The sequence below is a fragment of the Nitratireductor sp. OM-1 genome (genome assembly GCF_003296175.1).
Lineage (GTDB): Bacteria > Pseudomonadota > Alphaproteobacteria > Rhizobiales > Rhizobiaceae > Nitratireductor > Nitratireductor aquimarinus.
Window position 1 is genome coordinate 857,666 of record NZ_CP029208.1, and the last position, 56,282, is coordinate 913,947.

Annotated in this window: 52 protein-coding genes (2 of these 52 running past the window's edge); 18 read left to right on the top strand and 34 right to left on the bottom strand. The window is 63.7% G+C overall.

Features of this window, described 5'->3' with window-relative positions; all coding sequences use genetic code 11:
- The 4 genes from atpA to DEJ54_RS04010 form a co-directional block, all read right to left on the bottom strand.
- Nucleotides 1-439, bottom strand: the 5' portion of a protein-coding gene (atpA, locus tag DEJ54_RS03995; protein WP_113153432.1) for a F0F1 ATP synthase subunit alpha. 1,091 nt of this gene lie to the left of the window's left edge; only the first 439 of its 1,530 coding nucleotides appear in the window; it begins with the start codon at nt 437-439; its stop codon lies beyond the left edge, outside the window.
- Entirely contained in the window at nt 439-999 is a 561-nt protein-coding gene (locus DEJ54_RS04000) for a F0F1 ATP synthase subunit delta (protein WP_113153433.1), read from the bottom strand. Before DEJ54_RS04000 ends, atpA begins: the two co-directional genes overlap by 1 nt.
- Before the next feature lie 226 nt (nt 1,000-1,225).
- Nucleotides 1,226-1,621: a DUF4345 domain-containing protein gene (locus DEJ54_RS04005; RefSeq protein WP_113156064.1), complete on the bottom strand. Its 396-nt coding sequence runs from the start codon at nt 1,619-1,621 to the stop codon at nt 1,226-1,228.
- Between the two features lie 102 nt (nt 1,622-1,723).
- Entirely contained in the window at nt 1,724-3,910 is a 2,187-nt protein-coding gene (locus tag DEJ54_RS04010; protein WP_113153434.1) for a primosomal protein N', read from the bottom strand.
- Nucleotides 3,911-4,017: 107 nt separating this feature from the next.
- On the opposite strand from DEJ54_RS04010, the gene fsa reads away from it, so the two are divergent.
- Nucleotides 4,018-4,671, top strand: a complete 654-nt coding sequence (fsa, locus tag DEJ54_RS04020; RefSeq protein ID WP_113153435.1) for a fructose-6-phosphate aldolase — start codon at nt 4,018-4,020, stop codon at nt 4,669-4,671.
- Between the two features lie 787 nt (nt 4,672-5,458).
- Here fsa and DEJ54_RS04035 read toward each other — a convergent pair.
- From DEJ54_RS04035 to leuS, 3 genes are all read right to left on the bottom strand, one after another.
- On the bottom strand, nt 5,459-6,370 hold the full coding sequence (locus DEJ54_RS04035; RefSeq protein WP_113153436.1) for a 1-acyl-sn-glycerol-3-phosphate acyltransferase: 912 nt from the start codon (nt 6,368-6,370) through the stop codon (nt 5,459-5,461).
- Nucleotides 6,371-6,584: 214 nt separating this feature from the next.
- Nucleotides 6,585-7,130, bottom strand: coding sequence for an LPS assembly lipoprotein LptE (lptE, locus tag DEJ54_RS04040; protein ID WP_245447694.1), 546 nt, complete (start codon nt 7,128-7,130; stop codon nt 6,585-6,587).
- Nucleotides 7,131-7,176: 46 nt separating this feature from the next.
- Nucleotides 7,177-9,819, bottom strand: a complete 2,643-nt coding sequence (gene leuS / locus DEJ54_RS04045) for a leucine--tRNA ligase (RefSeq protein WP_113153438.1) — start codon at nt 9,817-9,819, stop codon at nt 7,177-7,179.
- A gap of 110 nt (nt 9,820-9,929) precedes the next feature.
- Here leuS and DEJ54_RS04050 point away from each other — a divergent pair, with 110 nt between their 5' ends.
- Nucleotides 9,930-10,592, top strand: a complete 663-nt coding sequence (locus tag DEJ54_RS04050) for a YggS family pyridoxal phosphate-dependent enzyme (protein ID WP_113153439.1) — start codon at nt 9,930-9,932, stop codon at nt 10,590-10,592.
- A gap of 49 nt (nt 10,593-10,641) precedes the next feature.
- On the opposite strand, the gene DEJ54_RS04055 is transcribed toward DEJ54_RS04050, so the two are convergent.
- Nucleotides 10,642-11,025, bottom strand: a complete 384-nt coding sequence (locus DEJ54_RS04055; RefSeq protein ID WP_113153440.1) for a hypothetical protein — start codon at nt 11,023-11,025, stop codon at nt 10,642-10,644.
- Between the two features lie 176 nt (nt 11,026-11,201).
- Nucleotides 11,202-11,474, bottom strand: coding sequence for an usg protein (locus DEJ54_RS04060; RefSeq protein ID WP_113153441.1), 273 nt, complete (start codon nt 11,472-11,474; stop codon nt 11,202-11,204).
- Nucleotides 11,475-11,770: 296 nt separating this feature from the next.
- Here DEJ54_RS04060 and acs point away from each other — a divergent pair, with 296 nt between their 5' ends.
- On the top strand, nt 11,771-13,726 hold the full coding sequence (gene acs / locus DEJ54_RS04065) for an acetate--CoA ligase (protein ID WP_113153442.1): 1,956 nt from the start codon (nt 11,771-11,773) through the stop codon (nt 13,724-13,726).
- Between the two features lie 603 nt (nt 13,727-14,329).
- On the opposite strand, the gene DEJ54_RS04070 is transcribed toward acs, so the two are convergent.
- Entirely contained in the window at nt 14,330-14,785 is a 456-nt protein-coding gene (locus tag DEJ54_RS04070) for a thermonuclease family protein (RefSeq protein ID WP_113153443.1), read from the bottom strand.
- Between the two features lie 40 nt (nt 14,786-14,825).
- Nucleotides 14,826-15,032, bottom strand: coding sequence for a DUF1674 domain-containing protein (locus DEJ54_RS04075; protein WP_113153444.1), 207 nt, complete (start codon nt 15,030-15,032; stop codon nt 14,826-14,828).
- Nucleotides 15,033-15,151: 119 nt separating this feature from the next.
- Between DEJ54_RS04075 and htpX the strand changes: the two genes are divergently transcribed.
- The 3 genes from htpX (at nt 15,152) to DEJ54_RS04090 (ending at nt 19,419) form a co-directional block, all read left to right on the top strand.
- Nucleotides 15,152-16,201 (top strand): zinc metalloprotease HtpX, encoded by a 1,050-nt coding sequence (gene htpX / locus DEJ54_RS04080; RefSeq protein WP_113153445.1) that lies wholly within the window; start codon nt 15,152-15,154, stop codon nt 16,199-16,201.
- Complete coding sequence (locus tag DEJ54_RS04085) at nt 16,192-17,592, top strand: RsmB/NOP family class I SAM-dependent RNA methyltransferase (protein ID WP_113153446.1); 1,401 nt, start codon at nt 16,192-16,194, stop codon at nt 17,590-17,592. The genes htpX and DEJ54_RS04085 overlap by 10 nt, the downstream gene beginning before the upstream one ends.
- Before the next feature lie 105 nt (nt 17,593-17,697).
- Complete coding sequence (locus DEJ54_RS04090) at nt 17,698-19,419, top strand: heparinase II/III family protein (protein ID WP_113153447.1); 1,722 nt, start codon at nt 17,698-17,700, stop codon at nt 19,417-19,419.
- Nucleotides 19,420-19,482: 63 nt separating this feature from the next.
- Here the strand turns inward: DEJ54_RS04090 and DEJ54_RS04095 are convergent, their stop codons facing one another.
- Nucleotides 19,483-20,502: an alpha/beta fold hydrolase gene (locus DEJ54_RS04095; RefSeq protein ID WP_113156065.1), complete on the bottom strand. Its 1,020-nt coding sequence runs from the start codon at nt 20,500-20,502 to the stop codon at nt 19,483-19,485.
- A 381-nt stretch (nt 20,503-20,883) separates the two neighbouring features.
- On the opposite strand from DEJ54_RS04095, the gene DEJ54_RS04100 reads away from it, so the two are divergent.
- Nucleotides 20,884-21,897: an AraC family transcriptional regulator gene (locus DEJ54_RS04100; protein ID WP_245447696.1), complete on the top strand. Its 1,014-nt coding sequence runs from the start codon at nt 20,884-20,886 to the stop codon at nt 21,895-21,897.
- Here DEJ54_RS04100 and DEJ54_RS04105 read toward each other — a convergent pair.
- The 4 genes from DEJ54_RS04105 to DEJ54_RS04120 all read right to left on the bottom strand — a co-directional run bounded on the left by DEJ54_RS04105 (nt 21,888) and on the right by DEJ54_RS04120 (nt 24,287).
- Nucleotides 21,888-22,511, bottom strand: coding sequence for a LysE family translocator (locus DEJ54_RS04105; RefSeq protein WP_113153448.1), 624 nt, complete (start codon nt 22,509-22,511; stop codon nt 21,888-21,890). The genes DEJ54_RS04100 and DEJ54_RS04105 overlap by 10 nt on opposite strands.
- A 1-nt stretch (nt 22,512) precedes the next feature.
- Entirely contained in the window at nt 22,513-22,965 is a 453-nt protein-coding gene (locus DEJ54_RS04110; protein ID WP_113153449.1) for an Lrp/AsnC family transcriptional regulator, read from the bottom strand.
- Between the two features lie 218 nt (nt 22,966-23,183).
- Nucleotides 23,184-23,819: a type B chloramphenicol O-acetyltransferase gene (gene catB, locus DEJ54_RS04115; RefSeq protein WP_113153450.1), complete on the bottom strand. Its 636-nt coding sequence runs from the start codon at nt 23,817-23,819 to the stop codon at nt 23,184-23,186.
- Between the two features lie 42 nt (nt 23,820-23,861).
- Nucleotides 23,862-24,287: a GNAT family N-acetyltransferase gene (locus DEJ54_RS04120; protein ID WP_113156067.1), complete on the bottom strand. Its 426-nt coding sequence runs from the start codon at nt 24,285-24,287 to the stop codon at nt 23,862-23,864.
- A gap of 141 nt (nt 24,288-24,428) precedes the next feature.
- On the opposite strand from DEJ54_RS04120, the gene purH reads away from it, so the two are divergent.
- Complete coding sequence (gene purH, locus DEJ54_RS04125; protein WP_113153451.1) at nt 24,429-26,045, top strand: bifunctional phosphoribosylaminoimidazolecarboxamide formyltransferase/IMP cyclohydrolase; 1,617 nt, start codon at nt 24,429-24,431, stop codon at nt 26,043-26,045.
- A gap of 115 nt (nt 26,046-26,160) precedes the next feature.
- On the opposite strand, the gene DEJ54_RS04130 is transcribed toward purH, so the two are convergent.
- Nucleotides 26,161-27,561, bottom strand: a complete 1,401-nt coding sequence (locus tag DEJ54_RS04130; protein ID WP_113153452.1) for an MFS transporter — start codon at nt 27,559-27,561, stop codon at nt 26,161-26,163.
- Between the two features lie 28 nt (nt 27,562-27,589).
- Complete coding sequence (locus tag DEJ54_RS04135) at nt 27,590-32,389, bottom strand: NAD-glutamate dehydrogenase (RefSeq protein WP_113153453.1); 4,800 nt, start codon at nt 32,387-32,389, stop codon at nt 27,590-27,592.
- 125 nt (nt 32,390-32,514) lie between these two features.
- On the opposite strand from DEJ54_RS04135, the gene DEJ54_RS04140 reads away from it, so the two are divergent.
- The gene (locus tag DEJ54_RS04140) at nt 32,515-33,096 is read left to right on the top strand and encodes a peroxidase-related enzyme (protein ID WP_113153454.1); all 582 of its coding nucleotides are present in this window, start codon (nt 32,515-32,517) and stop codon (nt 33,094-33,096) included.
- Between the two features lie 19 nt (nt 33,097-33,115).
- On the opposite strand, the gene DEJ54_RS04145 is transcribed toward DEJ54_RS04140, so the two are convergent.
- Entirely contained in the window at nt 33,116-33,664 is a 549-nt protein-coding gene (locus DEJ54_RS04145) for a L,D-transpeptidase (protein WP_113153455.1), read from the bottom strand.
- A gap of 154 nt (nt 33,665-33,818) precedes the next feature.
- On the opposite strand from DEJ54_RS04145, the gene DEJ54_RS04150 reads away from it, so the two are divergent.
- Nucleotides 33,819-34,502, top strand: coding sequence for a response regulator transcription factor (locus DEJ54_RS04150; protein WP_113153456.1), 684 nt, complete (start codon nt 33,819-33,821; stop codon nt 34,500-34,502).
- A gap of 53 nt (nt 34,503-34,555) precedes the next feature.
- Nucleotides 34,556-35,011 carry a Crp/Fnr family transcriptional regulator gene (locus DEJ54_RS04155; protein ID WP_113153457.1) on the top strand — a complete coding sequence of 152 codons (456 nt, stop codon included), beginning with the start codon at nt 34,556-34,558 and terminating at the stop codon, nt 35,009-35,011.
- Nucleotides 35,012-35,106: 95 nt separating this feature from the next.
- Here DEJ54_RS04155 and DEJ54_RS04160 read toward each other — a convergent pair whose 3' ends face one another.
- The 6 genes from DEJ54_RS04160 to tesB all read right to left on the bottom strand — a co-directional run bounded on the left by DEJ54_RS04160 (nt 35,107) and on the right by tesB (nt 42,578).
- The gene (locus DEJ54_RS04160; RefSeq protein ID WP_113156068.1) at nt 35,107-35,916 is read right to left on the bottom strand and encodes an exodeoxyribonuclease III; all 810 of its coding nucleotides are present in this window, start codon (nt 35,914-35,916) and stop codon (nt 35,107-35,109) included.
- 143 nt (nt 35,917-36,059) lie between these two features.
- Nucleotides 36,060-36,695, bottom strand: a complete 636-nt coding sequence (locus DEJ54_RS04165; RefSeq protein WP_113153458.1) for an outer-membrane lipoprotein carrier protein LolA — start codon at nt 36,693-36,695, stop codon at nt 36,060-36,062.
- 108 nt (nt 36,696-36,803) lie between these two features.
- Nucleotides 36,804-39,404: a DNA translocase FtsK gene (locus DEJ54_RS04170; protein WP_113153459.1), complete on the bottom strand. Its 2,601-nt coding sequence runs from the start codon at nt 39,402-39,404 to the stop codon at nt 36,804-36,806.
- Between the two features lie 377 nt (nt 39,405-39,781).
- Complete coding sequence (gene amt, locus DEJ54_RS04175; protein ID WP_113156069.1) at nt 39,782-41,128, bottom strand: ammonium transporter; 1,347 nt, start codon at nt 41,126-41,128, stop codon at nt 39,782-39,784.
- 25 nt (nt 41,129-41,153) lie between these two features.
- Nucleotides 41,154-41,492 carry a P-II family nitrogen regulator gene (locus DEJ54_RS04180; RefSeq protein WP_113153460.1) on the bottom strand — a complete coding sequence of 113 codons (339 nt, stop codon included), beginning with the start codon at nt 41,490-41,492 and terminating at the stop codon, nt 41,154-41,156.
- Nucleotides 41,493-41,711: 219 nt separating this feature from the next.
- A complete protein-coding gene (gene tesB, locus DEJ54_RS04185) occupies nt 41,712-42,578 on the bottom strand; it encodes an acyl-CoA thioesterase II (RefSeq protein WP_113153461.1) in 867 nt (288 codons plus the stop codon).
- A 131-nt stretch (nt 42,579-42,709) separates the two neighbouring features.
- Here tesB and DEJ54_RS04190 point away from each other — a divergent pair, with 131 nt between their 5' ends.
- From DEJ54_RS04190 to DEJ54_RS04200, 3 genes are all read left to right on the top strand, one after another.
- Nucleotides 42,710-43,954 carry a ubiquinone biosynthesis hydroxylase gene (locus DEJ54_RS04190; RefSeq protein WP_113153462.1) on the top strand — a complete coding sequence of 415 codons (1,245 nt, stop codon included), beginning with the start codon at nt 42,710-42,712 and terminating at the stop codon, nt 43,952-43,954.
- A 56-nt stretch (nt 43,955-44,010) separates the two neighbouring features.
- Nucleotides 44,011-44,448 (top strand): OsmC family protein, encoded by a 438-nt coding sequence (locus DEJ54_RS04195; protein WP_113153463.1) that lies wholly within the window; start codon nt 44,011-44,013, stop codon nt 44,446-44,448.
- A gap of 128 nt (nt 44,449-44,576) precedes the next feature.
- Nucleotides 44,577-45,707 (top strand): Glu/Leu/Phe/Val dehydrogenase, encoded by a 1,131-nt coding sequence (locus tag DEJ54_RS04200; RefSeq protein ID WP_113153464.1) that lies wholly within the window; start codon nt 44,577-44,579, stop codon nt 45,705-45,707.
- 61 nt (nt 45,708-45,768) lie between these two features.
- Here DEJ54_RS04200 and msrA read toward each other — a convergent pair whose 3' ends face one another.
- The gene (msrA, locus tag DEJ54_RS04205) at nt 45,769-46,410 is read right to left on the bottom strand and encodes a peptide-methionine (S)-S-oxide reductase MsrA (RefSeq protein WP_113153465.1); all 642 of its coding nucleotides are present in this window, start codon (nt 46,408-46,410) and stop codon (nt 45,769-45,771) included.
- A 184-nt stretch (nt 46,411-46,594) separates the two neighbouring features.
- On the opposite strand from msrA, the gene DEJ54_RS04210 reads away from it, so the two are divergent.
- Nucleotides 46,595-47,908, top strand: coding sequence for an MFS transporter (locus tag DEJ54_RS04210; RefSeq protein WP_113153466.1), 1,314 nt, complete (start codon nt 46,595-46,597; stop codon nt 47,906-47,908).
- Nucleotides 47,909-48,116: 208 nt separating this feature from the next.
- Here the strand turns inward: DEJ54_RS04210 and DEJ54_RS04215 are convergent, their stop codons facing one another.
- The 6 genes from DEJ54_RS04215 to DEJ54_RS04240 form a co-directional block, all read right to left on the bottom strand.
- Complete coding sequence (locus tag DEJ54_RS04215; protein WP_113153467.1) at nt 48,117-48,899, bottom strand: succinate dehydrogenase iron-sulfur subunit; 783 nt, start codon at nt 48,897-48,899, stop codon at nt 48,117-48,119.
- Nucleotides 48,900-48,911: 12 nt separating this feature from the next.
- Nucleotides 48,912-50,759, bottom strand: a complete 1,848-nt coding sequence (sdhA, locus tag DEJ54_RS04220; protein ID WP_113153468.1) for a succinate dehydrogenase flavoprotein subunit — start codon at nt 50,757-50,759, stop codon at nt 48,912-48,914.
- An 8-nt stretch (nt 50,760-50,767) separates the two neighbouring features.
- Nucleotides 50,768-51,151 carry a succinate dehydrogenase, hydrophobic membrane anchor protein gene (sdhD, locus tag DEJ54_RS04225; RefSeq protein WP_113153469.1) on the bottom strand — a complete coding sequence of 128 codons (384 nt, stop codon included), beginning with the start codon at nt 51,149-51,151 and terminating at the stop codon, nt 50,768-50,770.
- Between the two features lie 2 nt (nt 51,152-51,153).
- Nucleotides 51,154-51,561 carry a succinate dehydrogenase, cytochrome b556 subunit gene (gene sdhC / locus DEJ54_RS04230; RefSeq protein WP_113153470.1) on the bottom strand — a complete coding sequence of 136 codons (408 nt, stop codon included), beginning with the start codon at nt 51,559-51,561 and terminating at the stop codon, nt 51,154-51,156.
- 225 nt (nt 51,562-51,786) lie between these two features.
- Entirely contained in the window at nt 51,787-52,149 is a 363-nt protein-coding gene (locus DEJ54_RS04235) for a hypothetical protein (protein WP_113153471.1), read from the bottom strand.
- Nucleotides 52,150-52,156: 7 nt separating this feature from the next.
- Complete coding sequence (locus DEJ54_RS04240) at nt 52,157-52,648, bottom strand: GNAT family N-acetyltransferase (RefSeq protein WP_113153472.1); 492 nt, start codon at nt 52,646-52,648, stop codon at nt 52,157-52,159.
- A 134-nt stretch (nt 52,649-52,782) separates the two neighbouring features.
- Here DEJ54_RS04240 and DEJ54_RS04245 point away from each other — a divergent pair, with 134 nt between their 5' ends.
- From DEJ54_RS04245 to DEJ54_RS04255, 3 genes are read left to right on the top strand one after another with little or no spacing between them, the layout of a single operon-like run.
- On the top strand, nt 52,783-53,148 hold the full coding sequence (locus DEJ54_RS04245; protein ID WP_113153473.1) for a hypothetical protein: 366 nt from the start codon (nt 52,783-52,785) through the stop codon (nt 53,146-53,148).
- A gap of 37 nt (nt 53,149-53,185) precedes the next feature.
- A complete protein-coding gene (locus DEJ54_RS04250; RefSeq protein WP_113153474.1) occupies nt 53,186-54,511 on the top strand; it encodes a hypothetical protein in 1,326 nt (441 codons plus the stop codon).
- Between the two features lie 47 nt (nt 54,512-54,558).
- Entirely contained in the window at nt 54,559-55,338 is a 780-nt protein-coding gene (locus DEJ54_RS04255; protein WP_204360883.1) for a hypothetical protein, read from the top strand.
- Nucleotides 55,339-55,581: 243 nt separating this feature from the next.
- On the opposite strand, the gene DEJ54_RS04260 is transcribed toward DEJ54_RS04255, so the two are convergent.
- Nucleotides 55,582-55,800, bottom strand: a complete 219-nt coding sequence (locus tag DEJ54_RS04260) for a helix-turn-helix transcriptional regulator (RefSeq protein ID WP_113156070.1) — start codon at nt 55,798-55,800, stop codon at nt 55,582-55,584.
- A gap of 5 nt (nt 55,801-55,805) precedes the next feature.
- On the bottom strand, nt 55,806-56,282 hold the 3' portion of the coding sequence (locus DEJ54_RS04265; RefSeq protein ID WP_113153476.1) for a DUF2975 domain-containing protein. 69 nt of this gene lie beyond the right edge of the window; only the last 477 of its 546 coding nucleotides appear in the window; its start codon lies off the right edge, out of view; its stop codon occupies nt 55,806-55,808.

A 56,282-nucleotide genomic window follows, 5' to 3' on the forward strand; every position in this document is an offset into this window, starting at 1 on the left:
ACATCGGCTCGTGAACCGATTTGCGGGGAATGATGCCCGGCGCCTTCACGTCAACGCGGGCGCGCGCCTTTGTCTTGATCGGGCCCTTGCCGTCGATCGGGTTGCCAAGCGCGTCAACAACGCGGCCGAGCAGCTCCGGACCGACCGGAACGTCCACGATGGCGCCCGTGCGCTTCACCGTGTCGCCTTCTTTAATGTCACGGTCGCTACCGAAGATAACGACGCCGACATTGTCGACTTCCAGGTTGAGCGCCATGCCGCGGATGCCGCCTGGGAACTCCACCATCTCACCGGCCTGGACATTGTCCAGACCATAGACGCGGGCAATGCCGTCGCCCACGGAGAGCACCTGGCCAACTTCTGAAACTTCGGCTTCCTTGCCGAAGTTCTTTATCTGATCCTTCAGAATTGCGGAAATTTCCGCCGCACGGATGTCCATCAGCCGACCTCTTTCAGTGCAAGCTTGAGCGAATTAAGTTTGGTTTTGAGCGATGTGTCGATCTGGCGCGAGCCCATCTTGACCACCAGCCCGCCGAGAATGGAGGGATCAACGGAAACGTTGATCGAAACGTCCTTGCCAGCCACTGCCTTGAGGGCGGCCTTCAGTTCCTTCTCCTGCGTCGCGTTGAGCGCGTGCGCCGCAACCACGTCCGCCGTCGTCTCACCGCGATCTTCTGCGGCGATATGGCGGAATGCGCGGATCATCTGCGGAACGGCGAACAAACGCCGGTTCTGCGCAACGACACGCAGGAAATTGCCGACCAGGCCCGAAATCCCGGCCTTGTCGAGAACGGCGCTGATCGCCTTCAGCTGGTCGTCAGCCGAGAACACGGGGCTCTCGACGAGACGCTGCAGGTCGTCGCTGCCTTCAAGAAGTTTCTCGAAGCGGTCGAGGTCAGCCTCGACTGTGGAAATCGCCTTGGCTTCCTTCGCCAGTTCAAAAAGCGAACCAGCGTAGCGCCCTGCCATTCCGGAAATCATGGAGCCAGATTGTGCCACGGGATGGTCTTCTCTCACGCCTAGAAGGCCACAAGATTTTATGCTGGAGCTACCTGCTCGGGCTAAATCTCTGACCTGATTGAATTTTTCCCCTCGCAAAAAGACATAGGACATGCCTTCCTGCTGAAAGCCGATTGCCGTCTAGCACAGGCTTCCGAGAGTCGCAACACGCATAGACCCCGCCATAACGGTTGCTTTGTCGCAGTTTCGACGCATTTTTATTCCGTCAGGCCACGAATCCCATGACAAATGCCAGCGGAAGCACCGCCAGAACGAGCGACAGAACAAGAAACACCCAGCTGTAGAGAGCCTTCGCTCCATCCGACAACATCGAGATCACGCAGCCGAAGACCGACACGGTCCAGGCCGCGCCAAGCGCCAGATAAATGAAGGGCTGCGCCAGCATCATCGCCGCCAGTCCGAAGCCGATATAGAAACCGCCAATGATGGCGCGCGGCACCACAAGCATCTCGGTGCGCTCGGCCGCCGGCTGCAGCCTGAAAAGTTTCAGCGCCAGCCGCGGCATGAACATCACGAACAGGCCGATGAGAATCGTCACCGCCGCTGCGGACCATGCCAGCCATTCGCCCTGGGTTACCGGCCAGGGAAAGGACAACGCCATCAGAACCTCCTTGGTTGTATTGCAGGCAAACATGCCCGCGTCGCGCTTTCGGCCCTCTTAAACCGTATTGCGGTCACAGCGGCATAGCAGCGATGCCACACTTCACAGGAAACTCTGCGGATCGATGTCCACCTGCACGCGCACGGAGCCGCGCGGCTTCGGGCCGGCCTTCAAAAGGTCGCGCAGAAAACCCTGAATGTCCGAGCGGCGCGCGCCGTGCACAAGAAGCCGGAACCGATGCCGCCCCGCCACCACGGCAAGCGGCGCTTCGGCCGGTCCCAGCACATCGATCTCCGGGGCCTGTGGCGCTGCGCGGCGCAGGCCCCGCGCGTGGCCTTCGGCCTCCATGCGCGTGGCCGCGCTCACGATAATGGCGGCCAGACGCCCGAAAGGCGGCAGGCCCGCACGCTCGCGCTCGGCGGTCTCGCGGTCGTAAAACGCCTCCGCATCCCCCGTCACGATGGCCCGCATCACCGGGTGTTCCGGCTGATAGGTCTGGAGAAGCCCAAGGCTCTTTCGCCCCGTGCGCCCGGCGCGGCCGGTCACCTGCGCCAGAAGCTGGAAAGTGCGCTCGGCGGCGCGCGGGTCGCCATTGGCAAGCCCCAGATCCGCGTCCACAACGCCCACCAGCGTCATGCCGGGGAAGTTGTGCCCCTTGGCCACGAGCTGCGTGCCGATGATGATGTCCGCCTCGCCCTTCTCGATGGCCTCCAGCTCCAGCCGCAGCCGCTTCACGCCGCCCATCATGTCTGACGACAGCATGATGGTGCGCGCGTCCGGGAAAAGCCGGTCAACCTCTTCGGTGATGCGCTCCACGCCCGGCCCGCAGGCAACCAGATGATCGAGCGTTCCGCATTCCGGACAGGCTTCCGGGCGCGGTTCGTTATAGCCGCAGTGATGGCAAACGAGTTGCCCGCGAAAACGGTGCTCCACCAGCCAGCTCGAACAGTCGGGACACTGGAAGCGATGCCCGCACACCCGGCAAAGCGTCAGCGGCGCATAACCGCGCCGGTTCAAAAACAGCAGGGACTGCTCGCCGCGCGCCAGCGTCTTCTTCATCTCCTCGATGAGAACCGGCGAAAGAAAGCCGCCACGCTCGGGCGCGGCCTTGCGCATGTCCACCGTGGCGAGGTCCGGCAGGGCCGCATCTGCAAAGCGCGACGACAGAACGATGCGCTCATAACGCCCCTGATTGGCGTTGACCCGGCTTTCCAGCGATGGCGTTGCCGAGGCCAGCACCACGGGAAACCCGCCGATATGGCCGCGCACCACGCCCATGTCGCGCGCATTGTAGAAGACCCGGTCTTCCTGCTTGTAGGCCGGGTCGTGCTCTTCATCGATCACGATCAGGCCGAGCTCGCGAAACGGCAGGAAAAGCGCCGAACGCGCCCCCGCCACCACCCGCAGCTGCCCTTCGGCCACCTGCCGCCAGACACGCTCGCGTTTCTTTGGCGCAAGATCAGAGTGCCATTCGGCGGGCTTTGCGCCGAATCGGTTGTGGAAGCGTTCCAGAAAGGCCTGCGTCAGAGCGATCTCGGGAATGAGGATCAGCACCTGCTTGCCGCGCTCCAGCGCCGCCGCCACCGCCTCGAAATAGACTTCCGTCTTGCCCGAGCCCGTCACACCGTCGATCAGCGTCACGCTAAAAGCGTCGGTCCCGGCCTTTTCCCGCAGGCGCGCGGCGGCTTCCGCCTGGCCATCGGTCAGGGTCGCGCGCCCGAAGGTCGGGTCGGGTGCGGCCACCAGCGGGCGCGGCGGGATCGAAACCGTCTCGAACACGCCCTGCGAACGCAAGCCTTCGATCACGCTGGCAGAAACACCTGCCGCATGGGCAAGCCCGGCCCGCGTCCAGGCCTGGCCGTCGCCGGCCATTTCCATCACCCGTTCGCGCGCCGCCGTCAGCCGGTCAGGCCCCGTCCCGTCGACAAGCCGCAGCCCCTCGGTCGGCGGCTCGGGGTCAAACGCCGCCGGCGCGCGCAACAGCATGCGCGCCACCATGCCGGGCGGCGAAAGCGTGTAGCTTGCCACCCAGTCGACGAAACGGCGCATTTCTTCGGAGATCGGCGGGCAGTCGAAAACCGCGCTGATGGCCCTCAGCTTTTTGGCGGCCACCGCCTCGCCCGGCCCATCCCACACGATGCCGGCCACCTCGCGCGGCCCCAGCGGCACGCGCACGATGGAGCCCGGCTCCACGCGCATGTCTTCCGGCACCGCATAGGAGTAAGGCCGCTCGGCGGGCATCGGCACCATGACCGGCACGACGGTGCTCATTGGCGAATCTTTTGTCATCGGGCGTGACCTTGCCCTGTTCTTGCATTAGAGCAAAGACCGAACATGTGGAGGATGTCGTCGCATCCTCTCAATCCCGGCCTTCCGACTGCCTTAAGGAGTTTGCCATGAAGTTCTTCGTCGACACCGCCGACGTAAACGAAATCCGTGAGTTGAGCGAAACGGGTCTGCTCGACGGCGTCACCACCAACCCGTCGCTGATCATGAAGTCGGGCCGCGACATCATGGAAGTGACCAAGGAAATCTGCGACATCGTCGATGGCCCGGTTTCCGCCGAAGTCACCGCGACGGACTTCGAAGGCATGATGAAAGAGGCCGAAATCCTCTCCAAAATCGCAGACAATATCTGCATCAAGGTGCCGCTCACCATGGACGGCCTCAAGGCCTGTAAGGCGATCACCTCTTCGGGCCGCCTCGTCAATGTCACGCTCTGCTTCTCGGCAAACCAGGCGCTGCTCGCCGCCAAGGCCGGCGCAACCTTCATCTCGCCCTTCATCGGTCGTCTCGACGACATGGGCATCGATGGCATGGACCTGATCGCCGAGATCCGCACGATCTACGACAATTACGGCTTCAACACCGAGATCCTCGCTGCATCGATCCGCACCGTAAACCACGTGAAGCAGGCCGCCCTGATCGGCTCCGACGTGGCAACCGTGCCGCCGTCCGTTCTCAAGGCGCTGGTCAAGCACCCGCTCACCGACAAGGGCCTCGAAGCCTTCCTCGCCGACTGGGCGAAGACCGGCCAGAAGATCGGCTGAGGCTTCTCACGCTCGAAACATCGGTGCAGGAAAATCACCGGCATCGAAGCCCCTTCTCCCCGCAAGCGGGGAGAAGGTGAGGATGAGGGGCGAGCGCCAGCGCCAGCAGCAGGCGCGCCCTTCCTCTCCGAAAACTGATTTCTACCATCGCACGCCCCTCATCCCCCTGCCGGGACCTTCTCCCCGTTCACGGGGAGAAGGGGGCTGTCACGATGTTCAGCACGCCCCTCGGCATGCGTCTCGCCAACCGTGGCCGCTAACCTTCAAAGGTCGCGTGCGGGTCTTCGCGAAGCCGGTGCACGGTGTGCTCCTGAAGGCGCACGACCATATCCGCCGGCTCCCCCTCACCCAGCGCATCCGGCCCTTCTTGTTCAGAAGCTCATGGAACAGCGTCATGTCGCGCAGTTCGGTGGAATAGCGCGGCAGTAGATGGAACCTAAAGTCCCCCCCGGTGCAAGTCTTGCACCGACACAGGCGCCCCCTTCTCCCCGCCCGCGGGGAGAAGGTGAGGATGAGGGGCCGGTGCCAGCGCCAGCAGCAGGCGCGCCCTTCCTCTCCGAAAACTGTTTTCTGGAGCATTTTGCAGTCAGGTGATCTCACCTGACGTCCGCACAAATGCGGAAAAACCGATAAATTGAGCGGAGCGACGTTTCCGTGAAACGGTGAACCGCTCTAACGTCGCACGCCCCTCATCCCCCTGCCGGGACCTTCACCCCGTTCACGGGGAAAAGGGGCTGTCACAATGTTCAGCACGCCCGTCGGCATGCGTGGCGCCAACCGTCGGCCACTAACCTTCAAAGGTCGCGTGCGGATCTTCGCGCAGCCGGTGCACCGTGTGCTCCTGAAGGCGCGCGGCCATATCCGCCGGCTCCCCCTCACCCAGCGCATCCGGCATGATCGGCTTGCCGATCACCATGTTGATCGCCCGGCCCTTCTTGTTCAGAAGCTCATGGAACAGCGTCATGTCGCGCAGTTCGGTGGAATAGCGCGACAGGAGATAGAACAGGCCCGAATTGCGCGCCGTCATGTTCATCGGCACGACGGGCACCTGATAGCGGCGCGCCAGCGCAACGACTGAAGGCTGCCACGGGCGCTCGGTGAGCTTGTCCCTGTTCCAGTAGGCAATGCGCCCGGACGGGAACAGAACGATGGCCTTGCCGCCGGTGAAGGCCTTGGCCGTCATCTCCAGCGTGTCACGGCTCTTGGCGTGGGATTTTTCGCCCGCGCGCCATTCCACCGGAATGATGAGATCGCGGAACCGCGTGTTGACCCGCAGCGCATCCCGGTTGGCGAAGATTGCGAGATCCGGCCGCACGCCCTTCATCAGATCATAGACGGCGATGCCGTCGGCAATGCCGGTCGGGTGATTCGGCGCGAGAATGAAACCGCCCTTTGCGGGGATGTTCTCCATCCCGCTCGCCGAAATCTCCAGCGACAGGAGCCTGCTGATGTAATCGAAGGATTCCCAGCCGGAGAGTTCCGCCACTTCGTCAGCCATCACCACCGCCTGGCGGTAGTGCAGGAAGCGATAGAGGAATGGCTGCGCCAGCGGCCACAGCATGTTCTGCGAAAGATGGGTGGTGCGCTCGGCGATCAGCTGATCGACCACATGCGGGTCATCGGGCGCGTGAACATCACGGCCCAGAACGCGGTTCCCCAGAACCGCGGCCACAGACGTCAGCGTCGTGTGCAGAGCCATGGACGAAGCGCTCCCTGAAGCATCTCGGTTCCTGTCATGACCGTCATCCCGCTCCTTCGTCTTACCCGAAGAGGATCTCTTACGGAAACTGGGCAACATTCAGAGATCACGCCTCGCAGGCTGTTTCACCGAATACTGTGACGACGCAATGACACGAACGCAAGAATGGGCTCCGTGGTTGCAACGATACCGCGAACATGCCGCCGGGTCGCGTTTACGATCCGGCCCCGGCGCGCGCCAGGTCCTGCCCGAGCGCCAGACGCAGCTGCTCGGCCAGCTCGCGGGCCGCACGGTCCTCGGCATTGCGCGCAGCGCGCAGCGCCGCAAACTCCTGACGCGGCACGTCATAGGCGGAAGAAATCTCACGCTTTCCGGTCGCGACAACCTTTCCGGTCTCGCCATCGGTCAGCTTGTAGACGGCGGTCATGGTGAGAAGGCTGGCGGTGGGCTCGTTGTCGGTGCGCACCTGAACGCGGGCCGCTGCAGAGCTCGAACGCGTGATCTTGAGATCAAGCGCGTAGCGCGCACTGGTTGGCTGCCCGGCTCCGCCGTTAAGCAGGAAAATCAGGTGGTTGCGGACCTGCTGCCCGTAGCGCGTGTCCACCGGCGCGATGGCGATGGACGACATCGCAGGCGATGAGGCAACGCCGCTCGACGTTACGTCCGGCGTCGCCATAAGGGGGCGCACCGTGCAGCCAGACGCCACGGCTAAAGACAAAGCCAGGCCGGCCAGAAGCGAAACACGAAACGTCGGGTTCAAGGTTTCCCCCTGTTTTCCAAACAGCATAAATCCGGGCCCCGCAGCATCAGGCAACGATGTTGACGATGCGCTGCGGAACGACAATCACCTTGCGCGGCTGCGAACCGTTCAGCACCTTCTGGACGAAATCGAGTTTGAGCACCGCATCTTCGACCGCAGATTGATCTGCGTCGCGCGCAATTGTCAAATCGCCGCGCTTCTTGCCGTTGATCTGCACGGGCAGAACGATTTCATTGTCCACGACCAGCGCCGGATCGAATTCCGGCCAGGCGCTCGCGGCAACCATGCCTTCCCCGCCAATCTGCGCCCAGCACTCTTCGGCCAGGTGCGGCATGAAGGGGGCAACCAGATGGATCAGGATGTCGACAGCCTCGCGCGCTGCGGCCTTCGCGGCCTCGTCGGCGCCGGCGTCAAGTGCGGAAAGCGGCTCCTGCAGATCGTTGACGAGCTGGTGAACGCGGGCGATGGCGCGGTTGAAGGCCAGCTTCTCGATGTCCTCGCCCACGGCCTTGAGCGCCTTGTGCGCCGCCTTGGAAGCAGCAAGAACCGGTCCGTCGGTTGCCGCCTTCGGCGTCACGCCGCGCACATGTTCCGCCGTTTCGCAGACCAGACGCCAGACGCGCTGCACGAAGCGGTGTGCGCCCGTCGCGCCGTCGTCGGTCCATTCCACGTCGCGCTCGGGCGGCGAATCCGACAGCATGAACCAGCGCGCCGTGTCCGCGCCGAAGGACTCGATGATGTCCTCGGGGCTCACCGTGTTCTTCTTGGACTTCGACATCTTTTCCAGCGCGCCGATCGTCGCCGGCTCGCCGGTCGAGATCTCGACAGCCGAACGCGCATCGCCCGAACCGGAGAATTCGATCTCGTTGGGAGCCAGCCAGCGGCCATCGGCGGCGCGGTAGGTCTCGTGCACCACCATGCCCTGCGTGAACAGGCCCTTGAAGGGCTCCGCCAGGCTCAGATGACCGGTGTCGCGCATGGCGCGGGTGAAGAAGCGCGAATAGAGCAGATGCAGGATCGCGTGCTCGATGCCGCCGATATACTGATCGACCGGCAGCCATTCATTGGCCGCTTCCGGGTTGGTCGGGTCATTCTCCCACGGCGCGGTGAAGCGCGCGAAGTACCAGGACGAATCGACGAACGTGTCCATCGTGTCCGTCTCGCGCCGCGCGTCCGAGCCGCATTTCGGGCATTTGACATGCTTCCAGGTCGGGTGACGGTCAAGCGGGTTGCCGGGACGGTCGAACTCGATGTCGTCGGGCAGCTTGACCGGCATGTCGGCCTTCGGCACCGGCACCACACCGCAATCGTCGCAGTGGATCATCGGGATCGGGCAGCCCCAGTAGCGCTGACGCGAAACGCCCCAGTCGCGCAGGCGGAAGTTCACCTTGCGCTCGCCCACCGGGCGGCCATTGATCGTCTCGGAGGAGAGGCGGTTGGCCACTTCCTCGAACGCCGCCTTCGGCTTCATGCCGTCGAGGAAGCGCGAATTGATCATCACGCCGTCGTCAGTGAAGGCTTCCTCGGTGATCTGGAAGGTCGCGGCGTCCGCGCCCTCCGGCATCACCACCGGCGTCACCGGCAGGCCGTATTTGTTGGCGAAGTCCAGGTCGCGCTGGTCGCCCGACGGACAGCCGAAGATCGCGCCCGTGCCGTAGTCCATCAGCACGAAATTGGCGACATAGACCGGCAGTGTCCATTCCGGATCGAAGGGATGACGCACGCGCACGCCCGTGTCGAAGCCCTTCTTCTCGGCCGTTTCCAGCGCCGCTGCCGAAGTGCCCATGCGGCGGCACTCTTCGCAGAATGCGGCGAGCTCGGCATTGTCGGCGGAAAGCGTCTTGGCAAGCGGATGGTCGGCGGCAATCGCCATGAAGGAAGCGCCAAACAGCGTGTCGGGCCGGGTCGTGTAGACCTCCAGCTCGTTCGTGCCCTCGTTCGTGCCCTCGTTCGTGCCCCCGGGCGCGCTCTCTTCCGTCAGCGCCCAGCGGACCAGCATGCCCTCGGAACGGCCAATCCAGTTGCGCTGCATCAGGCGCACCTTCTCCGGCCACTGGTCCAGATCGTCGATGGCGTCGACCAGATCCTGCGCGTAATCGGTGATCTTGAAGAACCACTGCGCCAGCTCGCGCTGCTCGACTTCCGCGCCCGAACGCCAGCCGCGACCGTCGATCACCTGCTCATTGGCGAGTACGGTCTGATCCACCGGGTCCCAGTTGACCTTGGAGGTCTTGCGCGTCACCAGCCCCTTCTCGAAGAAATCGACGAACAGCATCTGCTGGCGGTGGTAGTAGTCCACGTCGCAGGTGGCGAACTCACGGCTCCAGTCCAGCGACAGGCCGAAGGTCTTGAGCTGATCGCGCATCACCGCGATGTTCTGATAGGTCCACTCCTTGGGGTGCACCTTGTTCTGCATCGCGGCGTTTTCCGCCGGCATGCCGAAGGCGTCCCAGCCCATCGGGTGCAGAACGTTGTAGCCCTTGGCGCGCTTGTAGCGCGCAACCACGTCGCCCATCGTGTAGTTGCGGGTATGACCGATGTGAATGCGGCCCGAGGGATAGGGAAACATCTCGAGCACGTAGTATTTCGGACGCCCGTCATCATTGCTGGCCTCGAACAGCTTGGCCTCGTCCCAGGCCTTCTGCCAGCGGGGTTCTGCTACGCGGGGGTTATAACGTTCGGTTGCCATGGCCGGATTTTCACAAGATAAGAGCGGAAATTATGTTGGCGGACCTTCACCATGGTTTCGGCGAACCGTCAACTCCAAGAGGCCTTTTTGAAAGAGGGATCAGCGACAGGATGAGCCACGCCGTCGAAAATCTGCAGGACGTCAAAGCGAATATCGCCGCCGCCGAAAAGGCCGCAGACCGCGCTCCGGGCGCGGTCACGCTGGTCGCCGTTTCCAAGACTTTCGAGGCCGATCAGGTGCGTCCGGTCATCGAAGCCGGCCAGCGTGTTTTCGGCGAAAACCGTGTTCAGGAAGCCCAGGGCAAATGGCCCGCACTGAAGGAAGCCTTCCCCGATATCGAGCTTCGCCTGATCGGCCCGCTCCAGTCCAACAAGGCTGCCGACGCCGTCGCCCTGTTCGACGTGATCGAGAGCGTCGATCGCGAAAAGATCGCCCGCGCGCTTGCCGCCGAGATCAAGAAGCAGGGCAAAGCCCCGCGTCTTTATGTCCAGGTCAATACGGGGCTTGAAGAACAGAAGGCCGGCATCGATCCGCGCCAGACCGTCACCTTCGTCAAACATTGCCGCGAGGAATACGGTCTCGCCATCGAAGGGCTCATGTGCATTCCGCCCTTTGACGAACACCCCGGCCCGCATTTCGCGCTGCTCAGGAAGCTCGCGGCCGAAGCCGGCGTCGAAAAATGCTCCATGGGCATGTCCGGCGATTACGAGAAGGCCGTCGCCTTCGGCGCGACCAGCGTGCGCGTCGGATCGGCGATCTTCGGCGCACGCTAAAGCAATTCCAGGAAAAGTGGGAACGCTCTAGACCTGCGCCTTCCGCCCATCACCCGCCGGAGGTCGCACGGCCCGTCGAGCGGGCCACGATTATCAGGAACAGAAGCGCGGAAAGCAGAACGAGGGTCGCGCCCGCCTTGGCGAGGCCCTCGCCGGCATTCATGATCGCCATCGCAATGCCCGGCACCATGATGATCACGCCCACTTCAGCGAGGATCACCTGCACCCCGGCCAGCCGGCTTTCGGCCGCCGTCGGCACGAGCGTGTAGAACGTTCCGTAAAGAGCGATGCTCGCCCAGCCCACCAGGTTGAGGTGCCCATGGGCCGGCGACAGGGTGTGATCCCCGGACGCCGCCATATAGATGCCGAAACTCATTCCGAGCACAGCGTAAAGAGCCGCCGTCACCCAGCAGATTCTTGCAAGTGTTTTCATGTCTTTGCCCAATCTGCGCCCAATCTGCGCAGGCCGCGAACTGTTCGCGCCCTGCGCGTTTCCCCCCGCGTTGTTTTTGCGGTTCACAAATTTACGCCCCACGGGAGGTGGGTGAAAAGATCATCAAAAAGGCGTAGTTCCTACGGGCCGGGCACTTCAGCCATGGGCCTTGCGCCTCAGTGCAGAACCAGCTCTCCCGCCAGGCTGCGCCATTCGCTCGGCGAAATCAGCTTCCTGTGCGTGTAGGTCACCGAGTGAAGCGGCCCGTCGAGGGTCTCGTTCCAGAAGTCGATGAACCGGTAGAGCGCGGGAAAGTCCGGCGCGGTGTCGTAGTGTTGCCAGATGAAACTCTGCAAGATCGTCGGGTGGTCCGGCAGGTGGTAGAGAAACTCCGCCGTCGTCAGCCCATAGCCCCGGAGCATCAGCTCCATTTCGCCCGTTTGCTGCATGTGCTGCCTTTCCGAATCAGGTTCCGGATCAAAAAAGTGTCGGGCTAAAACCGGCGACCGTCCAGTTGAAAGCGCTCACGCAGACGTAAATTTATCGTGTTATTACATATTGTTAGCAGCCTTTCGGAATCGGTGCTAACGGTCTGGACCATGCGTTCTTTCGCCGCCGCACCCGTGCCGCCAAATGTCTAATGTTGTAGCAACAGGCAGAATGGTAATAATGCGCGCGAGCCAGGAGCCTCCGCGTCGCATGACGCGATTCCAGTCCCAGCAAGTGCCTACCCGGAGGAGGAAAAATGTCCGAAGTGCATGTTCACCGCGTCCAGCCAGCGTGGAAGGAAAACGCGCTCATCGACAATGAGACGTATCTCGAATGGTATGAGAACAGCATCAAGGACCCGGAGAAGTTCTGGGAAAAGCACGGCAAGCGCATCGACTGGTTCACGCCTTACACCAAGGTGAAGAACACCTCCTTCGAGGGCGACGTGTCGATCAAATGGTTCGAGGACGGCGTCACCAACGTCTCCTACAACTGCATCGACCGCCATCTGGAGAAGCGCGGCGACCAGACCGCCATCATCTGGGAAGGCGACAATCCCTACGACGACAGGAAGATCACCTATCGCGAACTGCACGACAGGGTCTGCCGGCTCGCCAATGTGATGAAGTCGAACGGCGTCAAGAAGGGTGACCGCGTCACCATCTACATGCCGATGATCCCGGAAGCGGCCTATGCGATGCTCGCCTGCACGCGCATCGGCGCGGTCCATTCGGTGGTGTTCGGCGGCTTCTCGCCCGATTCGCTCGCCGGCCGCATCGAGGACTGCAAGTCCGATTTCGTCATCACTGCCGATGAGGGCCTGCGCGGCGGTCGCAAGGTTCCGCTCAAGGAAAACACCGACAAGGCCATCGCGCTCGCTGAAGCAGCCGGAGCGAAGGTGCGTCACGTGCTGGTCGTGCAGCGCACCGCCGGCAAGATCAACTGGTTCGAGGGCCGCGACCTCTGGTACCACGAGGAAACCGCGAAGGCGGAGCCCGTGTGCGAACCGGAGAAGATGAACGCCGAAGATCCGCTGTTCATCCTCTACACGTCCGGCTCCACCGGCAAGCCGAAGGGCGTTCTGCACACCACGGGCGGCTATCTCGTCTACGCCTCGATGACGCATGAATATGTGTTCGACTATCACGAGGGCGACGTCTACTGGTGCACGGCCGATGTGGGCTGGGTCACGGGCCACAGCTACATCGTCTACGGTCCGCTGGCCAACGGCGCCGTCACGCTGATGTTCGAGGGCGTACCGAACTATCCGGACGCGTCCCGCTTCTGGCAGGTGGTCGACAAGCACAACGTCAACATCTTCTACACCGCCCCCACCGCCATCCGCGCGCTGATGGGCGCCGGCGACGACTTTGTCACCCGCACCTCGCGCAGCTCCCTGCGCATTCTCGGTTCGGTCGGCGAGCCGATCAATCCGGAAGCATGGGAGTGGTATTACAACGTGGTCGGCGAGAAGAAGTCGCCCATCGTCGACACCTGGTGGCAGACGGAGACCGGCGGCATTCTCATCACGCCGCTGCCCGGCGCAACGGATCTCAAGCCCGGCTCGGCCACCCGCCCCTTCTTCGGCGTGCAGCCGCAGCTCGTCGATGGCGAGGGCAAGGTGCTCGAAGGCGCGACCAGCGGCAATCTGTGCATCACGGATTCCTGGCCCGGCCAGATGCGCTCGGTCTATGGCGATCACGAGCGCTTCATCCAGACCTACTTCTCCACCTACAAGGGCAAGTATTTCACGGGTGACGGCTGCCGCCGCGACGAGGACGGCTTTTACTGGATCACCGGCCGCGTCGATGACGTGATCAACGTGTCCGGCCACCGCATGGGCACGGCCGAGGTCGAATCCGCGCTGGTCAGCCATGACAAGGTGTCGGAAGCCGCCGTCGTCGGTTACCCGCACGATGTGAAGGGTCAGGGCATCTACTGCTACATCACGCTGATGGCCGGCGAAGAGGGTTCCGAGGAGCTCAAGAAAGAGCTGGTTGCGCATGTACGCAGCGAGATCGGCCCGATCGCCTCGCCGGACAAGATCCAGTTCTCGCCGGGCCTGCCGAAGACCCGCTCGGGCAAGATCATGCGCCGCATCCTGCGCAAGATCGCCGAGGACGATTACGGCGCGCTGGGCGACACCTCGACGCTCGCCGATCCGGCCGTGGTCGACGATCTGATCGACAACCGTCAGAACAAGAAGGGCTGACGCCCTGCCCGGAGCCGGAAGCGGCTCCCGGGCGCATACAAACGGACTTTGGGCAGAACGCCGCGCATTCACCCGAATGCGCGGCGTTTTCTTTGCCCCTTGCACGAGACGGCATCCATCTCCACATTGTGTTTATCGTCAACGAACCGAAAGGGGGTGATCCAATGTCGAGTGATTTCCGTTCAAACGTGGTCTCGATGGATTGCCTTCACGGGGAGCAGACTTCCCGCTGAAGCGCATGAAACGCGGACAGCCTGCTCCGGCAGCCTGACCATGACCGCGTGCGAATTCGAAAACACGGGGCCGTTCCTTCGGGAACGGCCTTTTGTTTTTTGGGATGGGTTCTGTATCTGAAAGGAAGGCGTTCGCCCCTCATCCCCCTGCCGGGACCTTCTCCCCGCCGGAGGGGAGAAGGACGCCATTGCCGGGCGTCGAACCCAAACCGGTCTTCAGTTACTTCAGGGTTGCATCACGTCCTTTGTATCTCCGCATGAACGCACGGTGATCCAATAGGAAGGCGCAGGCTTCAAGGCCCCCTTCTCCCCGTGCACGGGGAGAAGGTGAGGATGAGGGGCGAGCGCCGACGCTTCAAAACCCGCCCCATCAGCAGACAAACGAAACCCGCCGGCCACCGCCATAGGCAGCCACCAGCTGCGCATCGAGCAGCCGCGCGGCCACATCGCCACCCGGCTCCGTCGCAACATCGGCCAGAACCCGCCCGTAATATTTGCCGCCGCTGATGGCGCTGATCCACACCGTTCCGCCATCCAGAAGCGCTTCAAGCGCAGCCTTCGCCTGGCGGGCCGCCGCCTTCTCGGCGGTGCATCGGCTGCGAAGCTCCGGCGCATCGACGCCGCGAATGCGCACACTCACCGTGATGCGCTGCCCCGGCCATATATGCGCCTCGGCAATGAAAGTATCGCCGTCAACAACGCGCAGAACGCTGGCCCGCACAGGGCCCGGTATCGCATCTCTGCGCCCGGCAAGCGCAGCCGTCTGCCCGCTCCAGAAGAGCGCGAGCAAGACAAAGACCATGCATTTCAGGCGAGACCGGATCATGGAAGGAATATATTCCTTCATTGAGATCCGGGCAACCCTGTCAGAAATCGGTGGCGATGCCCTTCACTTCCCAGTCGCCGTAGCGCGCCGGGTCATGGCCGCCGCGCCCGCCCAGCTCCTTCGGAGCCTTTGCCGCAGCAGCCTCGATGTCCTTCCGGCGCGCCTCGGCTTCCGCCAGCGCACGCTCGGCTGCCGGCGAGAGAACCTTTGCCGACGCATCTTCTTTTCGGTCCGTTTCGTCTTTCACCGCAACTTCCTCTCGAAAACCGGATTATTGAATACACGAAGCGCGTTCCCCATCATATAAGCGATTGGTCGCGCGGTCGAAAATGCCCGGCGCGGCCTGTTTCTGGAGCTTGGACAACAATGAACACGATACGCACCGCGATGCTCTTGGCCTTCATGACGGCCCTTTTCATGGGCGTGGGCTATCTGATCGGGGGCAGTGGCGGCATGATGATCGCCTTCCTGTTTGCCGCCGGCATGAATCTGTTCAGCTACTGGAACTCCGACAAGATGGTGCTCAAAATGCACCACGCCGTCGAAGTGGACGAGCGCAACGCCCCGGAATATTACGCCATCGTGCGCGATCTGGCGGCCCGCGCCGGCCTTCCCATGCCGCGCGTCTACCTGATCAAGAACGACCAGCCCAACGCGTTTGCCACCGGCCGCAACCCGCAGAATGCCGCCGTCGCAGCCACCACTGGCCTGCTCGACCGGCTGAGCTATGAAGAGGTCGCCGGCGTGATGGCGCACGAGCTCGCCCATGTGCAGAACCGCGACACGCTGACCATGACGATCACCGCGACGCTGGCCGGCGCGATCTCCATGCTCGGCAATTTCGCCTTCTTCTTCGGCGGCAACCGCGACAACAACAATCCGCTCGGCTTCATTGGCGTGCTCGTTGCTATGATCGTCGCTCCGCTCGCCGCCATGATGGTGCAGATGGCCATCAGCCGCACCCGCGAATATTCGGCCGACCGGCGCGGCGCGGAGATCTGCGGCAATCCGCTGTGGCTCGCCTCCGCGCTCGACAAGATCGCCCGGCGCGCCAAACAGGTGGTCAATCAGGACGCGGAGCGCAATCCCGCCACCGCGCACATGTTCATCATCAACCCGCTGTCGGGCGAGCGCATGGACAATCTGTTCTCCACCCACCCCGACACGGACAACCGCATCGCGGCCCTCTACGCCATGGCGGAGGAACCCCGTGGCGGCGGGCGGCAGGCCCGGCCTTCCGCCCCACAGCGCGATCCCGCCCCCGAAGAGGATGCTAACCACGGCCCGTGGGGGGCAAGACCGGGGGCGAGACCGGACGCACGGCCAGACGAACCGCCTCAGCGACCAAAGCCCGCCCCAAAGCCCCAGCAGAAATGGGGCCGTGACGCCGATGGATCGAAAGGCCCCTGGTCGTGAGCCGCCCGAACGCACGCCGCACGGCCGGGAAGAAGCCCGCCGGTCAGAACCGCCCAGTAAACCAAGAGCCTGATAAGCCCGGCCTTGAAACGCGCCGCGTGGCGACAAAGCTGCTCGCCGCCGTCGTGGATGCCCATGCCTCGCTCGACGGTCTTACCGACCCGGCCCATGGCCAGCCCAATTTCCGCGCGCTCGATGCGCGCGACCGGTCGCTGGTGCGCGCCATCCTGATGAGCGCCCTGCGCCATCGCAGCACCATCGAGGCCCTGCTCGCGCGCCGTCTGGAGCGCCCCCTGCCGGCCAATGCCCGCGCGCTCTCTCACGCGCTGCATGTGGCGGCAGCACAGATCCTGTTTCTCGACGTGCCCGACAGCGCCGCCGTCGACCTCGCCGTCACCCAGGCGAAGAGCGACCCGCGCCTTGCCCGCTTTGCCGGTCTCGTCAATGGCGTGCTGCGTAATCTGATCCGCGTGAAGGCGCGCGCACTGCCCGCCGCCCTCGACCAGACGCGCGAAGCGCCGGACTGGTTTGCCGGGCGGCTGGAAGCGGCCTATGGCGCGGAGACCACCGCCGCCATTCTCGCCATGCATCGCGTCGAGCCGCCGGTGGACTTCACCGTCAAGGAAGACCCGCAGCGCTGGGCCGAGGCGCTGGGCGGCATCGTTCTGCCCACGGGCACGGTGCGGATCGCCCGGCTCGAGGCCGGCGTCGACACGCTTCCGGGCTTCGAGGAAGGCGCGTGGTGGGTGCAGGACACGGCTGCCAGCCTGCCCGCAAAGCTGCTCGGCGACATCGCCGGCGCGCGCGTGGCGGATCTCTGCGCCGCCCCCGGCGGCAAGACCGCGCAGCTCATCCATGCCGGCGCAAATGTCACCGCCGTCGACCTGTCGAAGAGCCGCCTGAAGCGGCTTGCCGAGAACCTGACGCGGCTTCGCCTCGACGCTGAGATCGTCGAGGCCGACATCCGCAAGTTCCAGCCGGACACGCCCTTCGACGCCATCCTCATCGACGCCCCCTGCTCGTCCACCGGCACGGTGCGCCGCCACCCGGATGTGCCGTGGACCAAGTCGCCTGAAGACATCGAGAAGCTCGCCGCCCTGCAGCGCGCCCTGCTCGACCATGCCGTCACGCTGGTGAAACCCGGCGGGCGGATCGTGTTTTCCAACTGCTCGCTCGACCGGGCCGAAGGCGAGGACATGCTTGAAGCCTTCCTGGCCGAAACGCCGGACGTGGCGCTCGATCCCATCCAGCCTGACGAAGTGCCCGGCATCGCCGCCTTCGTCACGCCCGAAGGCTTCCTGCGCACCACGCCCGCCGACACGCTCGGCGAGGATCCGCTGGCGCGGGGGCTCGACGGCTTCTTCGCTGCGCGCCTTATCCGCCAGCGCTGAGCCGGTCCTGCCATCTGTGCGTCCTGATATATTTCAACTTCGCACAAATCTTTGAATCATTTAGACTCTCGCCTGATTTGGGGTCACAGAAAGAAAACTCGGACGTTGGATCAAGCACGAGGACATTCCCCCCACGAGCTGTGGGGCCTTGTTGCGCGGCAGGCGTGGGCGCGCCTGCGCCGCCGCTTGCGTGCGGGCCCAACCTATCGCTGGCGCTATTCCGGCCGCACGCCCGAGCGGGTGCTGATCGCCCCGCCTGATCTGCGCATCGCAGACCCGCAGGTGGCGCGCGACATCTATCACGGCCAGTTCCTGCTCGCCGGCCAGCTGGTCGAAACACGCGGCCAGTCGCCGTTCCGCGTTCCCGTCACCGACCGCCCCTGGCAGGAGGCCCTGCACAGCTTCCGCTGGCTGCGCCACATGCGCGCCGCCCAGAGCGACCTCGCCTCCGCCAATGCCCGCGCGCTGGTTGAAGAATGGATGACGCTCTACGGCAAACGCATCTCCGGCACACCATGGGAGCCCGGCACCACGGCCAAGCGTCTCATCGCCTGGCTGCAGCATTCCTCGGTGGTGTTGCAGGGGGCGGAACTGCCCTTCTATCGCCAGTTCCTGAAAATGCTCGCCGTGCAGATGCGCTATCTGCGCACCAACACCCGCGAGATGCCCGATGGCGAAGACCGGCTGCGCGCCCGCATCGCGCTCGCCTTCTGCGCACTTTCGCTGCCGGCCCCCGCCGCCGCGGTCAAGACAGCCAGCCGCAATCTCGCCCAGGAGCTCGAACGCCAGATCCTCGCCGATGGTGGCCATGTATCGCGCAATCCGCGCGCCATCATGGAGCTTTTGACCGACCTGTTGCCGCTCCGCCAAACCTACACCAATCAGGCCGAGCAGCCGCCGCAGGCGCTCATCGACGCCGTGGAGCGCATGCTGCCGGCGCTGCGCTTCTTTCGCCACCGTGACGGCTCGCTCGCCCGCTTCAACGGCATGGGCATCACCCAGCACGACAGCGTCGCCGCCATCCTGCGCTATGACGACACCGGCGGCGCGCCGCTCCTGCATGCACCCCATTCGGGCTATGAGCGGCTGGCGCTCGGCGCCACCACGGTCATCGCCGACACGGCCGCTCCGCCACCGGCAGACCTCTCCCATTTCGCCCATGCGGGCTGCCTCTCCTTCGAGATGTCGTCGGGCCGGCACCAGTTCGTGGTCAACAGCGGCATCGACAATTACGGCGATGACAGCTACCGCCCGCTTGCCCGCACCACGGCGGCCCATTCTACCGTCACGCTCAACGACACATCGCAGGCCCGCTTCAGCCTCTCCTCGCGCTGGAGCGAGCTGATCGGCACGCCGCTCATCGGCGGCCCGCGCAAGGTCGAATGCCAGCGTGACGACGCCAATGGCGTCCACCGCTTCACCGCCAGCCACAATGGCTATGTCTCGCGCTTCGGCCTCCTGCACGAGCGCGCCCTCTCCCTTTCCGAAGACGGCGCATTTCTCGAAGGCGTCGACCGCATCATGCGCCCGGATGGCTCGCCGTCCACGGCTGTCGGAAACGATGCCGTGGCCGTGCGCTTCCACATCCACCCCGACATCGACATCTACCGCGATCCCGAAGGCCGCCACATCCTTGCCGGCGAGGCGACCGACACCTGGCTCTTCACGGTCGAGAGCATCGTTCCCGTGGTCGAGGAATCGATCTTCTTCGCCGGCCTTGGCGGCCCCCGCAAGAGCCGCCAGATCGTGCTCTACACCACGGCTTCAGAGACCCCGGAAATCCGCTGGCAACTGCGCAAGACACACGCCATCAACGGCAACAGCTAGAGCATCGGACCGAAAAGTGAGATCCGGTTTTCGGGTTCATCCGATGCTCCATCAAAAGCCGGATCAAAGCCCGGCAAACGCCGCGATTTCCTCGACAATCGCCTCGTGAACCGCCGCCCGGTCCGCGCCTTCCGGGTCGTCACACACCGGATCGTCCTTTTCCTCAGCCAGCATTGCCGCCCCTTCCGGCTTGCACTCCGCAAGGAAGGTGAAGTGATGCGCCGGGGCAATCGTCTTCAACACGGCAGAGGGCAGCTTTCCGGTAAGACCGCTCCCGTCCGGCCCCACATCCGCCGCCTTGAACAGATGGGTCTGACCGAGATTGATGAGGAGCACCGGCATGTCGGTCCCCGCGATGCTTTCAGGCGTCGCCGCATAGGTCATGCCCGGATCGATGGCGATGGCCCGTCCGATGCGCTCATCGCGCGATGCCGCGCCAAAGCCATCCGGCAATGCATTCAGATCGACACCGCCCTTGGCGAAGAACACACAGTCCTGACCACCATCACCAATCCAGGCGCAATAGTCGGCAAACGCATCAGGATCGAAACGCAGCCCGGCAAGGTTCAGCGCCGTCGCCCCGCCCAGCGAAAAACCCAGCGATGCGATGCGGGACCGGTCCACGTGATCAGCAAAAGCCGGCTCATCAAACAGCGCATCCAGCGCGGCGCTCAGATCGGCCGCCCGCTCATCGAGCCGCACTGAGCGGCGCGGCGAGGAATCACCCGACGTGCTGCCCGGGTGGTTCACCGCGAGCACCATCGCGCCGCGCAGGGCGAGCGCTGAGGAAAGCCACGAGATGGCGTCCATATTGCCGCCCGAGCCATGCGATAGCACGAACAGCGGAAACCGCCCTTCCGCCACCCCCGCGCCCACATAGGCGGACGTGCCCTGAAACACGGCATTGTCGCCCACCAGCCCGCGATAGGTCGGCGTGCCCGCCGGATACCACACCGAAGCTGCCAGAACCGACGGGCGGTGATCCGCCTTCACGGTCAGTCGATCATAGCCGGCAAACGGCTGGGCCAAGGCCGCGCCCGTCAGACCCATGCCAATGAGAAAAGCAGAAAGCAGTTTTTTCATATCCGTCATCCTTTCATCTGGATGACGCCAATCTGCCCGGGCCACCGGCAATCCGCGTCCTTGAACCGGTTTCAGGTCGCGCCAAACCGAATTTCGCACCATGGGTTCTGGATGCCGTGCGTGGTTCGACAGGCTCACCATGAGGGATGGCATTGGTTGTGCCCCCCTCAACGGAAGCTCTTTGCAAAGCACCACTTCCCTCATGGTGAGCCTGTCGAACCACGCACAACGTCAATGCAGTGGAAACTGCCGCGTGACGTTTCACCCTACTGAACAAGCACCGGAGTATCGGAAACCCGGAGACCACTTTTTCATCCGGTGCTTCAGCGGATATTGCCACCGGCCGGTGGCGATGCCACAACCCAAGCCCTTGCAGGAAACATGCAGACACCGCCCATGCTGGTTCTTCCCATTCCGATGATCATCGCGCTCGTGCTCGGTGCGCTCCTCATCCGGATCGCCATTTCCGGCGAGCGCCCGCCATTCCTGATGGCGCTTCTGGCGGCCTGCGCACTGCAGAGCCTCATCGTTTCGCTGCGCCAGCATTACGGCATAGACGCACTCCTGCCCCTTCAGCCCGTCACCGCCACCTTCGTGCCGCCGCTCACATGGCTGGCATTCCAGACGGCCTCGTTCCGGCCATTCTCGCTTCCGCGCGATCTCGTGCATCTGGCGGCGCCGGCTTTTGCAGCCTTCTGCGTCATCTTTGCGCCCGGCACGCTGGACGTTGTGGTGCCGGGCGTCTTCGTTCTCTACGGGGTCGCCATTCTGGTGAAGCTGCGCCGCAGTGGCGACGACCTGCCTCTGGCGCGGCTTGAGGCCGGTCGCCTGCCGGCCCGGCTCTGGGGCGGCATCGGCCTCGCTCTCATCCTGTCCGCGCTCAGCGACGCGCTCATTGCGCTCGCCGTCATGACCGGCCAGAGCTGGCTGCCGCCGCTCATCATCAGCGTCTTCTCGTCAGCCGCCCTGCTCGCCATCGGCCTGTTGAGCGTGTCGCCCAGCGCCACCGGCGAGCCAGAGCCGGAAACCATGGCCGAGCCCCCGCATCCAAGCGAAGAAGACGCCCATCTCATCCAGCGGCTCGACGCGCTGCTTCAGTCCGAAACGCTCTATCTCGATCCCGCACTCACACTTGCCCGGCTCGCCCGGCGGCTTCACGTGCCGGTCAAGCAGCTCTCTTCGGCCATCAATCTGGTGAGTGGAGAAAACGTCTCGCGCTACATCAACGCGCACCGCATTCATCATGCCTGCCGCGCGCTGGAGGATGGCGCGAATGTCACCGACGCCATGCTCTCAAGCGGCTTCAACACCAAGTCCAATTTCAATCGTGAATTCCGGCGCATCACCGGCACGACGCCAAGCGAATGGAAGCCCGGCCCCACCGATCAGAGATAGGCGAGCGCCACCGACCCGATTGCGAAAGCGGCGAACGCCAGAAGGATCACGCCGGAGATGCGCGACACCCAGCGCGACAGGCTGTCCGGCAGCCGCGTGCGCGCCAGCGCCACCCCGCCGCTCAGAATGAACCACCAGAGCAGCGAGCCGAGGAACACGCCCACAACCACCACCAGCGCATCGGCGGGATGCGGAGAATCCGCCAGCCCGAGCCCGGCAAACATCGCCGCAAAGGCCAGAATGGTCATCGGATTGGTGATCGTCAGGAAAAAGGTCGCGGCAGCCGTTCCGGCGAGATCGCTCGCCCGCGCCTCCGCTGCGGCCCGAACGGGCGCAGGCGACAGGCTCTTCCAGCCGAGCCAGGCGAGAAACGCCCCGCCGACAAGCTTGAGCGGCACATCCACGACCGCCAGCGCGGCCGCGAAGGCCGCAAACCCGATGGCCGCCAGCGCGGCATAGACGGCATCGGCCAGCGCCGTGCCCAGCCCGCCGGCAACACCGGCCCACAGGCCATGCTCCAGCGTCCTGTTCACGCACAGGGCGCCAATCGGTCCAAGGGGCGCTGCCACGGCCAGCCCGAGCAGCAGGCTTTTGCCGAACAGCAGCGTATCCATGTCAGGGCTTCTCGACCGGTGCGAAGGAGCCGGGCTCCACGGTCGACAATGCGACGACAGACTCGCTGCGCGCCAGAAAGCCGTGCTTCTTCATGTCGTCCAGCACGCTCTCCACATCGGCCAGCTCCGGCACCCGCGCCTTGATGAGATAGGACCACGGCCCCGTCACATGGTGGCATTCCTCCACCGCCTTGTGCGCGGAGGCAAAGATCCGGAAGGCCTCTTCATTGACGTTCTGAACCAGCGACACCCAGATGAAGACCAGAACCGGGCAGCCAAGCGCGTCAGGATCGGCGTCCACCGTGAAACGCCGGATCACGCCGCTCGCCGTCAGCCGGCGGATGCGCTCATTGACCGCCGATGCGGAAAGCCCGACCACGCCGCCAATGTCGGCAAGCGAGCGCCGGGCGTCTTCGGCGAGAAGAGTCACGATTTTACGGTCGATCTGATCCATGTCAGGCCCTGATCCTGAGAAACAAACTCAATACCGTATATTTTATCGCAAAATGAATTGCAATATGCAAAATATACAGTTTTTATAATTTTTGCCGCATAATTTGCGGCTCCGCGTCGCTTCTCACGTTCAGGCCGTCAGGCTTGCCTTTGGCAAAACGGCAGCGCGTTCCTTTTTGCCACAGCCGAAGGCGCGGGTCGAGCGGCCCACAGAGCCGGTCATGCGCCGCCATTCTCCCGCCAGTGCCGATGGGGCCCCGCCACGTCGCCTGAGCACAGATATTCCATGGCATCCCTGATCGCCTCGAGCGGCCAGTCCCACCAGCGCATCTCCAGAAGCATGGCGATCTGTTCATCGCTGAAACGCCGGCGGATCGGTCGCGCCGGGTTGCCCCCCACAATGGTGTAGGGCGGCACATCCTTTGTAACGACCGCCCGCGAGCCGATCATCGCGCCATCGCCGATGCGCACGCCGGGCATGATGATGGCTTCCGCACCGATCCACACATCGTTTCCAACCACCGTGTCGCCAGCCGGCACGTAACCGTCCCGCGCTTCCGCAAAGGCGGGCTCCTCCGACATGTAGAAGAAGGGAAACGTCGTAACCCAGTCGTTCCGGTGCCCCTGATTGCCCGCCATCATGAAAGCCGCTCCCGTTCCGATGGAACAGAAACTGCCGATCACCAGCCGGTCCACATCGTCCCGGTCGCGCAGCAGATAGCGGGCGCAATCGTCGAATGAATGACCGTGGTAATAACCCGAATAATAGCTGTACCGGCCCACGGAGATGTTCGGGTTCGTCACCTGTTCAGCGAGCGGCACACCCTTGAACGGGCTTTCGAAATAATTGTTCATGTCTGCTTGCTCCAAAGGATCAACGTTTCTGCGGTCAGCGGCCTACCGCTCCCGACCGTGCCAGAACGCATCGCTGATCCGGTTCATGCCGATGCGTTCATAGAAGCCCACCGCATCCGGCACGGAAGCCAGGATCAGGCTCACCTCCGGGCCGAGTTCGCGGCGGGTCGCATCGATCAGCCCCTGGCCGATGCCAAGCCCCTGCGCCTTCGAAGAAACCGCGAGGTCGGAAAGATAGGCGCACCACGAAAAGTCCGTCACCGAGCGGGCCACGCCCACCAGCGGCTTTCCCTCCACATTGCGCCGCGCCGTCATCACCAGACCAGCGCCCGCGATCATGCGCTGAAGCCGCGCCTCGTCATCCACCGGGCGGATCGCATCCAGACCGGACTCGCGCAGCACCTGGGCAAACTCGGACACCGGTAAATCCGGCTCGCAGGCGTAAAGAACAGCGGGTTTCTCCATCATGACGCGCAGCAATGCCGTTTTGCCCCGACAATGCAACCCGTTTCAGTGGCAAAAGCGCCCCGCAACCCGCGCCACGCTTGATTTGCATGCCGCCTGCCGGTACGTCCCCAGCATCCTTTCCCAAAGCCGGAGCCGCCTCGCATGTCCGTTGCAGCAAAGAACATTCCCGCACCCGATCTCGTTCCCGTCCGCCGTGCGCTCCTGTCGGTCTCCGACAAGAGCGGCATCGTCGATTTCGCCCGCGCGCTCTCGGGCCGCAATGTCGAGATCGTCTCCACCGGCGGCACGTCCAAAACACTCGCCGGCGAAGGCATCGCCGTGCGCGACGTTTCGGAGCTGACCGGCTTTCCCGAGATCATGGACGGGCGCGTGAAGACGCTGCATCCGGGCGTTCATGGCGGCCTGCTCGGCATTCGCGACGATGCGGACCATGCGAGCGCAATGAAAGAACACGACATCGCGCCCATCGACCTTCTGGTCATCAATCTCTACCCGTTCGAAGAGGTGCGTTTCGGCGGTGGCGATTATGCAACCACGGTCGAGAACATCGACATCGGCGGCCCGGCCATGCTGCGCGCGGCAGCCAAGAACCACGCCTATGTGGCCGTGGTCACGGAGCCGGCAGACTATGCCCGCATCCTCGAGGCCCTTGCCGAAAACGATGGCGCACTGCCCTATCGCCTGCGTCAGGAACTGGCCGCCAAGGCCTTCGCCCGCACCGCAGCCTATGATGCGGCCATCTCCGGCTGGTTCGCTGAAACGCTCGCGGTCGACGCACCGGATTTCCGCGCCGTCGGCGGCAGGCTCAAGGAAGTGATGCGCTACGGCGAGAATCCGCACCAGAAGGCAGGCTTCTACGTCACCGGCGAAAGCCGCCCCGGCGTCGCCACCGCGACCCAGCTTCAGGGCAAGCAGCTTTCCTACAACAACATCAACGACACGGACGCCGCTTTCGAACTCGTCTCCGAGTTCTCACCGGAGCGCTCCGCCGCCGTCGCCATCATCAAGCACGCCAATCCGTGTGGCGTGGCCGAGGGCGCGACGCTGCGCGAAGCCTATGAGAAGGCGCTCGCCTGCGACCCCGTCTCCGCATTCGGCGGCATCGTGGCGCTCAACCGCCCGCTCGACGCGGAAGCGGCCACCGAGATCGTCAAGATCTTCACCGAGGTCATCATCGCGCCCGACGCGACCGAAGAGGCGCGCGCCATCGTCGCAGCCAAGAAGAACCTGCGCCTGCTCGTCACCGGCGGCCTTGCCGACCCGCGCGCACCCGGCCTCTCCGTCAAGACCGTGGCCGGCGGCGTTCTGGTCCAGTCGCGCGACAATGGCGTGGTCGATGATCTCGACCTCAAGGTCGTGACCAAGCGCGCGCCGAGCGAGAAGGAAATGGCCGACCTCATCGTCGCCTTCCGCATCGCCAAGCACGTCAAGTCGAACGCCATCGTCTATGTCCGCGACGGCGCGACCGTGGGTGTTGGCGCCGGCCAGATGAGCCGTGTCGATTCCGCCCGCATCGCCGCCCGCAAGGCGGAAGATGCAGCCGAAGCTGCCGGCAATGCAGAGCCGCTGACCAAGGGATCGGTCGTCGCTTCAGACGCCTTCTTCCCCTTCGCCGACGGACTTCTGTCCGCCGTTGAGGCCGGCGCCACCGCCGTCATCCAGCCGGGCGGCTCCATGCGCGACGACGAAGTCATCGCCGCCGCCGACGAGCATGGCATTGCCATGGTCATGACCGGCATGCGCCACTTCCGCCACTAGAGCAATTCCAGGAAAAGTGGGAACCGGTTTTCCGGCCGGAATTGCGCAAATACAATAAGCTAGAGCGTTCTCGCAATTCCAGGAAAAGCGGGAACGCTACGCCTGAACAGACAGATCAGGAGGCATCCGCCTCCTGATGCCTGCTCTTGACGAAGGGCACCAGCACAAGGCCGATGAGGAACAGCGCCAGGATCGGCGTCACGCCGAGACGCTGTGCATCCTCATTCGAAAAGCCGAAACTCTCCGAAGCGAAATAGCCCGTCGCAATGGCGATGGCGAACGGCCCGATAAAGGCCGTGGCCTTGCCCGAAAGGGCATAGAGCCCGAAGGCTTCCGTCACCCGCTCGCGCGGCACCTGGTCCACCAGAAGCGTGCGCGACGCCGCCTGTATCGAACCGCCCGCAGCCCCGATGAACGCACCCGCCACGAAGAAGGCGATGTCCGGCAGGCTGCTTGCCCCGCCGCCGCTGATCGGCATGAACAGGAGCTCGTCGCGCGTGGTGGAGATCACCAGAAGCGCGCACAGCGTCAGCACCACGATGGAGATGCTCACCACGAGTTTCGGCCCGAACCTACGGTCCATCCGCCCGCCGAGCCACGCGCCCAGCGCGCCCGTCACATTGGCGAGAATGCCGAACAGGCCGATCTGCGTGATCGACCAGGACAGCACGCCCGCCGCATAGATGCCGCCAAAAGCATAGAGCGCGTTGAGCGCATCGCGATAGAACATGGATGACAGGAGGAAGCTGAAATAGCTGCGCTGTCCCGGCAGCCGCTTCAGCGTGCCGCCCAGCCGCTTCATCCCCTCGCGGATCGCTCCCGTCGCCGCCCTGCGGCGCGGCGCATCCGGCGTGAACAGGAACATCGGCAGCACGAACAGCGCATACCACAGGGCCGTCAGCGGCCCTGCCGCGCGGTCGCCCTCATGCGTCGCCGCATCAAGGCCGAAGATCGGCTCGAAGCCGAGCAGCGTGCGGCCCGTGTCCGGCTGCGCCGCCATGAAGCCAAGCACCAGCACCAGCGACAAAAGCCCGCCAATATAGCCAAGCCCCCAGGCCGAGCCCGAAAGCCGGCCAAGCTCGGAGCGCGGCACAAGGTCGGGCATCATCGCATTGTTGAAGACGGCGGCGAATTCCATACCGAACACGGCCAGCGCGACGCCCATGAGAATGAGCGTGACATGCCCCCCGCCCGGCGTGGCGAACCACAGCGAGGCGCAGGCGATGATGCCGATCAGCGAGAACACGAAGATCCACGGCTTGCGCGGCCCCGTCGCATCGGCAATCGCGCCAAGAATGGGCGAGGAAAGCGCAATCGTGAGACCGCCGATCCCCGTCGCCAGCCCCCACAGCTCCTGTCCGCGCGCCGCATCCGGCGCCACGGAGGCGGCGAAATAGGGCGCAAAGACGAAGGTGATGATGAGGGTATGAAAGGGCTGCTGCGCCCAGTCGAACAGCATCCAGCCCCAGATGCCACGGCGGGGCACAGTCCTGTGCTCCGCTTCTGGCCGGTTCATAACCGCGTCGTCCGGCGCCCCGGCTGCATCAGACACTCAGGTCACTCATCAGACCGGACGCAACGGTGAGACGTGACACGGTCAGGTCACCGCCCTCCACCAGCGAGTGCAGACGTTCGCGCACGCGCACGACATGCTCGCCGCCGGCCTCGACCCATTTCGCAGCCGGATCGTCGTCCTTCGCGTAATCGGTGAGTGCTGCAATGCTCATGCCACGACGGGCCGCGCTGATCATGTCGGTGGCGCGGAACAGCGCCAGCCCGTCATAATAGTCCGACGGCACGATGGCATGCGCGGCATCCTCGATCCGGCCGATGCGGAAGGCCTCGGTGACACCGAAGAACGCCCTTGCGGCCTTCTCCAGCGGCGCACCGGATTTCTCCGCCACCAGTTCGATGTCCGGCACCATCTGCGCAACCGAGAGGAAGGCGAGACGCCTGGCCAGTTCCTCGGGCGCACCGGAGGAGACAAGCTGCGCCTGACGATTGTCCAGACGCTCGCGCATGAAGGCGGGCAGCATCGGCAGAAGCTTCGGCTCCAGCGCTTTGCGCGCGGCCAGCAGGCGCTCGATGCGCTGCCCGACGGTTTCCTTGCCGCTCACATTCTTGAGCTGCCAGGAGGTCGCCGCGTAGATCAGACGCCAGACGAGCTGGTAGAGCTCGAGCTGCGCCATGCCGTCGATCTGGTTGTCCAGCGCGTCGATGGCCCGGTAGACGCCACGCAGTTCGAAGCCCTCGCGCACCACGGCAAAGGCGGCGACGATATCGGCGGCCGGCTGTCCCGTCAGATCCTGCAGGCGCGTCACGAAGCTCGGCCCGCCACGGTTGATCACATCGTTTGCCAGTTCGGTGGCGATGATCTCGCGCTTCAGACGGTGCGCACGGATTTCCGTTTCATACTTCTTTGCCATGAGGTCGGGGAAGTAGGCGAACAGATCCTCTTCCAGATGCGGCGCATCCGGCACCGGGCTCGCAACGATCTCATCGAACAGCACGATCTTGGCATAGGCCAGAAGCACGCCGATCTCCGCACGCGTCAGCGGCTCGCCGCGGCTTTCGCGGTCGGCCAGCTCCTGCGGCCCGGGCAGGAACTCGACTGCCCGGTCGAGAAGCCCGCGCTGCTCGAGCAGCGTCATCATGCGCGCCTGATGCGGCATTTCCGGCATGCCCCGCTTGACCACCTGCGAGATGGCCAGCGTCTGCTGGTAGTTGTTGGCCAGCACAAGCCCTGCAACCTCGTCGGTCATCTCGGCCAGAAGCTTGTCGCGCGCAGGCCGTTCGAGCCCGCCGCCGCGCATCGCCGCCGCCAGCGCGATCTTGATGTTGACCTCCACGTCCGACGAGTTCACGCCGGCCGAGTTGTCGATGGCGTCGGAGTTGCAGCGGCCGCCCTTCATGCCGAACTCGATGCGGGCAAGCTGGGTCATGCCCAGATTAGCCCCTTCGCCGACCACTTTCGCGCCCACTTCACGCGCAGCCACGCGGATCGCGTCATTGGCCCGGTCGCCCACATCCTGATCGCTTTCGCCAGCGCCGCGCACATAGGTGCCGATGCCGCCGAACCACAGAAGGTCCACCGGAGCGCGCAGGATCGCCATCATGATCTCGGTGGGAGACGCCGTCGTTTTGTCGAGCCCGATCGCGTCAGCCGCCGCCTTGGGCAGCGTGATCGACTTCTGTGAACGCGAGACGATGACACCGCCCTTGGAGAGCTTGTCCTTGTCGTAGTCCTGCCAGCTTGAACGCCCCATGTCGAAGAGGCGCTTGCGCTCGGCATAGGAAACCGCCGGATCCGGATCGGGGTCGATGAAGATGTCGCGGTGATCGAACGCCGCCACCACCTTCGTGCAGGTGGAGAGCAGCATGCCGTTGCCGAACACGTCGCCCGACATGTCGCCCACGCCCACGGCGGTGAAGGGCTCCGTCTGGATGTCGCGGTTCATCTCGCGGAAATGCCGCTTCACGGCCTCCCACGCACCGCGCGCGGTGATGCCCATCTTCTTGTGGTCGTAGCCGGCCGAACCGCCCGAGGCGAATGCATCGTCGAGCCAGAAATCATGTGCCTGACTGATGCTGTTTGCCGTGTCGGAGAACGTTGCCGTTCCCTTGTCGGCGGCCACCACGAAATACGGATCGTTGCCGTCATGGCGGACCACGCCTTCCGGCGGCAGAACCCTGTCGCCGTCCAGATTGTCGGTCAGCGACAGAAGGCTGGAGATGAAGTTGATATAGGCTGCACGGCCCGCCTCGAAGACTTCCTGGCGGTTGCCGCCAACGGGCAGACGACGCGGGTAGAAGCCGCCTTTCGCGCCCACGGGCACGATCACGGCATTCTTCACCTGCTGCGCCTTCACCAGTCCCAGTACCTCGGTGCGGTAGTCCTGCGCACGGTCGGACCAGCGCAGGCCGCCACGCGCCACAGGACCGTAGCGCAGATGCACGCCCTCCACTTCCGGTCCGTAGACGAAGATTTCGCGCCACGGGCGCGGCTGCGGCAGGCCGGTGATGGCGCGGGAATCGAATTTCAGCGCCAGCGACCGCACAGCCTCGTCCTCCTTCGGACGATAATGGTTCGTGCGCAGCGTGGATTCGATGAGGTTCAGGAAGCGGCGGATGATCGTATCGTCATCCAGGTTCGGCACCGCATCCAGATCGGTCTCGATGGCCTTGCGCAGCGCTTCCGCCTCGTCCTTCGCACTGGCCTTTTCGGCCCGCGCCGGGTCGAAACGCACCACGAAGAACTCGAACAGTCTGCGCGCGATCTGCGGATAGCGGTTCAGCGTCGCCGCGATGAAGCCCTGGCTCTGCGGAATGTTGGCCTGTGCCAGGAAGCGGCTGTAGGCGCGCAGAATGGCGATCTCGTCCACCCGCAGGCGCGCCGTCTGCGCCAGCGCGTTGAGGCGGTCGTCATCATGCTCGCTGCGCCAGACCGAAAGGAACATCTCCTCGAACAGCGCGCCCTCGTCCGAAAGGTCGATGGCCCCGTCAAAAGCGTTCTCCAGCTCCATGTCATGCACGAAAATCTGGGCGCTGTCGGTGTCGTCGGCGTCGCCGACCTCGAAGGTCCGCTCGCTGATCACACGGAAACCCATGTTCTCCAGCAGCGGCACGCGCTCGGTCAGCGGCACCGGCGTATCGTAATGATAGATCTTCAGCGCGGCCTGCGCCTCGTCCTGATCTTCATGGCGATGGAAATCGATGGCGATCGGGTTCTTTCTGGAGAGCCGGCTGATGCGCTCGGCATCGATCAGCGCCGTCTCCGCCGAGAAACCGTTGCGGTAGCTGTCGGGGAAGCCAGCCGCCACCTTGGCGAGCTTGATGTCGGCGCCGGTTTCTTCCACCGCCTCCTGCAGCGCGTCGTCCCATGTGCGCACGATCTTGCGGATTTCGGCTTCCAGCGTCTCCGTCTCGATGCGCGGGGTCTTGCCGCCCGAACGCCCGATGATGAAGTGAACACGCGCCAGCGTGCCTTCCGGGAAGGCCGGATAATAGGCCGAGACGCGGCCCTTGAAGACGTCCTTCAGGTAATTGCCTATCTCCACGCGCGCCTGCGAATCGTAGCGGTCGCGCGGCACGAAAACGATCACCGACACGAAGCGGTCGAACTGGTCGACGCGGTAGAGGGCGCGCACGCGCGGGCGCTCGCCCAGCGCAAGGATCGCCTCGGCATGCTTGCGCAGGATCGGCAGGCCGATCTGGAAAAGCTCGTCGCGCGGATAGGATTCCAGCACATTGGTGAGCGCCTTGCCCGAGTGATCGGTGGGCGCAAAGCCGGATTTGACGATCACGGCTTCCGCCTTGGAACGCAGATACGGGATCTTCATCACCGAGCGCGTGTAGGCGGTGGAGGTGAACAGGCCGACAATGCGCAGCTCGCCGGTCAGCTTGCCCTCATCATCGAATGTCTTGATGCCGATATAGTCGAGATAGGCGCGGCGGTGTACAACCGTCTTGGCGTTTGCCTTGGTCACGATGAACGGATCGGGACCATGCAGGAAGGCACGGATTTCCGGCGTCGTCGAAACGGTCTCATTGCCGCGACGCAGAACCAGGACGTCGGGATCGGACAGGATGCCGAGGCCCTTCTTGTCGGCGCGCTCCAGCGTGCCGCTTTCCTCACCGCCGGTGTAGAGGAATTCGCGCATGCCGAGGAAGGTGAAATTGTCGTCGCGCAGCCATTCCAGGAAGGCAATGGCCTCGGCCACGGCGTCTTTTTCCAGCGGCACCGGCGCGTAGCGCAGCTCGGTGATCTGCTGGTCGAGCCGGGCCAGCATCGGCTTCCAGTCGGCAACGGCCGCGCGCACCTGCGCCAGCGTCTTGTCGAGCTGCGCCTTCAGGCTCTCGCTCTGCTCGTCGGTCAGTTTCGGCAGGTGAACATGGATAAGGCTCACCTTGTCATCGCCGGGGCCGACCTTGGTGTTCGCCACGTCGCCGACGATCTCGTCCACGCCGTTCTTGCCATGCCGGACAACCAGAACCGGATGCAGCACCAGCGTCGCCTCGACGCCGAATTCGCTGAGTTCGCTCATCACCGAGTCGAACAGGAACGGCATGTTGTCATTCACGAGCGTCACCGTCGTGACGCCCCGGCCGCAACGCTCCACGCCGGTACTGTTGTCCACGCGGACCACGCTGGTGCCGGGTTTGTGCGCCGAAATCGCCGACGCTGCGTCCTCGGCCGCCAGCAGCAGTGCGGCGTCCTCATACGCGCGAAGGTCCTCCGCTGGTGCGCGCGACAGAATGATCTGATGCACGCTCTCCACGCCTCCAGTCTTGCCCTTGGCTCCGCCCTTCTTGGCGGTCTTGGAGGTCTTTGCTTTGGCTACCATGCCGAAAAATCCCTGTTGGTTTACCAAACTGGCCCATCGTATTCAGACAAAAGCGGTTTGACGACCCGTCATTCCACCATGCAGGCTCCATACACCTCTATTCCTATCGAAAGGGTGTTCGCAAAATGACGCAACCGGTCACTGCATTGCATTTTCCGCCTCTTGAAGGCCTGAGCGAAGAGACGGAAGCCTATTTCGCAAAGTGCCGCGAAAAGCTGGGCCTCGTTCCCAACGTTCTGCTTGCCTATGCCTTCGATGAGAACAAGCTCAGGGCGTTTACCCAGATGTACAACGACCTGATGCTGAGCGATTCGGGGCTTTCCAAGCTCGAACGTGAAATGATCGCCGTTGCCGTCTCCAGCGTGAACCACTGCTTCTACTGCCTGACTGCCCATGGCGCGGCGGTGCGCGAGCTTTCGGGCGATCCCGTGCTTGGCGAACTGATGGTCATGAACTACCGCGCGGCCCGGCTCGATCCGCGACAGAAGGCGATGCTCGATTTCGCGGTGAAGCTGACCGAAATCCCTGACAAGATCGAGGAAAAGGACCGGCAGGCGCTCCGCGAGAGCGGATTTTCCGAGCGCGATATCTGGGACATCGCCGCCGTCGCCAGCTTCTTCAACATGACCAACCGCATGGCCGCTGCCGTCGATATGCATCCCAACCCCGAATATCACGCCGTGGCGCGGGAGCCCGCAGAGAGGTAACCGGCCCAGGGTCAGGACCCTACCGGTGAACCCTGATTCGGGTGCGCGGGCCGATCAGCGGCAGAATGCGGGCCATGGCCTGCGGCGAAACCGCGATACAGCCTTCGGTCGGCGGAAAACCGGGCCTGGCGATGTGGAAAAAGATCGCGCTGCCGCGATTGCGCATTGCCGGGCGCATGTTCCAGTCGGAGACCATGCACACATCATAGAGCCGGTCCTCGCGCTCCATCCGTTCATGGCTTGCCGGATAGGGCAGCCGGACGGGGCGGTTGTAATTGCGGTCGCCGGAAGCATCGCACCAGCCATCGCGCGGATCGATGCGCGTCATCGCAAGGCGGGATGCGGGCGGGCCGGAGCGGGCGCGGTCGCCGCGAAAATAACCGTAGAGCAGGCGCATCCGGGTGAGCGGCGTTGCGCCGTCGCCCTCGCGTTTCAGCATGGTCGTGCCGCCGCGCCCGAGCGCACAGGGAAAAACGAGCGGCCCGACCGTCAACAGCGCCTGGGTCGGTTTTCCCGGCCTGCGCCGCACCTCGATCAGATCAACCTTTTTGCCGGCTTTGTACTGCATTCTGGGAAAAACCCGCGTCTTCGAATATGTTGCCCTGTGGAACAAATGTTCGCCATGGTCTTTTCGCACTGTCACGTTCCGCATAAAGCTGGAATGGTCAACACTGCAATTCCATTTGAACCAGCAAACGTTTTCCTGGATAGTGGATCGAATTATGACGTCACGCACCATCCTAATCGTTGATGATGATGAAGACCTGAGGACGACTCTCGTCGAGCAATTGTCGCTCTATGAAGAGTTCGACATTCTTCAGGAAGAAACGGCAACGAAGGGCATACAGGCTGCGCGCAGCGCAATTGTCGATCTGCTCATCATGGATGTCGGCCTGCCCGACATGGATGGCCGCGAGGCCGTCAAGCTTCTGCGCAAGGGCGGTTATCGCGCGCCGATCATCATGCTGACGGCGCAGGACACCGATTCGGACACCATTCTCGGGCTCGAGGCCGGCGCCAACGACTATGTGACCAAGCCGTTCCGCTTCGCGGTGCTTCTCGCCCGCATTCGCGCACAGCTTCGCCAGCACGAGCAGAGCGAGGACGCGACCTTCGCGGTTGGCCCCTACACGTTCAAGCCGTCGCAGAAACTTCTCCTGGACGAGCGCGGCGGCAAGATCCGCCTGACGGAGAAGGAAGCCGCGATCATCAAATATCTCTACCGCGCCGAGCAGAAAGTGGTGACCCGCGACGTGCTCCTGGAAGAGGTATGGGGCTACAATTCGGGCGTGACGACGCACACGCTTGAGACACATGTTTATCGCCTTCGGCAAAAGATCGAGCGTGATCCTTCCAAAGCTGAAATTCTTGTGACAGAAAGCGGTGGTTATAAGCTCGTTCCGTGAGTCAGCGCGTAAGGCGTTTACAGATCGTCGGGGACGGGTCGGGGACGACGTAAATGGCGCTGGACGATGACATTCGCATTCTGTCCGGTGTGAGTCTTTTCGAAGGGTTCACGCGGGAGCAGTTGCGCCTCATGGCCTTCGGCGCCGAAAGCATGACGCTTTCCGCCGGACGGGATATCTATGGGGAAGGCGCTTTTGCCGACTGCGCCTTCATTGTCGCCTCGGGAAAAGTCGTCCTTTTCACCGAACATGACGACAAGCGGCAGATCATCGAAACGCTTGGGCCGGGCCAGATCATGGGCGAATTCGCGCTGATCGCGGAAGGCCGGCGCATGACCAGCGCGATGACCGAAAGCGAAACGCGGCTGATCCGCGTCAGCCGCTCGACCTTTCACCGCATTCTCGAAGAATTTCCCGAAACGGCCATGCGCCTGCACCAGCGGATTTCGAAAAATCTGCAGGCGATGATCGCGCGCATGGAAGAGGCCGCGTCGCGCCTTATCCGGTGATTCGCACGGTTTGGAGATTTTTCCGGAATTTGCTCTGAAACGGGCTCGTTTTACGCCGTTTCAGGGAAAAACCGGAAAAATTCCGAAAAAAGAAATCAGCCGAAATCGAAGCCGGCAATCACCGGCACATGGTCCGACGGACGGTCCCAGCCACGCGCCTCGCGCAGCACCTCGATCCGGCTGAGCGCCGGCGAGAGGTTGGGCGACGACCAGATGTGATCGAGCCTGCGGCCGCGGTCGGAAAGCGCCCAGTCCTTCGCACGGTAGCTCCACCAGGTGAAAATCTTCTCTTCCGGCGGGATCTTCTCGCGCATCAGGTCCACCCAGCCGCCTTCCCTGCGCAGCCGCTCCAGCCCTTCGGTCTCGACCGGGGTGTGGCTGACCACTTTCAGAAGCTGCTTGTGCGACCAGACATCGGTTTCCAGCGGTGCGATGTTCAGATCGCCGACAAGGATCGAACCGGAGTTGCCGTCCTCTTCCGCCCGCAGGGCGTGCATCTCGGCAAGGAAATCGAGCTTGTGGCGGAACTTCGGATTGATGTCCGGGTCGGGCTCGTCGCCGCCGGCGGGAACGTAGAAATTGTGCAGGAGCACGGAACGGCCGGGCGCGGCCTCGACGGAAACGGAGATGTGGCGGGTGTCGCCCATGCCGCAGAATTCGCGTTTCTCGACCAGTTTCAGCGGCCGGCGGGCAACGGTGGCGACGCCGTGATAGCCCTTCTGGCCATGGATCGCGATGTGCTCATAGCCGGCCTTGCGGAAGGCGGCGGCGGGGAACTGGTCGTCAGCGCATTTGGTTTCCTGCAGACACAGGACATCCGGACTGTAGCGCTCCAGAAACTGCTCGACGAGCGGCATGCGCAGCCGCACGGAGTTGATGTTCCAGGTGGCGATGGAGAAGGGCATGAAACGGGTCCGGGATTGATCGCTTGCGAGAAGCGTAAAATTGCCCGGAAGCCGCAGCGAAGACAAGCGCGGCATTCTGTCGAAAAGGAAAAGGCCGGGCTGTCCACAGCCCGGCCCCTCATAAAACGCGCAGAAACGCCCGGTCAGCGCTTGTTGCGGCTCATCTTGTCGACGCGGCGATAGTCGATCTCGAACACGCTCGGATCGAAGGTCACGCCCTGCTGGACGTTGAAGATCATGACCGTCGTGTCCTTGCCCTGCGCGTCGGTGATGGTCCACTGGCGCAAATCGTAGGAGGCGGAATCGAACATCATGGTGATGGTCGAGTTTCCGAAGACCGACTTGTCGGCCATCTTGATCGTCGTCAGGTCATCGTCCTCGCGAACGGTCTGAACCTTGTCACCGGACAGGTCGATGCGCTCGTCGAGCAGCAGCTTCAACGGCGTCTTGGACAGCGGATAGAGATCCGCCGTGTTGAGCTTCTTGTTCATGATCACCACCGAGCTGCCGTCGGAAGTGACGCGGAAGCCGGAGGGGGCTTCATAGTCGAAGCGGATCTTGCCCGGACGCTCGATGTAGAACTTGCCGCCGGTCTGCTCGCCACGCGGCCCAAACTGCACGAACTCGCCCATCATGGTGCGGACGCTGGAAAAATGCGCCGCAATCTGATCAGCGCTCTGGGCGGCCTGCGCCACCATCGGCGCGACAAGAGATGCCGCCAGAGCCAGTGCTGCAATGGCTGCGCGTCGCGCCAGAAAGTCGGTTGCCCGAAAAATCATCGTGTTCGATCTCCACATTTGCCCCACCGGTAACCAACCAGTAGGGCCGAATTTTGGCTGCCCGATAACGACCTGACGGGCCCCGGGTTCCAGCGTTGCGGGCCGGTGTCAGACCTCGTCCTGCTCGGTGGGCACGAGGATTTCGCGCTTGCCGGCGTGATTTGCCGGGCCGACGACGCCCTCTTCCTCCATGCGCTCGATGATCGAGGCGGCACGGTTGTAGCCAATGCCCAGACGACGCTGGATGTAGCTGGTGGACGCCTTGCCATCGCGCAGCACCACGGCCACGGCCTGATCGTAAGGGTCTTCGGAATTGCCGAGATTGCCGCCGCCACCGGAGCCTGAGCCGCCGGAACCGCCATCATCCTCGTCTTCATCCTCGGTCACGGCGTCGAGATAATCGGGAATGCCCTGCGTCTTGAGATGCGCGACGATGCTCTCCACCTCGCCATCGGACACGAAGGGACCGTGGACACGCTGTATACGGCCACCACCGGCCATGTAGAGCATGTCGCCCATGCCCAGAAGCTGCTCGGCGCCCTGCTCGCCCAGAATGGTGCGGCTGTCGATCTTCGACGTCACCTGGAAGGAGATACGGGTCGGGAAGTTGGCCTTGATCGTGCCGGTGATGACGTCGACCGACGGACGCTGCGTGGCCATGATCACGTGGATGCCGGCGGCGCGCGCCATCTGCGCCAGACGCTGCACCGCGCCTTCGATGTCCTTGCCGGCGACCATCATCAGGTCGGCCATCTCGTCGATGATGACGACGATGAACGGCATCGGCTCGAGATCCAGTTCCTCGCTCTCGTAGATCGCCTCGCCGGTCTCGCGGTCGAAGCCGGTCTGCACCGTGCGTTTGATCGTCTCGCCCTTCCTCTTGGCGGCGACCACGCGCTGGTTGAAGCCGTCGATGTTGCGCACACCGACCTTGGACATCTTGCGGTAGCGGTCTTCCATCTCCCGCACGGTCCACTTCAGCGCGACCACGGCCTTTTTCGGATCGGTCACGACCGGGGTGAGAAGATGCGGAATGCCGTCATAGATCGACAGTTCGAGCATTTTCGGATCGATCATGATCAGGCGGCACTGCTCGGGCGTCATGCGGTAGAGCAGCGACAGGATCATGGTGTTGATGGCCACCGACTTACCCGAACCGGTGGTGCCGGCAACGAGGAGGTGGGGCATCTTGGCGAGATCGGCGATGACCGATTCGCCATTGATGGTCTTGCCCAGCGTGAGCGCCAGCTTGGCCTTGCTCGATTCGAAATCGCGGCTGGCCAGAAGTTCGCGCAGGAACACGGTTTCGCGCGTCGAATTGGGCAACTCGATGCCGATGGCGTTGCGGCCGGGAACAACGGCCACGCGGGCCGCTATGGCGCTCATGGAGCGGGCGATGTCGTCTGCCAGGCCAATGACGCGCGACGACTTGATGCCGGGGGCCGGCTCCAGCTCGTAGAGCGTGACGACCGGGCCGGGCCGCACGTGAATAATCTCGCCCTTGACGCCGAAATCTTCCAGAACGCCTTCGAGAAGACGGGCATTCTGCTCAAGCGCGTCGCGGGACAGCGACGGATCCTTGGTCGAGGTCTTGGGCTCGGCCAGAAGGTGCAGCTCCGGCAGCTCGAACGTGCCGCTATCAAGGAAGGAAGGCTGGGCCTCGCGGCGCACCCGCGCGCCCTCGGCAGGCCGGGGAGCAGGGTTTTCCACGCGCTGCTGCGCAGCCGGCGCGGCGGCAGGAGCCGCCTGAGAGACAACGCGTCTCGGCGCGGCGGGCTGCTCCACGACACGGCGCGGTGCGGGCTCATCGAATTCGGGCTCCACATGGACGCGGGGTGCGACCACGGGCGCATCATTGAAGTCGGGCTCGACGCGCGCCTCATCCCCGAAGTCGTCGCCGAAATCGTCATTGAAATCATCGAAGGGAACATCGTCCGCGATCGGCTCGGCAGCACGCCCGCGACGCCGCTCGCTCCGCTCGCCGCGCACAAGGTTGCGGCGGAAGAAGGCGCAGAACGACAGCCACCAATGGGCCATGTAGCCAAGAATGACCGAACCGCCGCTTTCTTCATCTTCATCAAGCGTGTCGAAGGGCGATTCGTCTTCCATCTCGTCGTCGAAGGGTTCGGCGTCGGGGCGCGAGAGAATGCCGGCGCCAAACGCAAGCAGCCAGCCAGAAGGCAGCGCCAGAACGGCAGCGATGACAAAGCCGAATATGCCGCGCGGATAAGCACCGGTGAACTTGGCCGGGAGGGACAGGATCGCATCGCCGAGAACGCCGCCAAGCCCGGTGGGCAGTGGCCAGGTGGCGGGCGGCGCGAAAGCGCCGACAATGCCGGCAGCCAGAACCGCGCCCAGGAACCATGCGCCGGCGCGCTTCAGGCCGCGGTCGATTTCACGGCCGAGCAGGAGCAGCGCGCCCCAGCAGACGGCCGGAACCAGACCGACCAGCGCGGCCAGGCCATAGAACTGCATGGCGAGATCGGAGAACACCGCGCCGGGATAACCCATGGCGTTGGTGACCGGATTTGCCGTGGCGTGGCTGAAACTGGGGTCTGCGACATTCCACGTAGCCAGCGCGGCCACCGCGAAGGCCACAAACGCCAGAAGCGCCAAACCACCGATTCGCGCCGCCTGGCGACGCAAAAATGCCTGCAGACCGTAGCTGTTTTCACTCATGGCCAGGAATGCCGAAGACCCGGAACTCATGCGCACAATTCTCCGCTCGCGCTTGGTTTCCGACGCGAACCGCGCCGTAATGACTCAAGGCCGACCCTAGCGGCCCGATGGTTAAGGCGGCATTAACCATGGAGGGGTGGGCGATGATTTCTCGCCGCCCGACAAAAAAGGGCCCGGCGAACCGGGCCCATCAGGAAGGCAACCGGCCCGAAGGCCGATTGTCAGGCAAGGCATGCGATGACTTAAATCATTGTGGGAGCATCGGATTTGCCCGAAAACCGGTCTCCACTTTTTTGTCCGATGCTTTAGATCGCCGTGCATCCATTTGGACGAACCAAGGACGATCTACATTTTTGCCGGAGCATCGGAACAACCCGAAAACCGGTTCCCACTTTTCGGTCCGATGCTCATCTGCCATGCATGGGCATGAACTCGGGATAGGCTTCCACCCCGACTTCGGCCACGTCGAGACCGTTCATTTCGTCCTCGGCGCTGACGCGCAGACCCATGGTCTGCTTGAGAACCATCCAGACCACATAGGAGACGACGAAGGTGAACGCGCCATAGGCGACGATGCCGACGATCTGCACGCTGAAGCTGGCGTCGGAGTTGGTGAGCGGGACGGCAAGCGTGCCCCAGATGCCTGCAAGAAGGTGGACCGGGATGGCGCCGACCACATCATCGATGCGCAGCTTGTCGAGCAGCGGCACTGTGAGCACCACGATGATGCCGCCGACAGCGCCGATGACAATCGCCATGAACGGGCTGGGCGTGAGCGGCTCGGCGGTGATGGACACGAGGCCGGCCAGCGCGCCGTTCAGCACGAAGGTGATGTCGACCTTCTTGTAGAGCACCTGCGTGAGAAGCAGCGCCGCCACCACGCCGGCAGCCGCCGCCAGGTTGGTGTTGGCGAAGATGCGGCTGATATCGGAAGCATCGGCATTGGTGCCCATGGCGAGCTGCGATGCGCCGTTGAAGCCGAACCAGCCGAGCCAGAGAATGAAGGTGCCAAGCGTGGCGAGCGCCATGTTGGACCCCGGGATCGGCGAGACACGGCCATCAGAGGCATATTTGCCATTGCGCGCACCCAGAAGAAGCGCGCCGGCAAGGGCTGCCCAGCCGCCAACCGAGTGGACCAGCGTGGAACCGGCGAAATCCTGAAAGCCCATGGCGTCGAGCCAGCCGCCGCCCCACTTCCACGACCCGGCGATGGGATAGATGAAGCCGGTGAGAACGACGACGAAGATCAGGAACGGCCACAGCTTGATTCGCTCGGCCAGCGTGCCCGACACGATGGATGCCGCCGTGGCGACGAAAACCATCTGGAAGAACCAGTCGGAGGCGACCGAATAGTCACCTTCGTTGGCCGTGCCGGCGGCCGGCCAGCTGTAGGGCGCGAAGGAGCCGATATAGCCCGACACATCCACATACATCAGGCTGTAACCCACCACCCAGTACATGAGGCCGGCGATGGAATAGAGCGCGATGTTCTTGAGGAGCTGCATGGACACGTTCTTGGTGCGCACCATGCCGGCCTCGAGCATGGCGAAGCCGGCCGCCATCCACATGACCAGAAAGCCGCCCATCAGGAACAGCAGCGTGTTGAAGATGAAGGCCGTCTCGGCGGCCGAGGCGAATTCGGGCGCTGTTTCCTGCGCCAGCGCCGGCAGGGGCATGGTTGCCAACATGGCCGCCAGTGCGAGCCCGCCCGGCGCCAGCGGACGTGCGGCGTTTTTCAGTGTTCGATACATCATCTGATTCTCCATCGGAATATGCCGCCTAAAGCGCTTCGACGCCGGTTTCGCCGGTGCGGATGCGCACCGCGCGATCAAGCGCGTGGACGAAAATCTTGCCGTCGCCGATCTGGCCCGTGCGCGCGGCCTCGGCGATGGCCTCGACCGCCCGGTCGACCAGGTCGGAATCGACGGCCACCTCGACTTTGATCTTGGGCAGGAACGTCACGGCGTATTCTGCGCCGCGATAGATCTCCGTGTGTCCTTTCTGTCGTCCGTAGCCCTTCACCTCTGTCACGGTGAGGCCCTGAATGCCGAGGCCGGTGAGCGCTTCGCGCACGGCCTCCAGCTTGAAGGGCTTGACGATTGCCATCACGATTTTCATGGCAGTTCACCTTTGCTGTTGCGGGGTTCCCGCGGGTTGCCTGCATCGCGCGAACCGCCATGCGGGCCGCGTCAGCAAAGGAGAAACAAATGCCGTGCCAGTTTGACGGCGCGTCACTCAAGACATTGAAAAAGATATGAAAAAAGAAAACCGGCGCTGAGAGAGCTCAACGCCGGCAAATCATAAATGAACAGAAATTAGGCAGAATATACGATTTGCCTATTTTGTACGCAGACGCACCAGGCCTTCCTGGGCCACTGATGCGACCAGCGTGCCATCGAGCGCATAGAGGCTGCCGCGTGAGAAGCCGCGCGCGCCCTGCGCGGACGGACTGTCCTGCGTGTAGAGCAGCCAGTCGTCGAGCCTGTGCGGGCGATGGAACCACATGGCGTGGTCGAGACTTGCCATCTGGATATCGGGATCGAAACCGTTTCGCCCATGGGCGAAGGTGGAGGTATCGAGCAGGGTCATGTCGGAGAGATAGGCAAGCACGGCGGCCTGAAGCGCGCGATCATCCGGCACAGGACCGGTGGTGCGGATCCAGACATCCTGGCGCGGCGGCAGCTTGTCGCGGCTGGTGTAGTGCTCGACGATGACGGGGCGCACTTCTATAGGACGCTCGCGCGCCCAGTAGCGGCGGATGTTTTCCGGCACGCTGTCGCCGAACTCCTGCAGGAATTCGCGCTGGGTACGCAGGTTTTCCGGCGGGGTGACATCCTGCGGCATGGGGATCTGGTGATCGAGGCCGGGCTCTTCCTTCTGGAAGGAGGCCGAAAGCGAGAAGATCGCATGGCCATGCTGGATGGCGACGACGCGGCGCGTGGTGAAGCTGCCGCCATCGCGGATGCGGTCGACCTCGTAGATGATCGGAACGGCGGGATCGCCCGGCCGCATGAAATAGCAGTGGAGCGAATGGACATGGCGGGCGGCATTGACGGTGCGCTGCGCCGCGACAAGGGCCTGACCAATGACCTGACCGCCAAAAACACGTTGCCAGGCCGATTGAGGGCTGCGACCACGAAACAGATTGTGTTCCAATGTCTCAAGATCGAGTATGGCGAGTAGGTCTTGCATGGCCGACGACATTAACGGATCCCCTCCGGCAGCTTGAAACGATGGCTGACGGTTTCCAAGACGAAGGCGGGGGTCAAGTCAAGCCAAGCAGTGACACGCCCGGCGAATACGGGCACAGAACCGGTGACGAACGAGGTAACGGCATGGCCAAGAGCACGAAACAGACTTCCACGCGGGAGCTGGACATCCTGATTGCCGGGGCGGGCTATGTGGGCCTGGCGACCGCCGTCTCGATCTGCCGCGCGCAGCCGAACCTGAAAGTGGCGCTGGTGGACGCCGCGCCCGAAGGCGTGTGGCAGCGCGACGGACGCGCATCGGCCATCGCCGCAGCGGCCTGCCGGATGCTGAAGCGTCTCGACTGCTGGGACGAGATCGAGCCGGAAGCACAGCCCATCACCGAGATGGAAATTACCGATTCGCGCACCGCCGACCCGGTGCGCCCCGTGCTCCTGACCTTTGGCGGCGAAGCCGAAGCGGGCGAGCCCTTCGCGCATATGGTGATGAACCGGCACACCAACGGGGCGCTGCGCGCCCGCGCCGCCGAATGCGGCATCGAGATCATCGAGGGCGTGGCGGTGGAGGGTTTCACCGATATGGGCGGCCATGTGGAGGCCAGCCTTGCCGACGGCTCCACCTGCCGGGCACGCCTGCTGATCGCCGCCGATGGCGTGCGCTCGCGGCTGCGCGACATGGCGGGCATCAAGACCGTGCACTGGGGATATGGCCAGTCGGGCATTGTGTGCGTGGTGGCGCATGAGCGCCCGCATCACGGCCGCGCGGAAGAGCATTTCCTGCCGGCCGGCCCCTTCGCCACCCTGCCGCTGAAAGGCAACCGCTCGTGCATCGTGTGGACCGAACGCACCGAGGATGCGGAGCGGCTGGTCAATGAGGACGACCTGGTGTTCGAGCAGGAGCTGGAGCTGCGCTTCGGCCTGAAGCTCGGCGAGATCCGCGTCGAGGGTCCGCGCCGGGCATGGCCGCTGGGACTGACGCTGGCGCGCGACTTCGTGAAGCCGCGCTTTGCGCTGGCGGGCGATGCGGCGCATGGCATCCACCCCATTGCCGGACAGGGGCTCAATCTGGGCTTCAAGGACGCGGCGGCGCTGGCCGAGGTGATCGTCGAGGCCGAGCGGCTGGGCGAGGATATCGGCGCGCTCGACGTGCTGCAGCGTTATGAGCGCTGGCGGCGCTTCGACACGGTGCAGATGGGCGTGACGACCGACGTTCTGAACCGGCTGTTCTCCAACGACATCGCCCCGGTGCGGGCGCTGCGCGATTTCGGCCTCGGGCTGGTTGAACGAATGCCCTCCATGAAGCGTTATTTCATCCAGCAGGCCTCGGGCATCGCCCCCGGCACGCCGAGACTGCTGCGCGGAGAGGCAATCTAGGGCGATCTGGCCTTTCCGTCTCAACGCACTATTTCAACGAGGAGAAGACCATGGCTATGAAACGGCATGCGAACGTCACCTGGAAGGGATCGCTGGTTGAGGGCTCAGGCAGCCTCGACACGCAAAGCGGTGCGCTTTCGGGCCTCCCCCTCGGCTTCAAGGCCCGCTTCGAGGACGAAAGCGGCAAGACCGGCACCAATCCGGAAGAACTCATCGCGGGCGCGCATGCAGGCTGTTTCGCCATGCAGCTCTCGCACATGCTGGCAGGCAACGACACGCCGGCCGACAAGCTGGACGTGCGCGCCGATGTCTCGCTGCAGCCGGCCGAGGGCGGCGGCTTCGAGATCACCAAGAGCGCGCTGACACTGGTGGGCAGCGTGCCCGGCCTCGATGAAGCGAAATTCATCGAGATCGCCGAGAAGGCAAAGGCCTCCTGCCCCGTCTCCAAGGCGCTTGGCGCCATCGAGATCACGCTGGACGCCAAATACGGCTGACGACACTTTCGCGATGAAAACCGTCGGCCGACGCAACGGAAGGTCGTTCGATGGACACACTTCGCAACCAAAAACCGGGTGATGCAGCTAGACTTTCCTTACGAAACAAGTCGTTCGGGAGGAATGACATGCTGCAGACCCACACACCGCGGACGCTGAAAACCGCGGCGCAGAAATCGACACTCACAATCACCGACATCACGGCCGAGGCCGCGAAGCTGGACGCGTTCGACAATCACGAGCGCGTCTGGCACGGCCGCGATGAGGAACGCGGCCTGAACGCCATCGTGGCGATCCACAACACGGTGCTTGGCCCCGGGCTGGGCGGCACGCGCGTGTGGCCGCACGAAACCTTCGAGGCCGCCCTCACGGACGTTTTACGCCTCTCGCGCGGCATGACCTTCAAATCAGCCGTGGCGGGCATGGCGTTCGGCGGCGGCAAGGCGCTGATCATCGCCAATTCCAAGACCGACAAGACACCGGCTCTTCTGGAAGCCTATGCCGAGATGCTGGCAGCACTGGAAGGCCAGTTCTTCACCGGCGAGGATGTGGGTTTCACGGTCGCCGATGCGGACTTCCTGCGCGCCCGCACCCCCAATGTGACGGGCACCACGGTGGGCGGCAGCGGCAACCCCTCGCCCGTGACGGCGCATGGCGTTTTCCTGGGCGTGAAAGCGGCGCTGAAGCATCGCGGCGTCGACACGCTTGAGGGCGTGCATGTGGCCGTTCAGGGGCTGGGCTCGGTCGGCTGGACGCTGTGCGAGAAACTGCATGCGGAAGGCGCGCGGCTTTCTGTGACCGACATCGACACGGCCCGCATGGCACAGGCGAAAGAGGCGTTCGGCGCAGAGCCTGTTGCGCTCGATGCGATCCTGCAGGTTGAGGCGGATGTGTTTGCGCCGTGCGCGCTGGGCGGCGTGCTTTCGGCAGAAACGATCCCCCTGCTTGGGGCGAAGATCGTTGCGGGCGCGGCCAACAACCCGCTCGTGAACCATGAAGACGCCCGGCTTCTGATGGAACGCGGCGTGCTCTATGCGCCCGACTATGTGATCAATGCCGGCGGGCTGATCAATGTCGCGGCAGAACTCGCGCCCGGCGGCTATGACCGCGAGGCGACCATGGCGAAAGTGGCGAAGATCCCCGAAACGCTGACCGACATCTTCGAGCGCGCGGAAGCGCAGAAGCGGCCAACCAATGACGTTGCGGCGGAGATTGCCTTTGAACGCATCGACGCCGCGCGGAACGACGCTGCGGGATAAGGCTCTGATCCAAGCTTGGGAGACGGGCGGGGAACAACCCGCCCGCCCTGCCGGATGAGAATTACTTTATGCCGGTGAAGGCGGCGTCGCCCCAGACCTGCTGAACGCGCGCATCGCGGCCACAGCCCTTGCGATACCCCTTATAGGCATCCTTCTTCTTCACCAGTCCGAAGCGAGAGAGAATGCGCTCGTCGCTCTGATAGTAGTTCTGGTGATAGTCTTCCGCCGGCCAGAAAGTGGCCGCGCCAAGAACCGGCGTGACGACCGCGCCGCCAAGCGCCGCATTGGCCTCTTCCTTTGCCTTTTCGGCAGCGGCTTTCTGTTTGTCGTTCAGCGCATAGACAGCGGTGGAATAGCTTTCGCCCCGGTCACAGAACTGGCCGCCGGCATCGGTGGGATCGACCGAGCGGAAGAAGATTTCCAGCAACCGGTCATAGCTGACCTTCGCATCGTCAAAATCGATTTTCACCACTTCACGGTGCCCGCCCGAAGCGTAATTGCGGTAGGTGGGATTCTCGGTCCTGCCGCCGGCATAGCCGGACACCGTGTCGAGCACGCCCGGCACCTTGTCGAAATCCGCCTCGACACACCAGAAGCAGCCGCCGGCGAGAATGGCCGTCTGCTTTTCAGCCGATGCCGGCTGCGACACCGCCACCATGGCGGTGAAGGAAAAGGCAGCAGCCAAAAGGGAACGTCGCAACATGAAAGTCTCTCCTGTGTTCCCGCACAGAGCTACCGCGCCGGGCGACGAATTCAAATCAAGCCGCTACACGCTTGCGTGAGGTGACGGGACGGCGGATCGCCTTCCCCCAGCGGCCTGCCTCCATGGACACGCAGGCTGCCGGGAGGCAGTATCGCGACCAGACGAAAGCGCAGGCAGGAAGACGATGCTCGGCATTCTCAGAAACCAGACATATAGCCGGCTTTTTACCGCGCAGGTGATCGCCCTTCTGGGAACCGGGCTGATGACCGTGGCGCTGGGACTGCTCGCCTATGAGCTTGCCGGGGCGGATGCGGGCGCGGTGCTGGGAACGGCGCTCGCCATCAAGATGATTGCCTATGTGGGCGTTGCGCCGGTGGCGCAGGCGCTGTCGGACAATCTGCCCCGGCGCGCGCTGCTCGTGTCGCTGGATGTGTTTCGCGCGGCGGTGGCGCTCTCGCTGCCCTTCATCACCGAGGTCTGGCAGATCTATGTTCTGATCTTCCTGTTGCAGGTGGCCTCGGCAAGTTTCACGCCGACCTTTCAGGCGGTCATTCCCGACATTCTGCCGGACGAGGAAGAATACACCCGCGCCCTTTCGCTTTCGCGGCTGGCCTATGACCTGGAAAACCTGATCTCGCCGATGCTCGCAGCCGCACTCCTGACCGTGATCAGCTTCCATTATCTGTTTGCAGGGACGGTGGCCGGCTTTCTGGTTTCGGCGGTTTTGATTCTCAGCATCACACTGCCCGCAGCCACGGCCAAAACGCGCCGCAGCTTTGCCGAACGCACGACACGGGGGATGCGGATCTATCTCGCCACACCCAGACTGCGCGGCCTGCTGGCGATCAGCCTTGCCGTAGCTGCGGCGGGCGCGATGGTGATCGTGAACACGGTGGTTATCGTGCAGGCGCGGTTCGGCCTGAGCGAGGTGGAGGTCGCGTGGGCGTTCGCAGCCTTTGGCAGCGGCTCAATGGTGGCCGCGCTGGCGCTGCCGCAATTGCTGGACCGGGTTGCAGACCGGCCCGTGATGATCGCGGGGGCGGTTATCCTGACCGTCGGCACCGCACTTGGAGCGGCGGTGAACAACTATGCGGCCCTGCTGCCGCTCTGGCTGGTGATCGGCATCGGCTACAGCGCCGCGCAAACGCCCTCAGGCCGGCTGTTACGACGCTCGGCGCAGTCGGAAGACCGTCCGGCGATCTTTGCCGCACAGTTCGCGCTGTCGCATGCCTGCTGGCTTGTCTCATATCCGCTGGCGGGGCAGCTTGGCGCGCGCATCGGCCTTGAAGCCACCTTCCTGGTGATGGCCGCGATCGCGGCAGTCGCCATCGTGCTTGCCGTAAAATTCTGGCCGGCAGAGGAGGCAGCGGACATTCCGCATGAGCATCCGGAACTTGCGCCGGATCACCCGCATCTGCGCGAACACAGGACAGGCGGGAAGCACCGTCATGCCTATGTGATCGACGACCTGCACCCACGCTGGCCGAGCGCGGCCTGACAGGGGGCCGGGTTTCCGAGAAGCGGAAACGAAAACGGGCCGGCAAAAGCCAGCCCGTCAATCTGATCTGAAAGCCTTTCACCCATACGGGTAAAGGCAACCCGGTTAGACGCGGAACACCGTTTCATGGAAACGCTGCTCCGCTCTCTCTCTGTTTGTCTTCGCAATTCCGGACGGAAAACCGGTCCCCGCTTTTCCTGGAATTGCGCTAGACGCGGCGCTCCACCATCATCTTCTTGATGTTGGCGATGGCCTTGGCCGGGTTCAGGCCTTTCGGGCAGGCCTGCGTACAGTTCATGATCGTGTGGCAACGATAGAGCCGGAAGGGATCTTCCAGATTGTCGAGGCGCTCGCCCGTCTTCTCGTCGCGCGAATCGATCAGCCAGCGATAGGCCTGAAGCAGCACGGCAGGGCCGAGATAGCGCTCACCATTCCACCAGTAGCTCGGGCACGAGGTCTGGCAGCAGAAGCACAGGATGCACTCGTAAAGCCCGTCGAGCTTGGTGCGGTCCTCATGGCTCTGCTTCCATTCGGTCGCGGGCTCGGGCGTGACCGTCTGCAACCACGGCTCGATGGAGGAGAGCTGCGCGTAGGGCACGCTGAGATCCGGCACCAGATCCTTGACCACCGGCATGTGCGGCAGCGGGTAGATCTTGACCGCATCCTGGGCAACCTCATCCATGCCCTTGGTGCAGGCAAGCGTGTTGGTGCCATCGATGTTCATGGCGCAGGAGCCACAAATGCCCTCGCGGCAGGAACGGCGGAAGGTCAGCGTCGGATCGATCTTGTTCTTGATGTAGATCAGCCCGTCGAGGACCATCGGCCCGCAATCGTCCATGTCGACATAATAGGTGTCGACGCGGGGATTGGCTTCATCGTCCGGCGACCAGCGGTAGATCTTGTACTCGCGCAGGTTGGTCGCGCCCTCGGGCTTCGGCCAGACCTTGCCCTCCTGGACACGGGAATTCTTGGGAAGGGTGATTTCGACCATGACTTCCTCAGCTCAGTAAACCCGCGCCTTGGGCGCGATTTTCTTGGGATCGATGCCGCCGTCTTCCGGCTTCAGCATCGGGTCGGTGTGGACGGGACGATAGTCCAGCGTCACCTTGCCGCTCTCATCGACCCAGGACAGGGTGTGCTTGCGCCAGTCCTCGTCGTTGCGGCCGCCCATCGGACCATCCTTGTAGTCCTCGCGGGCGTGTGCGCCACGGCTTTCCTTGCGCGCCTCGGCGCCGAAGACGGTGGTGATGGCGTTGGCCATCAGGTTTTCCAGCTCCAGCGCTTCCATGAGATCGGAGTTCCAGATCATCGAGCGGTCGGTGACCTTGATGTCGGGAAGCTCTTTCCAGACTGCAGTGATGCGCTCGCAGCCCTGCTCCAGCGATTCCTGGGTGCGGAACACGGCGGCGTCTTCCTGCATGGCGCGCTGCATCTTCTCGCGCAGCTCTGCCGTCGGCTGGGAGCCGTTGGCGTTACGCAGGCGGTCGAAGCGCTCCATGATCCTGTCGCAGGCGGCCTCGTTGAGCGCCGGAACCGGCGCATCGCGGTCGACAACCTCGCCGGCGCGGATGGCGGCGGCGCGGCCGAACACGACCAGATCGATCAGCGAGTTGGAGCCGAGACGGTTTGCGCCGTGGACGGAAGCGCAGGCTGCCTCGCCGACGGCCATCAGGCCCGGCGCGATCGCATCCGGATCGTCCTTCGTCGGGTTCAGCACCTCACCCCAGTAGTTGGTCGGGATGCCGCCCATATTATAGTGGACGGTCGGCAGGACCGGGATCGGCTCGCGGGTCACATCGACGCCAGCGAAGATGCGGGCCGATTCGGCGATGCCGGGCAGGCGCTCGTGAATGACCGCCGGGTCCAGGTGATCGAGATGCAGGTAGATGTGATCCTTGTTCTTGCCGACGCCGCGGCCTTCACGGATCTCGATGGTCATGCAGCGCGAAACCACGTCGCGGGAGGCAAGGTCTTTCGCCGACGGCGCATAACGCTCCATGAAGCGCTCGCCCTCGGAGTTGACCAGATAGCCGCCCTCGCCGCGCACACCCTCGGTGATGAGGCAGCCCGCGCCGTAAATGCCGGTCGGGTGGAACTGCACGAACTCCATGTCCTGCAGCGGCAGGCCGGCGCGGGCGACCATGCCGTTGCCGTCGCCTGTGCAGGTGTGGGCGGAGGTGCAGGAGAAGAAGGCGCGGCCATAACCGCCCGTCGCCAGCACCACCATCTTGGCGGAGAAGCGATGGATCGTGCCGTCTTCAAGGTTCCACGCCACGACGCCGGTGCAGACACCGTCGGTCATGATGAGATCGAGCGCGAAATACTCGATGAAGAACTCTGCGTGATTCTTGACGGACTGGCCGTAGAGCGTGTGCAGGATGGCGTGGCCGGTGCGGTCTGCCGCAGCACAGGTGCGCTGCACGGGCGGGCCGTCGCCGAAGTTCTGCATGTGGCCGCCGAACGGCCGCTGGTAGATCTTGCCTTCCTCGGTGCGCGAGAAGGGCACGCCGTAATGCTCGAGCTCGTAAACGGCGGCGGGCGCTTCGCGGGCGAGATATTCCATGGCGTCGACATCGCCGAGCCAGTCGGAACCCTTCACCGTGTCATAGAGATGCCACTGCCAGTGGTCGGGGCCCATGTTCTTGAGCGACGCGGCGATGCCGCCCTGGGCGGCGACCGTGTGCGAGCGGGTCGGGAAGACCTTGGTGATACAGGCCGTCTTCAGCCCCTGCTCGGCCATGCCGAGCGTAGCGCGCAGACCTGCGCCGCCAGCGCCGACGACGACAACGTCGAACTTGTGGTCGACATAGGTGTAGGCGTCTGCCGCCTTTTTATCTGTTGCCTTTGCCATAACCGGGTTCAGCCTCCGAAGGCGATCTTGAGAAGGGCGAAGAGGGAGACGACGCCCAGAATGAGGGTGAAGAAGATGTTGCCGATCATCAGGGCGACCTTGCAGCCCTCTGCGTGGATGTAGTCCTCGATGATGACCTGCATGCCGAGCTTCATGTGGTAGAGCACGGACAGGAGCGCGAACGCCAGAAGCACGGTGATGACCGGGTTGGCGATGGTCGCGCGAACCTCTTCATAGGATGCGCCATTGATGGCGATGACGAAGCCGATGAAGAAGATGACGAGCGGGACGTTGGCCACGGAGGTGAGGCGCTGACGCCAGAAGTGATCCGTGCCTTCCTTGGCGGAGCCGAGGCCGCGAACGCGGTTAAGCGGTGTGCGCATGTCGCTCATGATCAAAATCCTCCACGAACGGCGTAGCCGATGACCCACACGAGAATGGTGAGTACGATGGAAGCGGCGATGGTGGCCTTGGCCATTTTCGTCGCGGTGGCCTTTTCGAGGCCGCGGCCCGTGTCCCACACGAGATGGCGCAGACCGCCGATCAGGTGATGGATCATGGCCCAGGTGAAGCCGAACAGGACGATTCGGCCGAACCAGGAGCCGTAAATGCCGTTGACCAGGTCGAAGGTTTCCTTCGAACCGGCGGCGGCGGCCAGCCAGATGACGAAGAGCACCATGCCGAAATAAAGCGCGCCGCCGGTGATGCGGTGCACGATCGACATGACCATCGTCGGAATCGGGCGATAGATTTGCAGGTGCGGTGAAAGCGGCCTGGCTTTGACAGTTGTGGATTTGCTCATGGCTTCCCCAATTCGATACCGGCGCGGCGGGGTGGCTGTTGCGAGAGCGATATCGTATCCCGAACTCGCGCCCTGCGGCTGTGGCTTTCTAATGCGGTTTTTGCAGTGCGTCAAAGCCGCAACAGCGTTCCCTTCAACGAATATATCGCAGGTGTAACGCGTGGCGAGCGGCATTGCGCGGCTTCAAACGATTGAAGAGGATTTTTCGCGCGGCGACTCCCGAAATCAGCGACGGCAGGTGATCGGCACCTTGCCGCTGACCATCCAGAGCGCCTCGCCGCCCTCAATCACGACGGCATAAAGCGACTCACCGAAACGAACATGCTGGCCGGGCGGCGACGCCGGCAACTCCAGCTCCAGCCCGCGCGGGCTGACGACGGAAATGCTCGATCCCTTCGGGGTGATGCTCATCTGCATGCCGTCATCGCAGGTGAGCGTGACGGGGCCGGTGAAGGCCGGCTTCGCGGCATCCGGCTTTTCAGGCGTTGCGGCGACACAGCCGGCGAGAATGCCCGCACAGCAAATGGCCACAAGCCCTGAAAGGCCGCGCTGGCGCAGCCGCATGAAGGTCGTTCCTGTAGATTTCATAATGCCTCTATTGCGCGTCCGAGCCGGGGGACCGATCCGCACCCTGGTCGAAACGAATGACATGCGTGGTCCAGTCGGCGGGGGCGGCCAGCGCCTCGTAGAGCTTGCGCCCTTCATCCGGCTGGCGCGGCGCATTGAGCGCCAGACGGGCCCAGCCACGCTCTTCGGCCTGGTCGGCGATCACATCGACCAGCGCCTTGCCGATGCCCTTGCGGCGGTGATCGTGGTGCACGAACAGATGATCGACGAGGCCGTGCCGCATGCCCGACACCGGGTCCGGCAGGTCGTAGAACAGCGCAAAGCCGACCAGCGCGCCATCAAGGCTCGCGCCGACGACTTCGACCGCGCGGTCCTGCAGAAGCGTCTCGGCGTAATATTCGTCGGGGCGGCGCGGCGCACCGCGCTTCAGCGACTGCGTGTAAGCCGCCAGAAGCGGCGCCAGAACATGCGCATCCTTGAGACGCAGCGGATTGATGTCGATCTGATGATTCTCGCCCATGGAGCACCCTTCCCCGAAATTAACCACGTCTGTCAATCGGCATGTTCGCGCTGCATGCTCGACGTGACAAAGGTTAAGAAAAGCTTAATGTATGAAGATCGAGGGGGCCACGAGGATTTAAGGAGCGATGGCGCATGCCTTTACGATCTTTATTCGTGGCCGCGGCCCTTGCGGCCGCAGCGACGACTGCGCCGGCGCTGGCCGGCAGTTTTGATGGCGCAGGCCAGGGCCGCGTCTATGCGGACGCCTATGGCAATCTGGTGATCGAGAGCCGCGCGGGTTTCAAGCGCATCATGGTCGGCAAGGGCTATATGGCCGGCGACTATCAGGCGCTCGACCTCGAAACACCGCGCGAGACAGCCTATCTGGAGCGCGACGGCGGCAAGCTCTATCTGCGCCGGGCTAACCCGTGCACCGAGGGCGTGCTGATCAAGGGCCGCAGCTACATGTATGGCCTGCCAGACGGCGTGTTGCCGGTTCTGGTCGCGCCCTGCCGCTGAACCATTAAAACCGGAACAGGCGAGCACGGGAGGCCCCATGAGCCGAGAGGCCGAAACCGCCCGCGCGCTGCGCGGCCATATCGACCAGATGCAGACCATGACCCGCTTCGTGCTGGCGACGCTGGCGCTGGCAAGCGGTGTTTACACCTATCTCGGCGTGCGCAGCCTGCTGGACGGCACCGCGACGCTCGTGTTTCTCGCCGCCGTCATCTATTCGGCGGCGGTTTCGGTCGGCATTTACGGGTTCTGGACCTATCTCATCCGCTTTCTGCCGGAAATGCGCGACGCGGGCTCACGCATGGCGCTGTTCGGCGTGATGGGCGTGGGCTGTTTGATGATCGTGGCCATGTCCTCCTGGCTGAACGCGGCCGCGCTGGCGGGCTCGGCTGCGGTGGAGCAGCATCTGGCGGAAACGCTGGAAGACTATACGGGCGATCTGGATCAGGCTCATTCCAATGCGCTGGGCGCGTTATCCCTGCTGCCCGACATTCAGCGCGCGGCGGAACGCTTCTCGCGGCTTGCCGAAGAGGAGCGCAATTCCGGCGCGCTGACCGGCACGTCCGGCTCTGGCAGCGTGGTGCAGCTTCTGACCCAGATGTCTGCGCAAATGCGCGAGCTGGAAAGCACGATCCAGAATTCACGCGAGACGGTGAGCGAGCAGTTTCAGCGCGGGCAGGAGCGGCTGGCGGAAATGCGCACGCTGGTTTCGGCCCCCGGCCCCATCCAGCCGCGCTCCGACCGTTTCGCGGAGGAAGCCGTGGCGCTGGCGGGCGTGATCGCGGCGCTGGAGCAGACCTCCATCGCGCCCTCGGTGGCGCGCGCGGCAGCGGACCTTTCCGCCGGCTTCATCGCGCCGGTTGCAGATGGCCGTTCGGGCGACCTGGCAGACCGTCAGGATGCGGTGATGGCGACGGTGCGCAGCTCGGTCGCCGCCCAGTCCAAGGCGTTGTCGGATGCGGCGGAGGAAATTCTCGCACAGCCGAAAGTGGCGGAACGCCGCTATGTGCCGCTTTCCTCGGCTGAAGCTGTGCTGCGCTATGCAGGCAGCTTCCTGCCGAGCTGGGCGGGCGCGATCTCCATCGACCTTTTGCCGGCTGTTCTGGTGGGCGTGCTTGCAGTGGTGTTCGCCTCGATCCGCCGGGGCGAGGCCGAGCTGACCCCGGCAGACCGGATCACGGCGGCGGACATGATGCGCTCGCTCGAGCTGCATGACGCGATCATGGCCCGCAAGGCTGCTGCGGAGGCGCAGACCCCACCCGAACAGACAGAAGCGCAGCCTGTTCCGCCCGAGGCCGAGCCGCAGCCGGCGCGCAACATCACCCCGCTTTCCACACTCACCGACCGCAAACGGCAGGAACCATGAGCGACCATCTGGCTTCCCTCGACGAGAAACCGCAGCGCGGCCTTCTGATGCGCTATTTCAGCCGCTTCGATGACGGCAAGCTGATGCGCTGGGCCTTTGTGGGCGTTTTGATTGGCTCGGCAGCCGTGCTGGGCATGGATCTGCGCGAGATGGTGGACCGCAATGGCGGGCTATGGCCGGCAGAGAGCGCCGACCCGATGAAGCGCAGCGTGACGGTTCTGCCGCCGGCGGTGGAGACGCATGGCGCGCGCGAACAGTCGGCCGATCCGCGCCAGTTCGTGCGGACGGATCGCGATGCGCTGCGTGACCCGATCAGCTTCACACTGAAGGCGGGCGGCGTGCTTGCCGCCAATGGCGCAATCGACCAGGGGGCGGCGGCGCGCTTTGAGAGCGAGCTGGAGGCGCGCGGCGAATATGTGACGCATGTGGCGCTCAATTCGCCCGGCGGTTCGCTTGAGGACGCGATGGCGATTTCCCGCCTGGTGCGGGAACGCAATCTGGCGACCAGTGTTGCCGATGGCGCGATCTGCGCCTCGTCATGCCCGCTCATTCTGGCCGGCGGCGTGGAGCGGCAGGCCGGAGACAGGGCCGCCATTGGCGTGCACCAGTTCTATGCAGCGGAAGAAATGAAAAACCCGGCGCAGGCGATGGCCGATGCGCAGATCATCACGGCACGGATCTCCCGCCATCTGGACGAGATGGGCGTTGACCCGGCGCTCTGGCTGCACGCGCTCGATACACCACCGCGCGCGCTCTACTATCTGACGCCCGGGCAGATGAAGGATTATCGCCTCGTCACCGGCCCGCTGAAACTGGCGCGGAACTAGAGCAATTCCAGCAAAAGCGGGAACGCTCTGGCCGGATGACAGCGTCCTTCTCCCCGCCGGCGGGGAGAAGGTCCCGGCAGGGGGATGAGGGGCTGGCGCGGCGCATGAAAACCTCGCCGTATTGCTGGTTCGCAGAACCTGGCGTTCGCCCCTCATCCTCACCTTCTCCCGCAAGCGGGGAGAAGGGGGCCTTGTAGTCGGTGCCTTGATGGAACCCGTTTCAGGCTCTCAAGGTCTGTCTTCTCAGCCTTCCTCGGGCGCAGGCTGATATTCGAGCAGGTCGCCCGGCTGACAATCGAGCGCCTGACAGATTTTTTCCAGCGTCTCGAAGCGCACACCGCGCACCTTGCCGGACTTGAGCAGGGACACATTCTGCTCCGTAATGCCGATCAGCTCGGCGAGTTCCTTGGAGCGCATCTTGCGGCGCGCCAGCATGACATCCAGATTGACGACTATCGGCATGGCGATCACACGAAGTCGCGCTGTTCGGCGCGGACATCGGCCGCAACGGCCATGAGCCGGCCCGTCATGTACATGATGCAGGCAATTAGAAGCGTCAGCAGCTCCGAACTGCCGAAACCAAGTGTCAGCATCTTTTCTCCGGGCGGATTGCCCATGGTGAGCGCCAGAACCATCAGCATGCGCAGGAGAATGCCGCCGGCGGCCAAGGCGACAAAGGCCGTGCTGGCGCGCCCCATCCAGTGCGCGGATTCGCCCGAAAGCGGCTCTTCGGCAGAAAACGCACCGAACATACGCCAGACGCTATAGAGCGCGGCAAACAGGAGACCAAGCTGGATGGCAATCAGCGCTGCGGTGATGGCAACCGCAGACGAGGTGAACACAAGCGGGCCTGACAGGTCGAGCTTCTCCCGCACCTGTTCCTCAAAGAACACTGCGTCGTTCAGCGACGCGAAGAAGAACAAAGCCACCGCAAGGGCGATCAA

Bases quoted from the DNA above. Each gene is read 5' to 3' on its own strand.
- DEJ54_RS04005 (WP_113156064.1), bottom strand. From the start codon at position 1,621: ATGGCGTTGTCCTTTCCCTGGCCGGTAACCCAGGGCGAATGGCTGGCA.
- DEJ54_RS04010 (WP_113153434.1), bottom strand. From the start codon at position 3,910: ATGACAAAAGATTCGCCAATGAGCACCGTCGTGCCGGTCATGGTGCCG.
- fsa (WP_113153435.1), top strand. From the start codon at position 4,018: ATGAAGTTCTTCGTCGACACCGCCGACGTAAACGAAATCCGTGAGTTG.
- DEJ54_RS04035 (WP_113153436.1), bottom strand. From the start codon at position 6,370: ATGGCTCTGCACACGACGCTGACGTCTGTGGCCGCGGTTCTGGGGAAC.
- leuS (WP_113153438.1), bottom strand. From the start codon at position 9,819: ATGGCAACCGAACGTTATAACCCCCGCGTAGCAGAACCCCGCTGGCAG.
- DEJ54_RS04050 (WP_113153439.1), top strand. From the start codon at position 9,930: ATGAGCCACGCCGTCGAAAATCTGCAGGACGTCAAAGCGAATATCGCC.
- DEJ54_RS04055 (WP_113153440.1), bottom strand. From the start codon at position 11,025: ATGAAAACACTTGCAAGAATCTGCTGGGTGACGGCGGCTCTTTACGCT.
- DEJ54_RS04060 (WP_113153441.1), bottom strand. From the start codon at position 11,474: ATGCAGCAAACGGGCGAAATGGAGCTGATGCTCCGGGGCTATGGGCTG.
- acs (WP_113153442.1), top strand. From the start codon at position 11,771: ATGTCCGAAGTGCATGTTCACCGCGTCCAGCCAGCGTGGAAGGAAAAC.
- DEJ54_RS04070 (WP_113153443.1), bottom strand. From the start codon at position 14,785: ATGATCCGGTCTCGCCTGAAATGCATGGTCTTTGTCTTGCTCGCGCTC.
- htpX (WP_113153445.1), top strand. From the start codon at position 15,152: ATGAACACGATACGCACCGCGATGCTCTTGGCCTTCATGACGGCCCTT.
- DEJ54_RS04095 (WP_113156065.1), bottom strand. From the start codon at position 20,502: ATGAAAAAACTGCTTTCTGCTTTTCTCATTGGCATGGGTCTGACGGGC.
- DEJ54_RS04100 (WP_245447696.1), top strand. From the start codon at position 20,884: ATGCAGACACCGCCCATGCTGGTTCTTCCCATTCCGATGATCATCGCG.
- DEJ54_RS04105 (WP_113153448.1), bottom strand. From the start codon at position 22,511: ATGGATACGCTGCTGTTCGGCAAAAGCCTGCTGCTCGGGCTGGCCGTG.
- DEJ54_RS04110 (WP_113153449.1), bottom strand. From the start codon at position 22,965: ATGGATCAGATCGACCGTAAAATCGTGACTCTTCTCGCCGAAGACGCC.
- catB (WP_113153450.1), bottom strand. From the start codon at position 23,819: ATGAACAATTATTTCGAAAGCCCGTTCAAGGGTGTGCCGCTCGCTGAA.
- DEJ54_RS04120 (WP_113156067.1), bottom strand. From the start codon at position 24,287: ATGATGGAGAAACCCGCTGTTCTTTACGCCTGCGAGCCGGATTTACCG.
- purH (WP_113153451.1), top strand. From the start codon at position 24,429: ATGTCCGTTGCAGCAAAGAACATTCCCGCACCCGATCTCGTTCCCGTC.
- DEJ54_RS04130 (WP_113153452.1), bottom strand. From the start codon at position 27,561: ATGAACCGGCCAGAAGCGGAGCACAGGACTGTGCCCCGCCGTGGCATC.
- DEJ54_RS04135 (WP_113153453.1), bottom strand. From the start codon at position 32,389: ATGGTAGCCAAAGCAAAGACCTCCAAGACCGCCAAGAAGGGCGGAGCC.
- DEJ54_RS04140 (WP_113153454.1), top strand. From the start codon at position 32,515: ATGACGCAACCGGTCACTGCATTGCATTTTCCGCCTCTTGAAGGCCTG.
- DEJ54_RS04145 (WP_113153455.1), bottom strand. From the start codon at position 33,664: ATGCAGTACAAAGCCGGCAAAAAGGTTGATCTGATCGAGGTGCGGCGC.
- DEJ54_RS04150 (WP_113153456.1), top strand. From the start codon at position 33,819: ATGACGTCACGCACCATCCTAATCGTTGATGATGATGAAGACCTGAGG.
- DEJ54_RS04155 (WP_113153457.1), top strand. From the start codon at position 34,556: ATGGCGCTGGACGATGACATTCGCATTCTGTCCGGTGTGAGTCTTTTC.
- DEJ54_RS04160 (WP_113156068.1), bottom strand. From the start codon at position 35,916: ATGCCCTTCTCCATCGCCACCTGGAACATCAACTCCGTGCGGCTGCGC.
- DEJ54_RS04165 (WP_113153458.1), bottom strand. From the start codon at position 36,695: ATGATTTTTCGGGCAACCGACTTTCTGGCGCGACGCGCAGCCATTGCA.
- DEJ54_RS04170 (WP_113153459.1), bottom strand. From the start codon at position 39,404: ATGAGTTCCGGGTCTTCGGCATTCCTGGCCATGAGTGAAAACAGCTAC.
- amt (WP_113156069.1), bottom strand. From the start codon at position 41,128: ATGATGTATCGAACACTGAAAAACGCCGCACGTCCGCTGGCGCCGGGC.
- DEJ54_RS04180 (WP_113153460.1), bottom strand. From the start codon at position 41,492: ATGAAAATCGTGATGGCAATCGTCAAGCCCTTCAAGCTGGAGGCCGTG.
- tesB (WP_113153461.1), bottom strand. From the start codon at position 42,578: ATGTCGTCGGCCATGCAAGACCTACTCGCCATACTCGATCTTGAGACA.
- DEJ54_RS04190 (WP_113153462.1), top strand. From the start codon at position 42,710: ATGGCCAAGAGCACGAAACAGACTTCCACGCGGGAGCTGGACATCCTG.
- DEJ54_RS04195 (WP_113153463.1), top strand. From the start codon at position 44,011: ATGAAACGGCATGCGAACGTCACCTGGAAGGGATCGCTGGTTGAGGGC.
- DEJ54_RS04200 (WP_113153464.1), top strand. From the start codon at position 44,577: ATGCTGCAGACCCACACACCGCGGACGCTGAAAACCGCGGCGCAGAAA.
- msrA (WP_113153465.1), bottom strand. From the start codon at position 46,410: ATGTTGCGACGTTCCCTTTTGGCTGCTGCCTTTTCCTTCACCGCCATG.
- DEJ54_RS04210 (WP_113153466.1), top strand. From the start codon at position 46,595: ATGCTCGGCATTCTCAGAAACCAGACATATAGCCGGCTTTTTACCGCG.
- DEJ54_RS04215 (WP_113153467.1), bottom strand. From the start codon at position 48,899: ATGGTCGAAATCACCCTTCCCAAGAATTCCCGTGTCCAGGAGGGCAAG.
- sdhA (WP_113153468.1), bottom strand. From the start codon at position 50,759: ATGGCAAAGGCAACAGATAAAAAGGCGGCAGACGCCTACACCTATGTC.
- sdhD (WP_113153469.1), bottom strand. From the start codon at position 51,151: ATGAGCGACATGCGCACACCGCTTAACCGCGTTCGCGGCCTCGGCTCC.
- sdhC (WP_113153470.1), bottom strand. From the start codon at position 51,561: ATGAGCAAATCCACAACTGTCAAAGCCAGGCCGCTTTCACCGCACCTG.
- DEJ54_RS04235 (WP_113153471.1), bottom strand. From the start codon at position 52,149: ATGAAATCTACAGGAACGACCTTCATGCGGCTGCGCCAGCGCGGCCTT.
- DEJ54_RS04240 (WP_113153472.1), bottom strand. From the start codon at position 52,648: ATGGGCGAGAATCATCAGATCGACATCAATCCGCTGCGTCTCAAGGAT.
- DEJ54_RS04245 (WP_113153473.1), top strand. From the start codon at position 52,783: ATGCCTTTACGATCTTTATTCGTGGCCGCGGCCCTTGCGGCCGCAGCG.
- DEJ54_RS04250 (WP_113153474.1), top strand. From the start codon at position 53,186: ATGAGCCGAGAGGCCGAAACCGCCCGCGCGCTGCGCGGCCATATCGAC.
- DEJ54_RS04255 (WP_204360883.1), top strand. From the start codon at position 54,559: ATGCGCTATTTCAGCCGCTTCGATGACGGCAAGCTGATGCGCTGGGCC.
- DEJ54_RS04260 (WP_113156070.1), bottom strand. From the start codon at position 55,800: ATGCCGATAGTCGTCAATCTGGATGTCATGCTGGCGCGCCGCAAGATG.